The sequence below is a fragment of the Streptomyces sp. NPDC002133 genome, assembly GCF_040296405.1.
Classification (GTDB): domain Bacteria; phylum Actinomycetota; class Actinomycetes; order Streptomycetales; family Streptomycetaceae; genus Streptomyces.
This window is the reverse complement of sequence record NZ_JBEOXF010000002.1, coordinates 386312-442981: the sequence shown is the minus strand read 5'-3', so window position 1 is coordinate 442981 and position 56670 is coordinate 386312. Positions and strand designations below refer to the sequence as shown.

50 protein-coding genes and 3 pseudogenes (2 of these 53 only partly in view) are annotated in these 56670 nt (G+C 71.0%); 21 read left to right on the top strand and 32 right to left on the bottom strand.

Annotation, left to right across the window (positions count from 1 at the left end):
- From ABT078_RS04420 to ABT078_RS04375, 10 genes are all read right to left on the bottom strand, one after another.
- On the bottom strand, window positions 1–725 hold the 5' portion of the coding sequence (locus tag ABT078_RS04420) for a M50 family metallopeptidase (protein WP_351223630.1). It extends 577 nt beyond the left edge of the window; only the first 725 of its 1302 coding nucleotides appear in the window; the start codon lies at window positions 723–725; its stop codon lies beyond the left edge, outside the window.
- Window positions 722–2026, bottom strand: coding sequence for a 1-deoxy-D-xylulose-5-phosphate reductoisomerase (dxr, locus tag ABT078_RS04415; RefSeq protein ID WP_351223628.1), 1305 nt, complete (start codon window positions 2024–2026; stop codon window positions 722–724). The genes ABT078_RS04420 and dxr overlap by 4 nt, the downstream gene beginning before the upstream one ends.
- A gap of 61 nt (window positions 2027–2087) precedes the next feature.
- Window positions 2088–2861 carry a hypothetical protein gene (locus tag ABT078_RS04410; protein WP_351223626.1) on the bottom strand — a complete coding sequence of 258 codons (774 nt, stop codon included), beginning with the start codon at window positions 2859–2861 and terminating at the stop codon, window positions 2088–2090.
- Window positions 2862–2960: 99 nt separating this feature from the next.
- Window positions 2961–4199 (bottom strand): 3-phosphoshikimate 1-carboxyvinyltransferase, encoded by a 1239-nt coding sequence (gene aroA / locus ABT078_RS04405; RefSeq protein ID WP_351223624.1) that lies wholly within the window; start codon window positions 4197–4199, stop codon window positions 2961–2963.
- 316 nt (window positions 4200–4515) lie between these two features.
- Window positions 4516–6462 carry an acyl-CoA dehydrogenase family protein gene (locus ABT078_RS04400; RefSeq protein WP_351223622.1) on the bottom strand — a complete coding sequence of 649 codons (1947 nt, stop codon included), beginning with the start codon at window positions 6460–6462 and terminating at the stop codon, window positions 4516–4518.
- Window positions 6463–6653: 191 nt separating this feature from the next.
- A complete protein-coding gene (locus tag ABT078_RS04395; RefSeq protein WP_351223620.1) occupies window positions 6654–8099 on the bottom strand; it encodes an aldehyde dehydrogenase family protein in 1446 nt (481 codons plus the stop codon).
- A 140-nt stretch (window positions 8100–8239) separates the two neighbouring features.
- Complete coding sequence (locus ABT078_RS04390) at window positions 8240–9220, bottom strand: EamA family transporter (RefSeq protein WP_351223618.1); 981 nt, start codon at window positions 9218–9220, stop codon at window positions 8240–8242.
- A gap of 158 nt (window positions 9221–9378) precedes the next feature.
- Window positions 9379–10971, bottom strand: a complete 1593-nt coding sequence (locus tag ABT078_RS04385; RefSeq protein ID WP_351223768.1) for a PucR family transcriptional regulator — start codon at window positions 10969–10971, stop codon at window positions 9379–9381.
- 287 nt (window positions 10972–11258) lie between these two features.
- On the bottom strand, window positions 11259–13571 hold the full coding sequence (locus ABT078_RS04380; RefSeq protein ID WP_351223616.1) for a type IV secretory system conjugative DNA transfer family protein: 2313 nt from the start codon (window positions 13569–13571) through the stop codon (window positions 11259–11261).
- 48 nt (window positions 13572–13619) lie between these two features.
- Complete coding sequence (locus tag ABT078_RS04375) at window positions 13620–13907, bottom strand: hypothetical protein (protein WP_351223614.1); 288 nt, start codon at window positions 13905–13907, stop codon at window positions 13620–13622.
- A gap of 203 nt (window positions 13908–14110) precedes the next feature.
- Here ABT078_RS04375 and gabT point away from each other — a divergent pair, with 203 nt between their 5' ends.
- Both gabT and ABT078_RS04365 read left to right on the top strand, forming a co-directional pair.
- Entirely contained in the window at window positions 14111–15445 is a 1335-nt protein-coding gene (gabT, locus tag ABT078_RS04370; protein ID WP_351223612.1) for a 4-aminobutyrate--2-oxoglutarate transaminase, read from the top strand.
- 121 nt (window positions 15446–15566) lie between these two features.
- The gene (locus tag ABT078_RS04365) at window positions 15567–16397 is read left to right on the top strand and encodes a phosphatase PAP2 family protein (RefSeq protein ID WP_351223610.1); all 831 of its coding nucleotides are present in this window, start codon (window positions 15567–15569) and stop codon (window positions 16395–16397) included.
- On the opposite strand, the gene ABT078_RS04360 is transcribed toward ABT078_RS04365, so the two are convergent.
- From ABT078_RS04360 to ABT078_RS04325, 8 genes and pseudogenes are all read right to left on the bottom strand, one after another.
- Window positions 16336–18132 (bottom strand): chitinase, encoded by a 1797-nt coding sequence (locus ABT078_RS04360; RefSeq protein ID WP_351223608.1) that lies wholly within the window; start codon window positions 18130–18132, stop codon window positions 16336–16338. The two genes, ABT078_RS04365 and ABT078_RS04360, sit on opposite strands and share 62 nt — an antisense overlap.
- 96 nt (window positions 18133–18228) lie before the next feature.
- Window positions 18229–18687: pseudogene (locus tag ABT078_RS04355) on the bottom strand (hypothetical protein).
- Window positions 18688–18807: 120 nt separating this feature from the next.
- Window positions 18808–20223 carry an NAD(P)/FAD-dependent oxidoreductase gene (locus ABT078_RS04350; protein WP_351223606.1) on the bottom strand — a complete coding sequence of 472 codons (1416 nt, stop codon included), beginning with the start codon at window positions 20221–20223 and terminating at the stop codon, window positions 18808–18810.
- Between the two features lie 20 nt (window positions 20224–20243).
- On the bottom strand, window positions 20244–21041 hold the full coding sequence (locus tag ABT078_RS04345; RefSeq protein WP_351223604.1) for an ABC transporter permease: 798 nt from the start codon (window positions 21039–21041) through the stop codon (window positions 20244–20246).
- On the bottom strand, window positions 21041–21970 hold the full coding sequence (locus tag ABT078_RS04340; protein WP_351223602.1) for an ABC transporter permease: 930 nt from the start codon (window positions 21968–21970) through the stop codon (window positions 21041–21043). Before ABT078_RS04340 ends, ABT078_RS04345 begins: the two co-directional genes overlap by 1 nt.
- Window positions 21967–23148, bottom strand: a complete 1182-nt coding sequence (locus ABT078_RS04335) for an ABC transporter ATP-binding protein (RefSeq protein ID WP_351223600.1) — start codon at window positions 23146–23148, stop codon at window positions 21967–21969. The genes ABT078_RS04340 and ABT078_RS04335 overlap by 4 nt, the downstream gene beginning before the upstream one ends.
- A gap of 37 nt (window positions 23149–23185) precedes the next feature.
- Window positions 23186–24433, bottom strand: coding sequence for an ABC transporter substrate-binding protein (locus tag ABT078_RS04330; protein ID WP_351223598.1), 1248 nt, complete (start codon window positions 24431–24433; stop codon window positions 23186–23188).
- Between the two features lie 70 nt (window positions 24434–24503).
- The gene (locus ABT078_RS04325) at window positions 24504–26021 is read right to left on the bottom strand and encodes a gamma-aminobutyraldehyde dehydrogenase (protein ID WP_351223596.1); all 1518 of its coding nucleotides are present in this window, start codon (window positions 26019–26021) and stop codon (window positions 24504–24506) included.
- A 175-nt stretch (window positions 26022–26196) separates the two neighbouring features.
- Here ABT078_RS04325 and ybiA point away from each other — a divergent pair, with 175 nt between their 5' ends.
- Window positions 26197–26763, top strand: a complete 567-nt coding sequence (gene ybiA / locus ABT078_RS04320) for a riboflavin biosynthesis intermediates N-glycosidase (RefSeq protein WP_351223594.1) — start codon at window positions 26197–26199, stop codon at window positions 26761–26763.
- 77 nt (window positions 26764–26840) lie between these two features.
- On the opposite strand, the gene ABT078_RS04315 is transcribed toward ybiA, so the two are convergent.
- Complete coding sequence (locus ABT078_RS04315) at window positions 26841–27596, bottom strand: DUF4190 domain-containing protein (RefSeq protein ID WP_351223592.1); 756 nt, start codon at window positions 27594–27596, stop codon at window positions 26841–26843.
- A gap of 108 nt (window positions 27597–27704) precedes the next feature.
- On the opposite strand from ABT078_RS04315, the gene ABT078_RS04310 reads away from it, so the two are divergent.
- From ABT078_RS04310 to ABT078_RS04275, 8 genes are all read left to right on the top strand, one after another.
- A complete protein-coding gene (locus ABT078_RS04310; protein WP_351223590.1) occupies window positions 27705–28730 on the top strand; it encodes an adenosine deaminase in 1026 nt (341 codons plus the stop codon).
- A 10-nt stretch (window positions 28731–28740) separates the two neighbouring features.
- The gene (locus ABT078_RS04305) at window positions 28741–29448 is read left to right on the top strand and encodes a glycerophosphodiester phosphodiesterase (RefSeq protein ID WP_351223588.1); all 708 of its coding nucleotides are present in this window, start codon (window positions 28741–28743) and stop codon (window positions 29446–29448) included.
- A complete protein-coding gene (locus tag ABT078_RS04300; RefSeq protein ID WP_351223586.1) occupies window positions 29445–30230 on the top strand; it encodes an SAM-dependent methyltransferase in 786 nt (261 codons plus the stop codon). The genes ABT078_RS04305 and ABT078_RS04300 overlap by 4 nt, the downstream gene beginning before the upstream one ends.
- A gap of 149 nt (window positions 30231–30379) precedes the next feature.
- Entirely contained in the window at window positions 30380–30679 is a 300-nt protein-coding gene (locus ABT078_RS04295) for a hypothetical protein (protein WP_351223584.1), read from the top strand.
- A gap of 185 nt (window positions 30680–30864) precedes the next feature.
- Window positions 30865–31371 (top strand): NfeD C-terminal domain-containing protein, encoded by a 507-nt coding sequence (locus ABT078_RS04290; protein WP_351223582.1) that lies wholly within the window; start codon window positions 30865–30867, stop codon window positions 31369–31371.
- A gap of 90 nt (window positions 31372–31461) precedes the next feature.
- Complete coding sequence (locus tag ABT078_RS04285; protein WP_351223580.1) at window positions 31462–32880, top strand: flotillin family protein; 1419 nt, start codon at window positions 31462–31464, stop codon at window positions 32878–32880.
- A 151-nt stretch (window positions 32881–33031) separates the two neighbouring features.
- Window positions 33032–33394, top strand: coding sequence for a DUF1304 domain-containing protein (locus tag ABT078_RS04280; RefSeq protein ID WP_351223578.1), 363 nt, complete (start codon window positions 33032–33034; stop codon window positions 33392–33394).
- Complete coding sequence (locus tag ABT078_RS04275) at window positions 33391–33948, top strand: TetR/AcrR family transcriptional regulator (protein ID WP_351223576.1); 558 nt, start codon at window positions 33391–33393, stop codon at window positions 33946–33948. Before ABT078_RS04280 ends, ABT078_RS04275 begins: the two co-directional genes overlap by 4 nt.
- Window positions 33949–34565: 617 nt before the next feature.
- Here ABT078_RS04275 and ABT078_RS04270 read toward each other — a convergent pair.
- Window positions 34566–36005, bottom strand: a complete 1440-nt coding sequence (locus tag ABT078_RS04270; protein WP_351223574.1) for a gamma-aminobutyraldehyde dehydrogenase — start codon at window positions 36003–36005, stop codon at window positions 34566–34568.
- 191 nt (window positions 36006–36196) lie between these two features.
- On the opposite strand from ABT078_RS04270, the gene ABT078_RS04265 reads away from it, so the two are divergent.
- From ABT078_RS04265 to ABT078_RS04245, 5 genes are all read left to right on the top strand, one after another.
- Window positions 36197–36688: an Lrp/AsnC family transcriptional regulator gene (locus tag ABT078_RS04265; protein ID WP_351223572.1), complete on the top strand. Its 492-nt coding sequence runs from the start codon at window positions 36197–36199 to the stop codon at window positions 36686–36688.
- Window positions 36673–38052 (top strand): aspartate aminotransferase family protein, encoded by a 1380-nt coding sequence (locus ABT078_RS04260; protein WP_351223570.1) that lies wholly within the window; start codon window positions 36673–36675, stop codon window positions 38050–38052. The genes ABT078_RS04265 and ABT078_RS04260 overlap by 16 nt, the downstream gene beginning before the upstream one ends.
- 216 nt (window positions 38053–38268) lie before the next feature.
- Window positions 38269–38997, top strand: a complete 729-nt coding sequence (locus ABT078_RS04255; protein WP_351223766.1) for an ABC transporter ATP-binding protein — start codon at window positions 38269–38271, stop codon at window positions 38995–38997.
- Entirely contained in the window at window positions 38979–40142 is a 1164-nt protein-coding gene (locus ABT078_RS04250; RefSeq protein ID WP_351223568.1) for a hypothetical protein, read from the top strand. Before ABT078_RS04255 ends, ABT078_RS04250 begins: the two co-directional genes overlap by 19 nt.
- A gap of 43 nt (window positions 40143–40185) precedes the next feature.
- Window positions 40186–41319, top strand: coding sequence for an LOG family protein (locus ABT078_RS04245; protein WP_351223566.1), 1134 nt, complete (start codon window positions 40186–40188; stop codon window positions 41317–41319).
- A gap of 58 nt (window positions 41320–41377) precedes the next feature.
- Here the strand turns inward: ABT078_RS04245 and ABT078_RS04240 are convergent, their stop codons facing one another.
- From ABT078_RS04240 to rlmN, 4 genes are all read right to left on the bottom strand, one after another.
- Window positions 41378–42400 carry an ABC transporter ATP-binding protein gene (locus ABT078_RS04240; RefSeq protein WP_351223564.1) on the bottom strand — a complete coding sequence of 341 codons (1023 nt, stop codon included), beginning with the start codon at window positions 42398–42400 and terminating at the stop codon, window positions 41378–41380.
- A complete protein-coding gene (locus ABT078_RS04235) occupies window positions 42400–44034 on the bottom strand; it encodes an ABC transporter permease (RefSeq protein WP_351223764.1) in 1635 nt (544 codons plus the stop codon). The genes ABT078_RS04240 and ABT078_RS04235 overlap by 1 nt, the downstream gene beginning before the upstream one ends.
- Window positions 44035–44108: 74 nt before the next feature.
- Complete coding sequence (locus ABT078_RS04230) at window positions 44109–45209, bottom strand: thiamine ABC transporter substrate-binding protein (protein WP_351223562.1); 1101 nt, start codon at window positions 45207–45209, stop codon at window positions 44109–44111.
- Window positions 45210–45431: 222 nt separating this feature from the next.
- Window positions 45432–46568 carry a dual-specificity RNA methyltransferase RlmN gene (rlmN, locus tag ABT078_RS04225; RefSeq protein ID WP_351223560.1) on the bottom strand — a complete coding sequence of 379 codons (1137 nt, stop codon included), beginning with the start codon at window positions 46566–46568 and terminating at the stop codon, window positions 45432–45434.
- A gap of 269 nt (window positions 46569–46837) precedes the next feature.
- On the opposite strand from rlmN, the gene ABT078_RS04220 reads away from it, so the two are divergent.
- Window positions 46838–47179, top strand: a complete 342-nt coding sequence (locus ABT078_RS04220; RefSeq protein WP_351223558.1) for a DUF6233 domain-containing protein — start codon at window positions 46838–46840, stop codon at window positions 47177–47179.
- 29 nt (window positions 47180–47208) lie between these two features.
- The gene (locus tag ABT078_RS04215; RefSeq protein ID WP_351223556.1) at window positions 47209–47418 is read left to right on the top strand and encodes a hypothetical protein; all 210 of its coding nucleotides are present in this window, start codon (window positions 47209–47211) and stop codon (window positions 47416–47418) included.
- Window positions 47419–47545: 127 nt separating this feature from the next.
- On the opposite strand, the gene ABT078_RS04210 is transcribed toward ABT078_RS04215, so the two are convergent.
- Window positions 47546–48016, bottom strand: coding sequence for an MmyB family transcriptional regulator (locus ABT078_RS04210; protein WP_351223762.1), 471 nt, complete (start codon window positions 48014–48016; stop codon window positions 47546–47548).
- 68 nt (window positions 48017–48084) lie between these two features.
- Here ABT078_RS04210 and ABT078_RS04205 point away from each other — a divergent pair.
- Together ABT078_RS04205 and ABT078_RS04200 are read left to right on the top strand one after the other, a co-directional pair.
- A pseudogene (locus tag ABT078_RS04205) lies at window positions 48085–48384 on the top strand (aldo/keto reductase); the annotation flags it as partial.
- Between the two features lie 369 nt (window positions 48385–48753).
- Window positions 48754–49566, top strand: coding sequence for a hypothetical protein (locus tag ABT078_RS04200; RefSeq protein WP_351223554.1), 813 nt, complete (start codon window positions 48754–48756; stop codon window positions 49564–49566).
- A 178-nt stretch (window positions 49567–49744) separates the two neighbouring features.
- Here the strand turns inward: ABT078_RS04200 and ABT078_RS04195 are convergent, their stop codons facing one another.
- From ABT078_RS04195 to rpsB, 5 genes are all read right to left on the bottom strand, one after another.
- On the bottom strand, window positions 49745–50905 hold the full coding sequence (locus tag ABT078_RS04195) for a phosphatidate cytidylyltransferase (RefSeq protein ID WP_351223552.1): 1161 nt from the start codon (window positions 50903–50905) through the stop codon (window positions 49745–49747).
- Window positions 50905–51462, bottom strand: a complete 558-nt coding sequence (gene frr / locus ABT078_RS04190; RefSeq protein WP_093653660.1) for a ribosome recycling factor — start codon at window positions 51460–51462, stop codon at window positions 50905–50907. The genes ABT078_RS04195 and frr overlap by 1 nt, the downstream gene beginning before the upstream one ends.
- A 179-nt stretch (window positions 51463–51641) precedes the next feature.
- On the bottom strand, window positions 51642–52424 hold the full coding sequence (gene pyrH, locus ABT078_RS04185; protein WP_351223550.1) for a UMP kinase: 783 nt from the start codon (window positions 52422–52424) through the stop codon (window positions 51642–51644).
- A gap of 158 nt (window positions 52425–52582) precedes the next feature.
- Complete coding sequence (tsf, locus tag ABT078_RS04180) at window positions 52583–53419, bottom strand: translation elongation factor Ts (protein ID WP_351223548.1); 837 nt, start codon at window positions 53417–53419, stop codon at window positions 52583–52585.
- Between the two features lie 97 nt (window positions 53420–53516).
- Window positions 53517–54419: a 30S ribosomal protein S2 gene (gene rpsB, locus ABT078_RS04175; RefSeq protein ID WP_351223546.1), complete on the bottom strand. Its 903-nt coding sequence runs from the start codon at window positions 54417–54419 to the stop codon at window positions 53517–53519.
- Window positions 54420–54636: 217 nt separating this feature from the next.
- Between rpsB and ABT078_RS04170 the strand changes: the two are divergent.
- A pseudogene (locus ABT078_RS04170) lies at window positions 54637–55071 on the top strand (peptidoglycan DD-metalloendopeptidase family protein); the annotation flags it as partial.
- Between the two features lie 439 nt (window positions 55072–55510).
- On the opposite strand, the gene ABT078_RS04165 reads toward ABT078_RS04170, so the two are convergent.
- Together ABT078_RS04165 and whiG are read right to left on the bottom strand one after the other, a co-directional pair.
- Window positions 55511–56071, bottom strand: coding sequence for a TetR/AcrR family transcriptional regulator (locus ABT078_RS04165; RefSeq protein WP_351223760.1), 561 nt, complete (start codon window positions 56069–56071; stop codon window positions 55511–55513).
- A gap of 94 nt (window positions 56072–56165) precedes the next feature.
- Window positions 56166–56670, bottom strand: the 3' portion of a protein-coding gene (whiG, locus tag ABT078_RS04160) for an RNA polymerase sigma factor WhiG (protein ID WP_351223544.1). 332 nt of this gene lie beyond the right edge of the window; 505 of the gene's 837 nt are visible here — the last part of the coding sequence; its start codon lies off the right edge, out of view; the stop codon is at window positions 56166–56168.

The following is a 56670-nucleotide window of genomic DNA, read 5'->3' as shown; positions in this document are numbered from 1 at the left end:
TTCTCGGCGAGCGTCGCGTGGAGGACCTTCTCCTCGCCTCCGCGTTCGACGGTGACGGTGGCGGGGCCGATGGTGGCGCGGATGCGGTTGGACAGGTCGGCCCAGTCCTTGACCGGCACCCCGTTGAAGGCGACGATCCGGTCGCCCACCTGAAGACCGGCGGCCTGGGCAGGACCCACCGGGTCACCCTTCGCGCACTTCTCGCGCTTCTCGCTCTGCTCGATGACGCACTTCTGGACGCCGGCCACCTCGGTGGTCTGCGTCGGTGTGCCGAACGTCATCAGCACGCCGAGGAAGATCGCGACGGCGAGCACCAGGTTCATGAACGGACCCGCGAACATCACGATGACGCGCTTCCAGGGCTTGCGCGTGTAGAAGAGCCGGGTCTCGTCGCCGGGCTTCAGCTCCTCGAAGGCCGCCGAGCGGGCGTCCTCGATCATTCCGCGCCAGGGCGAGGTGGAGCGGGCCTCGATGCGGCCGTCCTCGCCCGGCGGGAACATCCCGATCATGCGGATGTAGCCGCCGGCCGGGATCGCCTTGATTCCGTACTCCGTCTCGCCCTTGTGCCGCGACCAGATCGTGGGGCCGAAGCCGACCATGTACTGGGGCACCCGGATGCCGAAGAGCTTGGCCGTGGAGAGATGGCCGAGCTCGTGCCAGGCGATGGAGAAGAGCAGTCCGACGGCGAAGAGCACTATGCCGAGGACCGTCAACAGAATCGTCATGCGCGAGCCTCCGCTGTCGCCTTCGCTGTCTGTTCCGCCTGGCCGGCCTGGTGGGCCTGCCCTGCCCGGCCGGTCCGTCCGGCCAGTTCCCGGGCGCGGGCGCGCGCCCAGGTCTCCGCTTCCAGGACGTCCGGGACCGTCAGCGAGGTTCCCCGTGCACCCTGGTGCTCACCGACGACTGCCGTGACCGTATCCATGATTCCGTTGAACGGCAGCCGTCCCGCGAGAAACGCGTCGACGCACTCCTCGTTCGCGGCATTGAACACCGCAGGCGCCGTACCGCCCAGTTCCCCGACATGCCGGGCGAGCCCGACGGAGGGGAAGGCCTCGGCGTCGAGCGGGAAGAACTCCCAGGTGGCAGCCTTGGACCAGTCGAAGGCCGGGGCGGCGTCGGGCACCCGCTGGGGCCACCCGATGCCGATGGCGATCGGCCCGCGCATGTCCGGCGGGGTCGCCTGGGCGAGCGTCGAGCCGTCCGTGAACTCCACCATCGAGTGAACGTACGACTGGGGGTGGACGACGACCTCGATGCGGTCGAACGGGATGTCGTAGAGGAGATGTGCCTCGATGACTTCCAGGCCCTTGTTGACGAGGGTCGCGCTGTTGACCGTGATCACCGGGCCCATGGCCCAGGTGGGGTGCGCGAGGGCGTCCTCGGGGGTGACGTCGGCGAGCTCCGCCCTCGTACGGCCGCGGAAGGGGCCGCCGGACGCGGTGACGACGAGCTTGCGGACATCGGCGCGGGTGCCGGCGGCCAGGGCCTGGAAGAGCGCGGCGTGCTCGGAGTCGACGGGGATGATCTGGCCGGGCTTCGCCAGTGCCTTGACCAGCGGGCCGCCGACGATCAGCGACTCCTTGTTGGCGAGGGCGAGGGTGCGGCCCGCCGCGAGGGCGGCGAGGGTGGGCGCGAGGCCGATGGATCCGGTGATGCCGTTGAGCACGGTGTGGCAGTCGGATGCGGCGATCTCGGCCGCCGCGTCGGGGCCGACGAGGATCTCGGGGAGCGGCTCGCCCGTCCCGTACTGCGCCCGCAGGGCCTCGCGGAGCGCGGGCACGGCGTCCTCGCGCGCGACGGCGACCGTGCTCACCCGCAGTGTGTGCGCCTGCTCGGCGAGCAGACCGACCCTGCCGCCCGCGGCGGAGAGCGCGGTGACGCGGAAGCGGTCGGGGTTGCGCAGGACCAGGTCGATGGCCTGCGTGCCGATGGACCCGGTGGAGCCGAGGACGACGATGTCCCGGCGGCCTTCGGCCGGATCGAAGGCGATGTGCGGGTCGGCGAGGGGGGATGGGCTGTCGCTCATGCCCCCCATTGTTGCCGCATCCGCTGTGGGCCCGGACAGGGCGTCCCTGTCCGGGGTGTCCCTACGCGCCCTTCGGCCTGCCGGCGGAGAATTTCTCCCACTGCGCCGTGATCACTTCCTCCGGCACTCCCCCGATGTCCTTGGTGTCGGTGATCTCGGCGCGGAAGGACAGCGTGGTGGACCCGGAGCGGACGACGGTGAGGTACTCGTAGAGCTTCAGCTCCCCCTTCACGTCGAGGATCGTGAAGCGGTACGCCTTCGCCTCGTCGCCGACGGCCGGGGCCTTGGCCGGCTCCACCTTCAGATACTTCGCCTTCGCAATGGCGCGTACCTCGGTGAACCCGGCGGCGCACTCCTTGCCGGCCTTGTCCAGGGCCTTCATGACACCGGCGGCGACCGCGGGGGTGTAGCTGCGCAGCTGTACGGCGACGGTGGTGCCGATCATCTCGTCGGGAACGTCGACCTTGCGGTGCACCTCGGCCGCAGGGGCGTACGAGGTCGCGCCCTTGGCGAGGCTGACCAGCGGCTGGCAGGTGGCGGGGTCGGCTGTGTACTCCTCACCGAGCGGGGCACCGAGGGTGAACTCGGACGCGGTGTACCTGCCCACCTTCTCGCCGTCGGTGAAGGCGAGCGCGGTGAGCTGCTGTCGGCTGAGTGCGCCGGGGGCGGCCGAGCCGGTTCCGGCGCTCGCCGTCGGCTTGTTGTCGCCGTCGGGCTTCCCTTCCCCTTCGTCCCCGCCGCAGCCGGCCGTGCCGCCGAGCACGGCTGCGACGAGCGCGACGGCGGCCGCGCGCCGCGTCAGCCGGTGTCCCGTGTGGTTCCCCGCCCCGAACATCCCTGCCCCGTTCCTCGGTTGATGCCGATCGACCGATGGTGGTCGACGCCCGATTGTGGTCCATGAGGGCGCCCGGTGTCACGGCGTATTGACTGCGAGTCAGTTGCGATCGAGAAGGCTCACGACTGCTGCGAAGGCCTCGTGGAATCCGGGGAAGGTCTTGCGTACGCATCCGGGGTCGTCGTACGTCATCCCGGGGGCCCGCAGTCCGGTGACGGCGAACGACATCACGATGCGGTGGTCGCCGTGGGTGGCGATCTCGGTCGCGCGGGGTGTGCCGGGCCGGATCTCGATCCAGTCGGGGCCCGTGGTGACGGTGATGCCGAGGCGGCGGAGGTTCAGCGCGCAGGCCTCCAGCCGGTCGCACTCCTTGACGCGGGTGTTGCCGACGTCCTTGATGCGGACCGGTCCTTCGGCGAAGGGTGCGATGGCGGCGAGGGTCGGCATGGTGTCCGAGATGTCGCGCATGCTGACGGTGAGTCCGCGGAGCCGGCCGGTGCCGCGGACGGTGGTGCCGTCCGGGGTGAGGCGGACGCCGGCGCCCATGGCCCCGAGCACGTCCACGAACCGCAGATCGCCCTGGAGGGCGCCGCCGCCGAGGCCGGGAACGGTGATCTCGCGGCCGGGGCCGATGGCCGCGGCGGCGAAGAAGTAGCTCGCGGTGGAGGCGTCCGGTTCGACTGCGTACGAGGTGGCGCGGTAACCGCCGGGCGGAACGGTGAACGTGTCTCCCGCACGGGCCACTTCGACGCCGAAGGCGCGCATCATCGCGAGGGTGATCTCGACGTACGGGGCGGAGACGAGATCGGTGACGGTGATGCGCAGTCCCTCGTCGGTGAGCGGGCCGAGCATGAGCAGGGCGGTGAGGTACTGGGACGACTGGCCCGCGTCGAGGGTGAGTTCGCCACCCTTGATGCCGTGCGCGGCGATGCGGAGGGGGTGATGACCGTCGGTCTCCTCGTGGCGAAGGTCCACACCGAGGGTGCGGAGGGCTTCGGTGAGGGGGCCGAGGGGGCGGCGGCGCATCTGAGGGGAGGCGTCGAAGCGGTAGGTGCCGTGGCCGGCCGCAGCGAGGGCCGGGAGAAAGCGGGCGGTGGTGGCGCCGTCGCGGCAGTACACGTCCGCCTCGGCGGCGGGGCCCTGGGGCCTGCCCTCGATGCGCCAGGCGTCCGGGGCGCGCTCGACCCGGTACCCGAGCCGGGTCAGGCCCTCGGCGAAGCCCTCGGTGTCGTCCGAGACGAGCGGGCGAAGGAGGGTGGTCGTTCCTTCGGCCGCGGCGGCGAGGAACAGGGCGCGGGCCGTGACGGACTTGGAGCCGGGAATGTCGATGACGGTCACGCCCGACATCCTGCCGCCGTGGGCCCGCGTTGCGGACAGACGTCCAGGGGGCGGGACGGCTCCCCCTCTCGTGCGGGCAGGCGTCCTTCACCGGACTCCACACGCCGTCCCGGGCGCGGGCGTCCGCGCCGCCCCGCGAACGCCGCCTCAGTGGCCGCCTCAGTGGTGGGCATCGTCCCGCAGGGCGGGGCGACTGCCGCACAGCACCCCGGTACGGGCGCCCCTCCATGAGAGGCGCCCGCCGGTTCCGCCCTGGCGGAACGCATGACCACAACGGGTGGGTGAGTGGGGGCGCATGCACCCCCCCCGGAGTGGGTCAGCGGATCGGCCGGTGGACGTTCCCCCGGGTCGCCGGACCCGGTGTGGCGTCCGCGATCCAGGGGCCATCGCCACTGGGGTCGATGACGCCCTGTTCCAGCCAGGTGTACGTGCCCGCGAGGACACCGTTGACGACCTTGCGGTCGAGATCGTCCGTGTTCGCCCAGAGGCGGCCGAAGAGTTCGTCGACGCGGATGCGCGACTGGCGGCAGAACGCGTCCGCGAGCTGGTACGCCTCGCGGCCGTGGTCGCCGGTGATCCGCATCTGCTCCGCCCGTACGCATGCCGCGCTCATCGCGAAGAGTTCGGCGCCGATGTCGACGACCCGGCCGAGGAAGCCCTGCTTGGTCTCCATCCGGCCCTGCCAGCGGGACATCGCGTAGAACGTGGACCGCGCGAGCTTGCGTGCCGAGCGCTCCACGTACCGCAGGTGGGTGGCGAGATCGGTGTGACCTCCCCGGTGGAACTCGGCGTACGATCCCGGCAGTTGCCCCGGCCCGGCCACCAGCTTCGGCAGCCAGCGGGCGTAGAACGCGGTTGCCTGCGCGCCTGCCTTCGCCTTGTCGCCGAGGGACTTGTCCGGGTCGATGATGTCGCCGGCGACCGCGAGATGCGCGTCGACCGCCTCGCGGGCGATCAGCAGATGCATGATCTCGGTCGAACCCTCGAAGATCCGGTTGATGCGCAGGTCGCGCAGCATCTGCTCGGCCGGCACCGCTCGCTCGCCGCGCGCGGCCAGCGACTCCGCGGTCTCGAAGCCGCGGCCGCCGCGGATCTGGATCAGCTCGTCGGCGATCAGCCAGGCCATCTCGGATCCGTACAGCTTGGCGAGCGCCGCTTCGATGCGGATGTCGTTGCGGTCCTCGTCGGCCATCTGGGACGACAGGTCGACCATGGCCTCCATGGCGAAGGTGGTCGCCGCGATGAAGGAGATCTTCGAGCCGACGGCCTCGTGCCTGGCGACGGGCTTGCCCCACTGCTCACGCACGGCGGACCACTCGCGGGCGATCTTGAGGGACCACTTCCCCGCGCCCACGCACATCGCGGGCAGCGACAGCCGCCCGGTGTTGAGCGTGGTCAGGGCGATCTTGAGGCCCGCGCCCTCGGGGCCGATACGGTTCGCGGCCGGAACGCGGACCTGGTGGAAGCGGGTCACGCCGTTCTCGATGCCGCGCAGGCCCATGAAGGCGTTGCGGTTCTCGACCGTGATGCCCGGGGACGCCGCTTCGACGACGAAGGCGGTGATGCCGCCCTTGTGGCCATCGGACCTGGGCACGCGGGCCATGACGACGAGCAGATCGGCGACCACGCCGTTGGTGGTCCAGAGCTTGACGCCGTCGAGGACGTAGTCGTCGCCGTCCGGCACGGCCATGGTCGCCAGGCGCGCCGGGTCGGAGCCCACGTCCGGCTCGGTGAGCAGGAAGGCCGTGATGTCCGTACGGGCACATCGCGGCAGGAACGCGTCCTTCTGCTCCTGCGTGCCGAAGAGCTTCAACGGCTGCGGCACGCCGATCGACTGGTGCGCGGAGAGCAGCGCACCCACGGCGGGGCTGGCGGAGCCGACGAGGCCCAGGGCCTTGTTGTAGTACACCTGGGTGAGCCCGAGCCCGCCGTACTTCGGGTCGATCTTCATGCCGAGGGCACCGAGCTCCTTCAGCCCGCTGATCACCTCGTCCGGGATCCGGGCCTCGCGCTCGATGCGGGCGCTGTCGATCTGTGTCTCGCAGAAGTCGCGCAGTTTGGCGAGGAACTGCTCGCCGCGCTGGACGTCTTCGGGGGACGGCATCGGATGGGGATGGATCAGGTCGAGCCGGAAGCGGCCAAGGAACAGTTCCTTGGCAAAGCTGGGCTTGCGCCAGCCCTGCTCGCGGGCGGCCTCGGCAACCTGACGGGCTTCCCGCTCGGAGACCTTGGGCGCGGTTTGCGGTTTCGAAGGGGCGGACATGAGGGACTCACCTCGCCGCAGCGTCGGGGGCGGCCGCACGGAATTACCGTACGGTGCTACTCGTCCGTATCTACCCGAATACCGACCACCTCACCAGTCCTGCGGCGCACCTGGGTGTACGTGTGCACGCAGAGACACGAAGACGGCCGAAGCCCCCGCACAGTGGGCTCCGGCCGTCGGCTCGCGTCGTACTACAGGGCCAGTCCGGTGAGGACGAGCACCCGCTCGTACGTGTAGTCGTCCATCGCGTACTTGACGCCCTCGCGGCCCACACCGGACTGCTTGACGCCGCCGTACGGCATCTGGTCGGCGCGGTAGGAAGGGACGTCGCCGACGATCACGCCGCCGACCTCGAGTGCGCGGTGGGCGCGGAACGCGGTCTGCAGGTTGTGGGTGAAGACGCCGGTCTGCAGGCCGAACCTGGAGTTGTTGACCTCGGCGAAGGCCTCGTCCGCACCGTCGACGCGCTGGATGCTGAGGACCGGACCGAAGACCTCCTCGCGGGCGAGGGTGGTGTCGGCCGGCAGGTCGGCGAGGACGGTGGGGGCGTAGGTCGCGCCGTCGCGCTTGCCGCCGGTGAGGAGGATGGCGCCGGCGTTCACGGCCTCGTCGACCCAGGACTCGACCCGCTTGGCGGCGTCCTCGCTGACGAGCGGGCCGACGTCGGTCGCCTCGTCGGACGGGTCGCCGGTGGCCATCGCCTCGACGGCGGCGACGATCCTCGGGACGAGCCGGTCGTAGACCGGGGCGTCGGCGATGACTCGCTGGACGGAGATGCAGGACTGGCCGCCCTGGCCGTTGGAGAAGGTCGCGATCCGGGTCGCGGCCCAGTCCAGGTCCTCGTCGGACGACCAGTCGGCGAGGACGACGGCCGCGCCGTTGCCGCCGAGCTCCAGGGTGCAGTGCTTGTGCGGCACGGACGCCTGGATGGCGTAGCCGACCTTGTCCGAGCCGGTGAACGAGATCACCGGCAGGCGCTCGTCCTGGACCAGTGCGGGCATGGACTCGTTCAGGACCGGCAGGACGGACCAGGAGCCGGCGGGCAGTTCGGTCTCGGCCAGCAGCTCGCCGATGATCAGGCCGGAGAGCGGGGTGGCGGGGGCCGGCTTCAGGATGATCGGCGCGCCTACGGCGATGGCCGGGGCGATCTTGTGGGCGCAGAGGTTCAGCGGGAAGTTGAACGGCGCGATGCCGAGAACGACGCCCTTGGGGAAGCGGCGGGTGAGGGCGAGACGGCCCTGGCCGCCGGGATCGGTGTCGAGGCGCTGGGCCTCGCCGCCGTTGAAGCGGCGGGCCTCCTCGGCGGCGAAACGGAAGACGGAGACGGCACGGCCGACCTCGCCGCGGGCCCACTTGATCGGCTTGCCGTTCTCGGCGGAGATCAGCTGGGCGATCTCCTCGGTGCGCTCGACCAGACGCCTGGACACGTGGTCGAGGGCGGCGGCGCGGACATGGGCGGGGGTCGCCGCGAACTCGTCCACGACGGCGTGCGCGGCGGCCACGGCCTCCTCGACCTGGGCGTCGGTCGGCACGGACACCGTGCCGACGACCCGGCCGTCCCACGGGGACGTGACGTCGAAGGTCGCGTCGCCGGTGGCCTGGCGGCCGGCGAGCCAGAAGGCGTGGGTGGAAGTCATATGGGGTCCGGCCCTTCCGAAGTAGTGGGTTGCCTCTTCTCACACGGTAGGGCGGCCGGGCCGGGTCGTGGTTTGTCCGCGTTGGAGTGGTCGGCGGGGCCGCCCTGCCGCTTTGGCGAGTGCGCGCGACGCAGGGGGTGTCAGCGGCGGCGTTCCGTGCTGACGATCAGGCACACCCCGGCCACCACGACGGCGCCGCCGACGGCAATCGGCCAGGTCAGCCGCTCGTTCAGGACCAGTGCGCCGAGAAGCACGGCGACGATCGGGTTGACGTACGCGTACGTGGCGACCAGCGAGAGCGGCGCGGAGTGGAGCAGCCAGGCGTACGCCGTGAACGCGATGAGCGAGCCGAAGACGACGAGATAGCCGAGGGCGGTCCAGGAGCGTCCGGACACCTCGCCGAGCACGAAGCCGTGCTGCTCGCCCCGGCCGAGCCCGACCAGCAGGCAGCCGATGCCGCCCGCGACCATTTCGTACGCGCTCGCCGCGAAGGGATTGGCGGGCATGGGGATGCGGGCGGAGGAGAAGGAGCCGACCGACCACATGACGGTCGCCGCGATCACGGTGAGGACGCCCCAGAGGCGTACGTCGCCGCTCAGCCCGGGGAGGGTCAGCACGGCGAGGCCCGCGAGCCCGAGCAGGACGCCGCCGTACGCGCCGAGACCGGGCCGCTCGCCCGAGGCCCTGCGCAGCACGACGACCCAGGCGGGGACGACGGCGACCAGCAGGGCCGCGAGCCCGGAGGGCACGGCGGTCTCGGCGAGGACGACGAGTCCGTTGCCGCCGAGGAGGAGCAGGAGACCGACGACCGCGGCGGAGGCGAGCTGGGCGCGGGTGACCTTCAGGGCCGATGGCCCCTGCCGCCAGGCGATGATCGCGGCGAGGATCAGTCCGGCGGCGATGAAACGGGCGCCGGCGGAGAGGAACGGCGGCATCGTCTCGACGACGACGCGGATGCCGAGGTACGTCGACCCCCAGACGACGTACACGATGGCGAGGGCGGCCCATATGGCCCCGGATATCCGGCGCCCGGGTGCGGTGCCGGCGGTCGGTACGGCGGTGGTGGTGGTGGCGGCTGCTTCGGTCGCGGATGTGCCGGTGCAGGGAGCGGGTTGCGTCATGGGTCCTTCTCGTCCTCGTCTCGCGGACGGGCGGCGGGCGCCTCCCCGTCACTGGAGATCACGAGGCAGGACCCTAGTACTTCAGCACGCAAACTCCAGAATTTCTGCCCGACTTCGGGCAGGGGAACGGAAATTACTTCGTTCTGGACCCCGTGGGGCTAGGGCACCGTGTCCGTCGCGGCGTCGGTCGCCGGACCCGCAGCCGGCTCCGCGGTCGCCTTCAGGGCCAGCCAGAGCTCCATGCGGACGTCCGGGTCGTCCAGGGAGCGCCCGAGGATCTCCTCGACGCGGCGCATGCGGTAGCGGAGGGTGTGGCGGTGGACGCCGAGGTCGGCGGCCGCCGCGTCCCACTGGCCGTGGCGGGAGAGCCAGGCGCGCAGGGAGGCCACGAGGTCGCCGCGGCCGGTCGCGTCGTGTTCGTACAGGGCACGGAGCATGCCGTCGGCGAAGGCCCGCACGGCGTCGTCGGCGAGAAGCGGCAATACCGAGCCGGCGGCGAGCTCCTCGTGCTCGACGAGGGCCCGCCCCCTCCGGCGGGCGACGGTGAGCGCCTGCTCGGCCTGCTTGTAGGCCGATGCAGCGGCGCTCGGGCCGGTCGGGGCGGACATCCCGACGACGATGCCCGCTTCCTCGGCCTCCCGCTCCGTGTACGGCTCGCAGGCGCCGACGACGGCGCCCCCGTCCACGGCGAGGACGACGAGCCGGTCGTCGCCCTCGGGAACGCTCAGCATCGCCTCGCCGGACCGTGACGCCGCGGACTCCAGCGACTCGGCGAGCGCGTGCACGGGGTGCTCGGCCGCCGGGTCCGGCTCGCCCGCGCGCTCGGCGATGAGCAGCCGGAAGGGCGCGTCGAGGAGCTCGCCGTACAGATCCCCCGCGACCGCCCTGGCGTGGTCCGGCTGCCCGGACAGCATCATCCGCAGCACCGCCGCGCCGAGGCGGTGCTCGGCTCGCTGCAGCGACCGGGAACGTTCCGTCGTGAGCGTCAGCAGCGCGATCGCGGAGTGCACGGCGTACCGCTCCGCCGTCCCCAGCGGGGCGCCCGTGCCGACGGCGAGCGCTCCCCGCACCCGCCGCCCGGTGCCCAGCGACTGCAGTTCGACCCGGTCATCCGTGCCGCCGACGACGGCGCTGGCGGGCGCGGGCCGCTCGCGCAGCCGCTCCACATCGGCGGTGAGCCGGGCGGCGCGCCGGGCGGCCCAGTCGGGTGCGGCGGCGACGACGGCGCCGGAGGCGTCGTAGAGCGCGGCCCATCCGTCGATGTGCGAGGCGAGCTTGGCGAGCAGCGCCGCCGGGCCCTCGGCGAGGGCGGCGCGGGTGAGCTCGCGCTGGGCTTCGAAGCCCGCGGTCACGGCCCGGTACTGGTCGGCGGCCATGGCGGCGGACACGGCCTTGCTGATGGCGAGGAACGGGGTGCGGCGCGGCACTTCGAGGAGCGGGAAGTCCTCCTCCTTCGCCGCGTTCAGCAGCGCCTCGGGGACGTCGTCGTAGCTGACGCCGACGGCGAAGCCGAGCCCGACCACACCGGCGCCGACCAGCCGCCGCACGTAGCGGCGCATCGCCTCGGGGTCCGCGGCGTCCAGCGTCAGCGCGGTGACGAGGAGCAGCTCGCCGCCCTCCATGTACGGCACGGGGTCGGCGAGTTCGCTGACGTGCGCCCAGCGCACGGGGGTCCCGAGCCGGTCCTCCCCAGCGCGCACGGTCAGCTTGAGCGCGGAGTGCTGGACGAGCGAGGCGAGGGTGACCGGCATGGGACCGCGGGCTTTCGGCAGAGGGAGTTTTTCGCCGTCCCGTATGAACGGCATACCTCGATTCTGCCAGGGCGTACGAGTTCGCGGGTCCCGTCGGTGTCAATCGGGGTCCGAGCCGGGTCGGGGGCAGGTCAGGTGCAGGTCAGGCTGTGGGCCGCGCCGTGAGCGCAGGTCCGCTCGGCCCCCAGGCCCTGAAGCCTCGCGACCTCACGTCCTCACGTCCTCACGTCCTCACGTCCTCACGTCCTCACGTCCTCAGGTCCACACGTCCTCAGGTCCTCAGGTCCTCAGGTCCTCAGGTCCACCAGCAGCGGCGGCGCGTGCTCGCCGCGCACCGACGTCAGCGACAGCACCGCATGACCGGCCGGCACGGAGTGCGCCAGGTCGGACGCCGACCAGCGCTCCCGCTCGACCTCACGGACCGTCACTGCCTCCGCGGTGGCGGCCTTCCCGGTCACCAGCCGCCGCATGAAGTGCAGTGCCTTGGTCAGCGGCTCGTCCGAGATGATCTGCCGGTTGGTGACGTCCCGGGTCTGCACCCACTCGGTGCCCCAGGTCTCCGCGAACCGCCCCCCGTCCCAGGGTCCGAGCCCGGCGAACGCCATCCGGCAGCCGACCGCGCCCAGCAGCGGCCCGCGCAGCGCCTCGGGCACGTCCTCCAGCGTCCGCAGCGACAGCACGACCCCGGCGTTCGTCGAACGCAGCCGCTGCACGGCCCGCACGGAGTCCGCGGTCACGGTGTACGTGGCGTCGTCGAGGACCAGACACGCGAAGAGCGACCGGTCGGTACGGGCGAGCGCCGCTTCCGTGAACTGGGCGAGGACCAGCCTCGCGATGATCCGGGAAGCCTCGGCGTGGCCGCGTTCCGGCAGGTCGACCCGTACCCGCAGCGGGTGCTCGATGGCTCGCAGCGAGAACTGCCGGCCGGGCTCCTTCGTGCGGAAGAACTGCGCGAACGCGGGGCGGTCGAGGAACGCGATCCGCTCGGCGAGCAGCACGCCGATGTCGTCCGCGCGCTCCGACTGCCGTGCCCGGGCGTCGAGTTCGCGCAGCTGGGACGCCTCGCCCGCCGCCTCCAGCGCGGCGCGCAGCCCGGTGAGCGCCCCCGGCGCTCCGCCCACGAGCTCGCGCAGTTCCGGCACGGCCGGGAAGTGGCCGTGGACGCTCCGGTACGGCCCGATGAGCTGGGCGAGCGCGGTGGCGGCCCGGCGGCTGTCGACCGTCAGGTCGCCGACGAGCGCCTCGGCGAGGATGCGGGCGGCCTCGTCCGGGTCGTCGGCGCCGCCGTAGAGATCGAGGTCGTGCGTGGAGTCGGGCCGCCCGAGGGCGATGACGAGGTCGAAGGCGTCATCGGGCGCGAGCGCGGTGCCGTGGGCGGTGACGGCGACGACGGCGGCCCGGTTGGCGAGCGCCTGCAGACACATGGCCTCGACGACGGGCCGTACGAGCCGCACGGTCTTCCCGGAACCGGAGGGTCCGACGGCCAGCAGCGAGGTCCCGAGCAGCGCGGGTTCGAGGGCGACACCGGTGGTGCGCCGGGCATAGGGATTGCGGGGGTGGTCGGCGGCGGTGCCGATCCGCACCTGACCGGTGGCGAGGTCGTGGGCGGCGGTGCGGACGGGCAGGTCCCGTACGCCCGAGGGGTGGGCGCAGGCGGCGGGCCCGTCGGCGCGGACGGCGTCGGTGAAGGCGGGCAGCCGCTCGGGGCGGGTGCGGACACCCTGCCAGGCGCGGCGGATCCGGGCGTAGTCGACATCGCCGAGCAGGCCCTTCCTCGTCGCGTCGGCGAGGGTACGGGCCGTCTCGTCGAGCCCTGCCGTCCGCAGCTCGGGCCAGTCCGCGGGGTCGTGCTGCGGCCCCGGCTCCCGCTCGGCGGCGGGCGCGTCCTTGCGGCGCGCGAGCACCGGCCAGGTGCCGGCCCTGCCGAGGGCCGCGACGACGGCGGTCACGAGGCACACGTAGTAGAGGTTCGAGGCCCATTCGAGCCACCAGACGCTCCTGGGCATCTCCCGCCACACGCCGGGGAGCAGCACGAACAGCGGCCACAGCGGCACGCCGTACCGGCGCCAGATCTCGTTCCAGTTGCCGACCCGCCCCGAACCCACCGCGAGCAGGGTCAGGACGAGGCCGTTGTAGATGTACGTCGCCGTGACGAACAGCTCGAAGTGGGCGCTGGTCCCGTTCTGCCAGGAGTCGGGCACCAGCCAGAGCATGGGCAGCAGCCACCAGTCCTTGACGAAGAACCACCACCCTTCGAGGTAGTGGTTCCACAGCAGGGACCAGAACAGCCAGCCGGCGAGGAACGCGATCACCGCACCGCTGATCAGCGGCCGGGCGGGGACGAGTTCCGGCTCCTGCTCCGGGCGCGCCCGGTGGCCCAGGCGCCAGATGCCGGGCTCGGCCTGGGGCCGGGGTGTACGCAGCCAGTCGGCGACTGACGCGCCCGTCGCGGGGGCGGGGGCGTGCGAGGGGGCCGGGGGGACGGCGGGAGGCACCGGCGGGGGGCCGGCGGGGCGCGGGACGGAGTGCGGGAGCGGCTGCGCGCTCCCGGCGCTGCCCGCCCGCGTACCGCGTGCGTCGTACGTGCCTTCGGTGTCCATGAACCCTGCCCCCTGAACAGCCAGGACCGCGTCTGTGCCACCGTCAATCTAGTGCCCGGCGGCGGGGAGTTCAGCGAGTACGCCGCGGGCGAGCCGCTCCGGCGCGGCAATGACCTGCTCCGGCGCGAGTCCGAGGGTCCTGCGCCGGTCGTACACCTCGGGGGCGAGCGGTGCCGGCAGTACGTCGACGAGGGCGTCCCGGCCCTCGGTGCCGGCCGCGGAGAGCAGGGCGTTGATCTGGGCCCGCCGGAAGCCGTAGGCGCCGGTGACGAAGCGTGACGTGCCGGTCCCGGAGCCGAGGACCCGATGGGAGTGGCCCTCCAGCAGCTCGACCATCGCGGCGAATCGTCCTCGCCCGGACCACCCGTCCCGAGTGATCCTGGAAGGAGTCCCGAGGGGCCGTCGCTCTATGTCCGCGACGGACAAGGACACGCCCCCACCACTCCCGAACGGAGCATGCCGGACCCCCTGGCCCGGACCTAGCCTGCGAAGAAAGCAGAAGTGCGTCCAAAACTCCGAAAGACACCCCAGGAGCCCTCATGACCGCAATCCCGCAGGAGCGCCGCGTCGTCACCGCCATCCCCGGCCCCAAGTCGCAGGAACTGCAGGCCCGCCGTCTCTCCGCGGTCGCGGGCGGCGTGGGCTCCGTGCTGCCGGTGTTCACCACCCGCGCCGGTGGCGGCATCATCGAGGACGTCGACGGCAACCGCCTCATCGACTTCGGCTCCGGCATCGCCGTGACCTCCGTGGGTGCCTCCGCCGAGGCTGTCGTGCGCCGCGCGTCCGCCCAGCTGCAGGACTTCACGCACACCTGTTTCATGGTCACGCCGTACGAGGGCTACGTGGAGGTCTGTGAGGCCCTCGCCGAGCTCACCCCGGGCGACCACGCCAAGAAGTCCGCGCTGTTCAACTCCGGCGCCGAGGCCGTCGAGAACGCCGTCAAGATCGCCCGGTCGTACACCAAGCGCCAGGCCGTCGTCGTCTTCGACCACGGCTACCACGGCCGTACGAACCTCACCATGGCGCTGACCGCCAAGAACATGCCGTACAAGCACGGCTTCGGCCCGTTCGCCCCCGAGGTCTACCGCGTCCCGGTCGCCTACGGCTACCGCTGGCCGACCGGCCCGGAGAACTGCGGCCCCGAGGCCGCCGCCCAGGCCATCGACCAGATCTCCAAGCAGATCGGCCCCGACAACGTCGCCGCGATCATCATCGAGCCGGTCCTCGGCGAGGGTGGCTTCATCGAGCCGGCCAAGGGCTTCCTCCCGGCGATCGCGCAGTTCGCCAAGGACAATGGCATCGTCTTCGTCGCCGACGAGATCCAGTCCGGCTTCTGCCGCACCGGCCAGTGGTTCGCCTGCGAGGACGAGGGCATCGTCCCGGACCTGATCACCACCGCCAAGGGCATCGCGGGCGGTCTGCCGCTCGCCGCCGTCACCGGCCGCGCCGAGATCATGGACGCCCCGCACGCGGGCGGCCTGGGCGGCACCTACGGCGGAAACCCGGTGGCCTGCGCCGGTGCGCTCGGCGCCATCGAGACCATGCGCGAGCAGGACCTCAACGGCAAGGCCAAGCGCATCGAGGAGGTCATGAAGGGCCGCCTCTCCGCCATGCAGGAGAAGTACGAGATCATCGGCGACATCCGCGGCCGCGGCGCCATGGTCGCGATCGAGCTGGTGAAGGACCCGGCCACCAAGGAGCCGAACCCGGAGGCCGCCGGCGCGCTCGCGAAGGCCTGCCACGCCGAGGGTCTGCTCGTCCTGACCTGCGGTACGTACGGCAACGTGCTCCGCTTCCTGCCGCCGCTGGTCATCGGGGAGGACCTGCTCAACGAGGGTCTGGACATCCTCGAGGGGGCCTTCGCCGCGGCCTGACGCCGGATATCGGGAGTAACCCCCAGTAATCGCGCGTTTCTGTGAAGAGTGTGTGGGGGGCCAATGGCGGGATGCCGTTCCGGCTGTTGGTCCCCCTCCTGCTGCCGTACGGTTTCCGCAGATGAGAGAAACACCCCGCCCGCAGGGGACTGCGGGCGACTCCAGGACGGAGCATCCCCAGCCCCGACCTGGCCGTGCCCTCGCGCACACCACCGGAGCCTCTGGGTCCGGAACTCCTCACCGATCGGATGGCCGCCCGCCCCAAACCCCCCGGGGCGCGCGGCAAACCGATCCCGGCGGCCGCCCCGGAACCACCCCCCCTGTTCCGGGGCGGCCGGCTCTCTTGCTGATCTCTTCGGCCCTCTGCGCCACCCTCTTCGCGCTGATCACCTGGCAGGTCGTCGCCCGCGGTCCACTGCGCGCCCTGGACGAGCGCGTGGACCGCGCGGTCGTGGGCGAAGGCCCTGCCGGACTCACCGAATTCCTCGCCGACCTCGGCAGCTTGCCGGTCGCGCTGCCGGTGCTCGCCGCGGCGGTCGCGTACGCCCTGCACCGGCACCGGCGCACCCAGGCCCTGGCCGCCGTCCTCGCGATGGCGCTCGTCCCGGCACTCGTCGCCCCGCTGAAGGCGCTGACGGACCGGCCGGGCCCGCTCACCCCGGAGACCGGCTACTTCCCCTCGGGACACGCGGCGACGGCGATGGTGGCGTACATCGGCGCAGCACTGCTCGTCAGCAGACGGCTGATGCCCGTCGCCGTCGTGCTCACGGTGGCGACGGGCATCGGCCTCGTCCTGCGCGGCTACCACTGGCCCCTGGACGTGCTGGGCAGTTGGATCCTGTGCGGTGTCCTGCTGCTCGTGACCGGCCTCCTGGTCGCCGGCCGGCCCGTCACCAGGCGTACGAGTCGAAGTTCCTGGAGAACTCCCAGCCGCCGAACCGGTCCCAGTTGACCGACCAGGTCATCAGCCCGCGCAGCCCCGGCCACGTCCCATGGGTCCGGTAGGAGCCGCAGTTGGTGCCCTTGGTCAGGCAGTCCAGCGCCTTGACGACCTCGGCGGGCGGCGTGTGGCCGTTGCCGGCGGTCGTCGTGGCGGGCAGGCCGATCGCCACCTGCTCCGGGCGCAGGGCGGGGAAGAACCTCGACTGGTCCTTGGCGACCGGGAAGCCGGTGAGGAGCATGTCGGTCATGGAGATGTGGAAGTCGGCGTTCCCCATGGTGTGGTACTGGTCGTCGAGCCCCATGATCGGGCCCGAGTTGTAGTGCTGGACGTGGAGCAGGGTGAGGTCGTCGCGCAGGGCGTGGATGACCGGGAGGTACGCCCCGCAGCGCGGGTCCTGGCCGCCGAACGGCCCCGAGCCGTAATACTGGTAGCCGAGCTGCACGAAGAACGTCTCCGGTGCCATGGTCAGCACGAAGTCGTCGCCGTATCGGGCCTTGAGCGTCTTGAGCGCCGAGATCAGATTGACGACCACCGGGGTCGTGGGATTGCGGAAGTCGGTGTCGCCCGCGTTCAACGACAGTGAGTGGCCCTCGAAGTCGATGTCGAGGCCGTCGAGTCCGTAGTCGTCGATGATCTTCGAGACGGAGGAGACGAAGGTGTCGCGGGCGGCCGTCGTCGAGAGTTGGACCTGCCCGTTCTGGCCGCCGATGGAGATCAGGACCTTCTTGCCCGCGGCCTGCTTGGCCTTGATGGCGGCCTTGAAGTCGGCTACCGACTCGACGTTCGGGCACTCGCTCGCCGGGCACAGGCCGAAGCGGATGTCGCCGGAGGTCACCGAGGTCGGCTCGCCGAAGGCGAGGTTGATGATGTCCCAGGATTCGGGCACGTCGGCCATGCGCGTGTAGCCGGAGCCGTTGGCGAAGCTGGCGTGGAGATAGCCGACAAGAGCGTGGGCCGGCAGGCCGGGACCGGGGCCGCCGCCCGACGTCGTGGTCGCGGTGACGGCCGCGGACTTCGGTGACTCGCCCGCACTGTTGACGGCCGTGACCTGGAAACTGTACGAGGTGGACGCGGCCAGGCCCGTCGCGGTGGCCGAGGTCCCGGTCACCGAGAGGATCTTGGCGCCGTTCCGGTGGACGTTGTAGCCGGTCGCCCCGGAGACGGGCGACCAGGAGAGCGGCACGGTGGAGGACGTAGGGGTACCGGCGGTGAGCCCGGTGGGCGCGGCCGGGATCTCGACGGGGGCGCCGCCCGGGCCGAAGAGGGACAGGTCGTCGGCCTGGTAGGCGCCGGTGCCGTACCAGCCGTGCGTGTGGATCGTCACGGACGTCGTCGTGGCGCCGGTGCTGAACGTCGTCGTCAGTTTCTGCCAGTCGGGGGCCGACTGGGTCCAGGTCGAGACGTCGGTGGTGCCGGTGCCGGTGGCCCCGAGGTACACATAGCTGCCGCGCACCCAACCGCTGAGCGTGTAAGAGGAGTTGGGCTGCACCGTGATGGTCTGTGAGCACTTGGCGTTGTCGCTGCCTGCCGGGGTTGCCTGCAGCGCCTTGCTGCCGCTGTGCACGGGGGACGGGACGACGGCGCCGCTGCCGGCCGTACAACTCCAGCCGTCCAGGCCGGACTCGAAGCCGCCGTTGCGTACCAGCTCGGCGTCGGCGGCCTGTGCGGTGTGCGCGGTGGCGACGAGTCCGCTCGCGGCGAGGAGGGCCGCCACGACGACGGCAAGAGGTCTGGTGCGGGCCACAACTGCCTCCGGGAGTGGGGGATTCGAGGTGGAGCGCGCCACAACATGGTCCAGACCAATCAGGTTGTCAAGACCTGTGGCACCGCGCCCCGGCCCTCACACCTCGCCGTCTCCGGCGATCGCGGCCGCCGCCTCGTGCATCGACAGCTCCAGCAGCAACGGATCGGTGAGCGTCCCCGAGCCGTCCTGCGGTGTCGGCCGGCGCACCCGCCACCGATCCGTCCGCGATACGGAACGACGATCCAGGTGCCACGCCCCGCTGTGCGCACGCCCGTACCGACCCAGCGCTTCCGATGCGCCCGGCGGCACGAAGAAGCCCATGCGCGCGTCGCCGAAGTCCGCGAGGACCGGACCCGGCCGGTCGACGAGCCGGTTCAGTACGTCGAACGTGGGACAGCCGAGCTCCCCCGGCAGGATCAGTACGTCCCAGCGCCTGCCCGCCGGGAGCAGTGCGGTCCCCAAGGGGTTGCGCTTCCACCCGCGACGGCAGGCGTCGGGGTCCGGCGCCGCCGACACCAGCCACTCCACCGCGGTCTTCGCCCCCGAACCGGTCATAACCCACAGCCTCCGTCTCCATGTGACGTGTGTCCGGTCAACGCGTTCACATGAGGAGAGCGGGGCGGGCGCCGGCTATGACGCGGGTTTCGGCGACAAATTGAATCGTTCGTGAGCCGGTCAGCTGCCGAAGCCGAGGCCCAGCCGGTCCATCACCTTCAGCCACAGATTGCGCCGCCCGCCGTTGGCGTCCGCGCGGGCCAGCGACCATTTGGTGATGCCGATCCCGGCCCAGGCGACGGGCTCCGGCGGGAACGGCATCGGCTTCGACCGCACCATCTCCAGCTCGGTTCGCTCGGTGCGCCCGCCCGCGAGCAGATCGAGCATCACGTCCGCGCCGAAGCGCGTGGCGCCGACGCCGAGACCGGTGTAGCCGGCGGCGTACGCGACCTTCCCGCCGTGTGCGGTTCCGAAGAAGGCGGAGAAACGCGAGCAGGTGTCGATCGCGCCGCCCCAGGCATGGCTGAAGCGGAGCCCCTCCAGCTGCGGGAAGCACACGAAGAACTGCTCCGCCAGCTTCAGATAGGTCTCGGGCCGTTGGTCCATCTCTGCGGTGACCTTGCCGCCGTACGGATAGATCGCGTCGTAGCCGCCCCACAGGATGCGGTGGTCGGCGGTGATGCGGAAGTAGTGGAACTTGTTGGCGCTGTCCCCGAGCCCCTGACGGTTCTGCCAGCCGATCGACTCCCGCTGCGCGGGCGACAGCGGCTCGGTCATCAGCGCGTAGTCGTAGACCGGGACGGTGAACGGGCGGACCCGCTTGACCAGCGAGGGGAAGACGTTCGTGCCGAGCGCGACGCGCCGGGCGAAGACCCGGCCGTACGAGGTGCGGACGGCCGTCCCGGCGCCGGCGGAGGAAAGGTCGAGCGCGCGGGTGTTCTCGTAGATCCGTACGCCCAGGTCGAGGCACGCCCGCTTGAGGCCCCAGGCGAGCTTCGCCGGGTGCAGCATGGCGACCCCGCGCCGGTCGAACAGTCCGCCGAGAAAGGTCGGCGAGTCGACCTCCGCCCGTACGGCGTCCCGGTCCAGCAGCTCGAGGCCCTCGCCGAAGCCGAGGCGCTCGGCCTCCTCGTACACCTCGTGGAGCTCCTCGAGCTGGTACGGCTCGGTGGCCACGTCGATCTCGCCGGAGCGCTCGAAGTCGCAGTCGATGCCGTAGGCGCCGACGGCGGCCTCGATGGCGTCGAGGTTCCGCGCGCCGAGATCCTCCAGCTTCACCATGTCCTCGGGCCAGCGGGCGAGCCCGTTGCCGAGGCCGTGGGTGAGCGATGCGGCGCAGAAGCCGCCGTTGCGGCCCGAGGCGGCCCAGCCCACCTCGCGGCCTTCGATCAGGACGACATCCCGCTCGGGGTCGCGCTCCTTGGCGAGGAGCGCGGTCCACAGTCCGCTGTACCCGCCACCGACGACGAGGAGGTCGGTCCGCTCGTCGCCGGTGAGGGCGGGCAGGGCGTCGGGCTTGCCGGGGTCTTCCAGCCAGAAGGGGACGGGCTGGGCGTCGGAGAGTGATGAGGCAAAGGTCATGGCAGCTGGGGCCATGGTTTCCACTCCTTCGGAACCTATTTCGCTACAGCGGTCTTCTTCCGCCGGTTGCTGATCATCTGGCCGGCGACGACGACGATGACGGCGATGGCGAACATGGCCGTACCGATGACGTTGATCTGGACGGGCGTACCGCGCTGGGCCGAGCCCCACACGAACATGGGGAAGGTGACGGTGTTGCCCGAGTTGAAGTTGGTGATGATGAAGTCGTCGAAGGAGAGGGCGAAGGACAGCAGCGCGCCCGCCGCGATGCCCGGGGCCGCGATCGGCAGGGTGACCCGCAGGAAGGTCTGCACGGGACCTGCGTAGAGATCACGTGCGGCCTCCTCCAGGCGCGGGTCCATCGACAGGACGCGCGCCTTGACGGCGGCGACGACGAAGCTGAGGCAGAACATGACGTGGGCGATCAGGATCGTCCAGAAGCCCAGCTCGATGCCCATGTTGAGGAACAGCGCCAGCAGCGAGGCGGCCATCACGATCTCGGGCATCGCCATCGGAAGGAAGATCAGCGAGTTGATCGTGCCACGCGCCCGGAAGCGGTAGCGGACCAGCGCGAAGGCGATCATCGTGCCGAGCACGGTCGCGCCGAGGGTCGACCAGGCGGCGATCTGGAGGGACAGCGACAGCGAGCCGCACATGTCGGCGACCCCGCACGGGTCCTTCCAGGCGTCGAGCGAGACCTCCTGCCAGGCGTAGTTGAACCGCCCGTTGGGGTTGTTGAAGGAGAACACCGTCACGACGACGTTCGGCACGATCAGATAGGCGAGCGTGCCGAGGCCCGCGATGACGACGAGATTGCGTCGGAGCCACTGCATCAGACCAGGTCCTCCGTTCCGGCGCGGCGGATGTAGACCGTGACCATGATCAGCACGACGGCCATCAGGATGAAGGACAGCGCGGCCGCTGTCGGGTAGTCCAGGATCCGCAGGTACTGCGACTGGATGACGTTGCCGATCATGCGGGTGTCCGTGGAGCCCAGCAGTTCGGCGTTGACGTAGTCGCCGCTCGCCGGGATGAAGGTGAGCAGCGTGCCGGAGACCACACCCGGCATGGAGAGCGGGAAGGTGACCTTGCGGAAGGTCGTGGCGGGCGTGGCGTAGAGGTCGCCCGCCGCCTCGTGCAGCCGGGTGTCGATCCGCTCCAGCGAGGTGTAGAGCGGCAGGATCATGAACGGCAGGAAGTTGTACGTCAGACCGCAGACGACCGCGAGCGGGGTGGCGAGCACCCGGTCGCCCTCGGTCATGCCGAGCCAGCTGGTGACGTCCAGGAGGTGCAGGGCGTTGAGCGTCTCCACGACCGGCCCGCCGTCCGCGAGGATCGTCTTCCAGGCGAGTGTGCGGATCAGGAAGCTGGTGAAGAACGGCGCGATGACCAGGATCAGCAGCAGATTGCGCCAGCGGCCCGCCTTGAACGCGATGAGGTACGCGAGCGGGTAGCCGAGCAGCAGACACAGCGCCGTGGCGGTGCCGGCGTACAGCAGCGAGCGCAGGAACTGCGGGTAGTACTCCTGGAAGGCCTCCCAGTAGGTCTGGAAGTGCCAGGTGACCTCGAAGCCCTGCTCGAGCGAGCCGGTCTGCACCGAGGTCGACGCCTGGTAGACCATCGGCAGCACGAAGAAGACCAGCAGCCACAGAATGCCGGGAAGCAGCAGCCAGTACGGGACGAGCTTGCGGCGGACCGGGGGCTTGTGGACGGGTGGTTCGGCGGTGGCGGCCACCGGGGGCGGCGCTTCGGTGACGGTCATGCGCTCTCCTCGACCGTCTCGACACCGGCGGAGCCCACTGTCCCGGCAAGCAGGGACTGCGCCGCGTCGAGGCCGAAGGTGTGCTCCGGGTTCCAGTGCAGCACGACCTCGGCACCGGGCACGAGGCGGGAGTCCCGCTCGATGTTCTGTACGTACACCTCGAGCTCGGGGCAGACCGGGCTGTCGATGACGTACTGCGTGGAGACGCCGATGAAGCTGGAGTCGGCGATCTTTCCGGTGATCCGGTTGCGGCCGTCGGCGATCTCCCCCGCGTCGTCGGCGTGCGCGAGCGATATCTTCTCGGGCCGGACGCCGACCAGCAGCTTGCCGCCGTTGCGGGGCTGGGTGGCGACGCGCTGGGCGGGCAGCCGCAGCTTGGCGTCGGCGGCCGAGACGAGGATGTCGCCGGCGCCGGTCTCGGCGACCTCGGCCTCGATGAGGTTGGAGGTGCCGAGGAAGTTGGCGACGAAGGTCGTCTGCGGGTTCTCGTAGAGCTCGGCGGGCGCGCCCAGCTGCTCGACCCGGCCGCCGTTCATCACCGCGACCGTGTCGGCCATCGTCATGGCCTCCTCCTGGTCGTGGGTGACATGGACGAAGGTGATGCCGACCTCGGTCTGGATGCGCTTGAGCTCCAGCTGCATCTGGCGGCGCAGCTTGAGGTCGAGGGCACCGAGCGGCTCGTCGAGGAGGAGGACCTGCGGGTGGTTGATGAGTGCGCGGGCGACGGCGACGCGCTGCTGCTGGCCACCGGAGAGCTGGTGCGGCTTGCGGTGCGCGAAGTCACCGAGCTGGACCAGCTCGAGCATCTCGTCGACCTGCTTCTTGACCGACCTGATGCCACGGCGGCGCAGGCCGAAGGCGACGTTCTCGTAGATGTTCAGATGCGGGAAGAGCGCATAGCTCTGGAAGACCGTGTTGACCGGGCGCTTGTGCGGCGGCAGAGCGGTGACGTCCTTGTCGCCGAGGAAGACGGTGCCCGTGGTGGGGTCCTCGAGGCCGGCGATCATCCGCAGCGTGGTGGTCTTGCCGCATCCGGAGGCGCCGAGCAGGGCGAAGAACGAGCCCTGGGGCACGGTCAGGTCGAGCGGGTGCACGGCGGTGAAGGAACCGTAGGTCTTGCTGATCCCGGAGAGCCGGACATCGCCGCCCTCGGTCTTCGAAGTCTTCGAATCAGTCATGGGTCGCGTTCCCAGTGGTGTCGATGGGCAGGGGAGGTCAGGCGCCGATGAGCTTGGCGAACTTCTCTTCGTACGCCGTCTCTTCCTTGCTGCTGAGCGAGCGGAAGGCGTGGGACTTGGCGGCCATGGCCTTGTCCGGGAGGATCAGCGTGTTCGCGGCCAGGGCGGGGTCGATCCTGGCGAGCTCGTCCTTCACACCGTCGACCGGGCAGACGTAGTTGATGTACGCGGCCAGCTGCGCGGCGACCGGAAGCTCGTAGTAGTAGTCGATGAGCTTCTCGGCGTTGGTCTTGTGCCGGGCCTTGGCCGGGACCAGCAGGTTGTCGCTGGAGGTGATGTAACCGGCCGACGGGATCGTGAACTTGATGTCCGGGTTGTCGGCCTGGAGCTGGATGACGTCACCGGCCCAGGCGAGACAGGCCGCGAGGTCGCCCTTGTCCAGGTCCGAGGTGTAGTCGTTGCCGGTGAAGCGCCGGATCTGCTTCTTGTCGACGCCCTTCTGGAGCCGGCCGATCGCGGCGTCGTAGTCGGCGTCGGTGAACTTCCCGGGGTCCTTGCCCATGTCGAGCAGGGTCATGCCGACCGAGTCGCGCATCTCGGTGAGGAAGCCGACGCGGCCCTTGAGCGTGGGGTCGTCGAGCAGCTGGGTGACGGAGTCCACCTTGCGGCCGCCGGTGGCCTTGGAGTTGTACGCGATGACCGTGGAGATACCGGTCCAGGGGTACGAGTAGGCCCGGCCCGGGTCCCAGTCGGGGCTGCGGAACTGCGGGGACAGATTGGCGAACGCGTGCGGCAGGTTCGACGGGTCGAGCTTCTGCGCCCAGCCGAGCCGGATGATCCGCGCGGCCAGCCAGTCGGTGACGCAGATCAGGTCACGGCCGGTGTCCTGGCCGGCCGCGAGCTGCGGCTTGATCTTGCCGAAGAACTCGACGTTGTCGTTGATGTCCTCGGTGTACTTGACCGTGATCCCGGTGCGCTTGGTGAACGCCTCCAGGGTGGGACGGCTCTTCTCGTCCTCGCTGATGTCCATGTACTCGGTCCAGTTCGAGAAGGCCATGCGCTTCTCCTTGGCCGAATGGTCGTCCGAGACCGCTGCGTCGCCCTCCCGCTTGGCGGGCGGGATGCCACAGGCGCTCAGCATCCCGGCACCGCCGATCGCGAGGGCGCCGACGCCAGACGCACGCAGCAGCGAGCGGCGGGAGAGGGCGCCCCGGCCGTTCGTCATACTGCGCTGCACAGCGGCCAGCTGGGCCGCGGAGAGGCGGTCGGACTGGTAGTGCTCCATGCGCTGTTCCCTTTCGGGTGGATGAGGCCGCCGGTCGGGCGGCGAGCGGCGCGGCGGTAGCCGCAGGTCCTTACGGTCGGTCCCCGAAGATCGTGCGGTGCCAGTCCTTCCTGATCACCGCGGTGTTGTCGTACATCACATGCTTGACCTGCGTGTACTCCTCGAAGGAATAGGCCGACATGTCCTTTCCGAACCCGCTGGCCTTGTATCCGCCGTGGGGCATCTCGCTGATGATCGGGATGTGGTCGTTGACCCAGACGCAGCCCGCCTTGATCTCGCGGGTGGCCCGGCCCGCGCGGTACACGTCACGGCTCCAGGCGGAGGCGGCGAGACCGTACGGGGTGTCGTTGGCGAGCGCGATGCCCTCGTCGTCCGCGTCGAAGGGCAGGACGACCAGGACCGGGCCGAAGATCTCGGACTGGACGACCTCGCTGTCCTGGGCGGCGCCCGCGATCAGGGTCGGCAGGTAGTACGCGCCCTTCTCCAGGTCCCCGCCGGGCGCCTTGCCGCCGGTGACGACGGTGGCGTACGAGCGGGCCCGGTCGACGAAGCCCGCGACCCGGTCGCGCTGGGTGTGCGAGACGAGCGGGCCGAGATCCGTGGACGGGTCGAAGGGGTCCCCGAGGCGTACGCCCGCCATCACGTCGGCGACGCCGGCGACGAACGCGTCGTAGAACGGGCGCTGGACGTAGGCGCGGGTCGCGGCGGTGCAGTCCTGGCCGCTGTTGATCAGCGAGCCGGCGACCGCGCCCTGCACGGCGGCCTCCAGGTCCGCGTCGTCGAAGACGACGAAGGGCGCCTTGCCGCCGAGCTCCAGGTGGAGCCGCTTCACGGTGGCGGTGGCGATCTCGGCGACGCGCTTGCCGACCGCGGTCGAGCCGGTGAAGGACGTCATGGCGACGTCCGGGTGCCCGACGAGATGCTCGCCCGCCTCCCTGCCTGCGCCGGTGACGACGTTGACGACACCGTCGGGGATCCCGGCCTCCGCCGCGGCCTGGGCGAACATCAGAGAGGTCAGCGGGGTGAGCTCGGCGGGCTTGAGGACGATGGTGTTGCCCGCGGCGATGGCCGGGAGGATCTTCCAGGCCGCCATCTGGAGCGGATAGTTCCAGGGCGCGACGGAGCCGACGACGCCGATCGGCTCGCGGCGTACGTACGAGGTGTGGTCGCCGCTGTACTCGCCCGCGGACTGCCCCTGGAGATGGCGCGCGGCGCCGGCGAAGAACGCGGTGTTGTCCACGGTGCCGGGCACGTCGAACTCGCGGGTCAGCTTGATCGGCTTTCCGCACTGGAGCGACTCGGCCCGGGCGAGGTCCTCGGCCTGCTCGGCGAGCACGGACGCGAAGCGGTGGAGAGCGTCGGACCGCTCGCCGGGGGTGGCGCCGGCCCAGCCGGGGAACGCCTCGCGCGCGGCGGCGACGGCCGCGTCCACGTCGGCGGTGCCCGCCAGCTCGTACTCGAGGACCTGCTCTCCGGTCGCGGGATCGACGACGGCGTGGTGCCGGCCCGATGTGCCGGGGCTCAACCGGCCGCCGACGAACTGTGCGCCGTCCTTGAAACGGTCCTGTGCCTGGAAGCGGTTGCCCATGACGCTCTCCGTTGTTCCAGCTCGAATTGAGTGCCGATCCTGACAGAGCGAACTTTCGCCAACAAGTGATTCCGTAGTTGCCATTTGGTTACGCGACGGATTCGGTCGACCATGTGTCGCGCCCGGGCGACCATCCCCGTACGGAGTGTCAGTGGCGGATGCCAGACTCGCGTGCATGGGGATCACCAGCATCACAGCCGAGTCTCTGGTCGAGCGGATCAGGGGTGGGGGACGGGTCAGGTATCTGCACTTCTGGGGTCATGCGCCGCGACGCGACGGGACCATCGGCGCCAGCTGCCTGAGTCAGTGGTGGCCTGCGCCGTTCACCGTGGACGGAGTGGAGTACGCGACCGCAGAGCACTGGATGATGGCCGGAAAGGCGCGGCTGTTCGGCGACGCGGAGGCGGAACGCAAAGCGGTCGCGGCGGCGAATCCGGCGCTCGCGAAGAAGACGGGCCGTCTCGTGCGCGGCTTCAGCGAGGAGACATGGGAGCGCGAGCGGTTCGGCATCGTGGCCGAGGGCAACATGCACAAGTTCGCCCAGCACGCCGACCTGCGGGAGTTCCTGCTCTCGACCGGCGACCGGGTCCTGGTGGAGGCGAGCCCGCTGGACCGCATCTGGGGAATCGGCCTCGCGGCGGACGACGAGCGGGCCCATGACCCCGCGCTGTGGCGGGGGCTCAATCTGCTGGGCTTCGCGCTGATGGAGGCGCGCGAGCGTCTGCGGGCCGAGCAGGGCTGAGGCCGGGGAGACCGAGGGGCAGGGCGGCCGGGCGGCGCGGGGGGCCGCCCGGACGTTCCCGTCCGGTCGGGCAGTGATCAGCGCGGGGCGGCGTCGACGACCAGCGTCGTCGCCCAGGGGTCCTCGTCGACGCCGTTCTCCTCCCACTCGTCGGCGTTCACGATGATCCAGGCGAAGAACGCGATGATGGCGGCTCCCAGGGCGATGCCCACGGAGCCGAGGATGATCCCGGCGAGGGCCTGGCCCTTGTTGTTCGCCTCGCCCCGCTGGTACCGCTTGCGGCCGATGATGCCGAAGATCAGGGCGAGCGCCCCCAGGATCAGGCTGGGGATGCCGTACATGCAGAAGAGGCAGACGGCGAGGATGCCGAGCACCATCGCGGCCGTGCCCATGCCGTTCTGCGGCTGGGTGCCCATGGTCCAGGAGCCGGAGTAGCCCGGGTATCCGGGATAGCCGTAACCGGGCGCACCGGGCTGCGCGCCCGGCGCGGCCGGATAGCCGTAGCCGGGGGTGCCGCCTGCCGGGGTGCCGGGCCCGGCCGGGTAGCCGTAGGGGCCGGGGGCGGGCTGTGCGGGCCCGCCCGGGGCTATCGGCGGTGGCGGTACAGCTCCTGCGTCCCCGCCCTCCGGTCCGGTGCCAGGAACCCCGGCCGAGGGCATCGACGTCACCGTCGGCTGGTCGTGGACGGCGGGGCGGGGCGGCTGTGCCTGCGGCGCAGTCTTGCCGAGATCCACCCTGTCCTGTTGGTCCTGGGGAGCCCGGCGCTCCGGCGGGGCCCACGGGTCGTTCGGCTGGTATCCGCCGCCCGGCGGCTGCTCGCTCTGCTCTGGCATGGGCCCTCCCCCATCGTGAACTCGTCATGCTACGGGCTGCGCGCAGCCCGGCACCCACCCCGCCTACGATGATCCCTGACCTGGACGGCTCAGCACACGGAGGAACCGATGACCGATCTGCACCCCTTCATCGCGGGGCTTCCCAAGGCCGAGCTGCACGTCCACCACGTCGGTTCGGCGTCGCCGCGCATCGTGTCCGAACTGGCCGCCCGGCACCCGGACTCCCAGGTCCCCACCGACCCTGACGCCCTCGCCGACTACTTCACCTTCACCGACTTCGCGCACTTCATCGAGGTCTACCTCTCGGTCGTCGACCTCATCCGCACCCCCGAGGACGTCCGCCTGCTGACCTTCGAGGTCGCCCGCGACATGGCCCGGCAGAACATCCGGTACGCCGAGCTGACCATCACACCGTTCAGCTCCACCCGCCGGGGCATCCCCGAGCGGGGCTTCATGGAGGCGATCGAGGACGCCCGCAAGGCCGCCGAGTCCGAGCTCGGCGTGGTGCTGCGCTGGTGCTTCGACATCCCCGGCGAGGCGGGGCTCGACGCGGCCGAGGAGACGGCGCGGCTCGCGGTCGACCTCCGCCCGGAGGGCCTGGTCTCGTTCGGCCTCGGCGGGCCCGAGATCGGCGTACCGCGGCCGCAGTTCAAGCCGTACTTCGACCGGGCCATCGCCGCGGGGCTGCGGTCCGTGCCGCACGCCGGTGAGACCACGGGGCCGGGGACCATCTGGGACGCGCTGAACGAGCTGCGTGCCGAGCGCATCGGCCACGGCACCAGCGCCCCGCAGGACCCGAAGCTGCTGGCACACCTGGCCGAGCACCGCATCCCGCTGGAGGTCTGCCCCACCTCCAACATCGCCACCCGGGCCGTGGCGAACCTCGATGAGCACCCCATCAAGGAGATGGTCGCCGCCGGAGTGCTGGTGACCGTCAACAGCGACGACCCGCCGATGTTCGGAACCGACCTCAACAACGAGTACGCGGTCGCCGCCCGGCTGCTTGAGCTGGACGAGCGGGGCGTCGCCGCGCTCGCGAAGAACGCGGTGGAGGCGTCGTTCCTCGACGCGGCCGGAAAGGCGCGGATCACCACCGAGATCGACACGTACACCGAGCAGTGGCCGGCCGAGTGAGGCCGAGCCCATGCGTACCGTCACGCTCGTAGCGCACCGCGGCGACCCTTACGTCGCCCGCGAGAACACGCTGCCGTCGCTGCACTCTGCGATCGCCCGTGGCGCAGACGCCGTCGAGGTCGACGTCCGGCTGACCCGCGACGGGGTGCCCGTGCTGCTGCACGACGAGACGCTCAAGCGGCTCTGGGGCCATGACCGTCCGCTCGCCCGGCTCACGCATGCACAGCTGACCGAGCTGACGTCCGGCGGGGTGCCGACCCTGCGCGAGGCGCTGGTCTCGGTGGGCGGCCACCGGCTGATGCTCGATCTGCCAGGCGCCGACGACGCGGCGGTGCACGCGATCGTCGGCACGGTCCGCGAGTGCGGCGCGGACGAGCGCGTCTACTACACGGGCGGCCCGGTCGGCATGTTCGCGGTCCGCGCCGCCGACCGGGGCGCGGAGATCGCCCTCACCTGGACGACGCTCGCCCCGCCCCGGCCGGCCCTCCTGGGCGCGCTGCGGCCGCGCTGGCTCAACTACCGCTTCGGTCTGGTGAGCCGGGAGCTGGCGGACCGGGTCCACGCGGACGGTCTGCTGCTCTCCGCCTGGACCGCCGACACACGCCGTACGATGCGCCGCCTCGTGGGCCGCGGGGTCGACTCGATCACGACCAACCGAGTCGATACGCTCGCCTCGGTACTCCTCGAATCCCGTGCCGGAAAAGGACACTTCGCGTGACCGACAACTCCAGGATCCGCACCGACATCGCCCACAACGCCCGGGTCTGGAACTATTGGCTCGGCGGCAAGGACAACTATCTGATCGACCGCCAGGTCGGTGACCAGGTGACCGGGATGTACCCGAGCATCGGTCAGGTCGCGCGTGCGGACCGGGGGTTCCTGGGCCGGGCGGTCACCTTCCTCGCCCGTGAGGCGGGGGTGCGGCAGTTCCTGGACATCGGCACCGGGCTGCCGACCGTCGACAACACCCACGAGGTCGCGCAGCGCGTCGCCCCCGACGCACGGATCGTGTACGTCGACAACGACCCGATCGTGCTGACACACGCCCGTGCGCTGCTGAGCAGCACGCCGGAGGGCCGCACCGAGTACATAGACGCGGACGCCCACCGCCCCGACGACATCCTGCGGTCGGTCGAGCCGACGCTCGATCTGTCACGGCCGGTCGCGGTGATAATGCTCGGCATCCTCAACTTCGTCCTCGACACGGACGAGGCCACGTCGATCGTCCGCCGCATCATGGACGCCATACCGTCCGGCAGCCATCTCGCGCTCACGCACCCGACACTGGAGCTGGGCGGCGAGGGCAACGCCGAGGCGATGGCGTTCTGGAACGAGAACGCGACCCCGCCGATCACCGCTCGCAGCCGCGCCGAGTTCACCGGTTTCCTCGACGGGCTCGAGATCCTGGAACCGGGCATCGTCTCCTGTGCGCGCTGGCGCGCCGAGGGAGACCCGGCCGCGGAGGTCGCGCAGTTCGGCGCGGTGGGCCGCAAGCCGTAGTGCCCATACGGGGCATGGGCCGCCCCGGCCGTGGGCGGCGGGCCGGGGACTCACCTGGTGGTGCAGGCCGCGGTCACCATGCCGTTCGTCGTGCCGCTCGACCCGCACTGCCGACGCCGACCCGAAGACGTACGGTCCCACCCCTGACCGTGCTGCCGCTGCTCCGGCGCCGCCGTGCGCCGGTCGCGGTGCTGTCGGCCGTTCTGGCGACGAGCGCGCTGCACGAACTCGCGGTCGACGGGCCGGGGCAGCCCTCCTCCGCGCGGCCCTTCACGGAGCGGTCGGCTCCGGTCTTGAGGGCACTCGGCGCGGTCGCGGTCGTGCGCTCGTACCGGCTGGTCCCCGGCGTCAGGCCGGCGCGGCCCCCGGCGGTACGTGGCCGGTGTGACGCCGGGGGCTGCTCGCCGCAGCGCGTCGATGATTTCGCGGCGCGGGGACTCTTCCTTTGATGCGCGAATGGTGCGTTCCTGGCGCGACAGGGATCAGGGCATGCGTCATGCCAACCGCTCCTCGGTCGAAGAACGGCATCACGAGCACGTGAAGAAATCCGGGTTCCGGCAGTGAACTGCCGTGCGGACGTGTGCAAGCATCGTCATGTCATCGGCCGCGCGCCGTACGGGATGGGGTGGCCCACATGAGCTGGTTTCTCGGCCTCGGTATCGCCGGTGTGGTGCTGCTCGTGCTGTCCCTCGTCTTCGACGGCCTGCTCGAGGGGGTCTTCGACGGGCTGAGCGGTGGGCTGGACGGCTTCCTGTCCATGCCGGTGCTCGCCGGGTTCGTGTCGATGCTGGGTTTCGCCGGCGCAATCACCCTGGGCACCACGGGCGTCGGGACGGGAGCCGCAACCGGCGTCGGCGTGGCGGCGGGTGCCGGCGCGGGGTGGCTGACCTGGAGACTCAGCCGGGCCCTGATGCGCGACGGAGCCTCTGCCGCGCCCCGCGGCGAGGACCTCGTGGGCAGTTCCGGCTCCGTCGTCACCGCCATTCCCGTCGACGGGTACGGCGAGGTGCTGCTGTATCTGGCCGGGCAGCCACTGAAGTTCGCGGCGAAGAGTTCCGCCCCGGTCGCCCGCGGCACCGAGGTCTGGGTCGAGTCCCTGCTCACCCCGACGTCCGTCGTGGTCCGGCCTGTCGAACGCTGACCGCTCGTCTGCCCGACCGCTTCACCTTCCGGCCGTCACGCCCGTGCGCGCTGGTTCGTTCTGTCTGTTCCGACTCAAGGGGGATTCGCCATGAGCCCTGTACTCACCGCTGTGGTGGGCATCGTCGTACTCGTCGTCCTGCTCGCCCTCGTCGTCATCACCCGCTACAAGGTCGCAGGGCCCAGCGAGGCGTTCATCATCACCGGCCGCCGCGGCAAGAAGGCCACCGATCCGGCCACCGGCCGGGTGTTCACCGACAACAGCGGCCAGAAGGTCGTGGTCGGCGGCGGCGTCTTCGTCGTCCCGTTCGTCCAGCAGAAGTTCACCCTCGACCTGTCCAGCCGGCACATCCCGGTCGCCGTGCGCGGCGCCGTCACCCTGCGCGGGGTGAAGGCCAACCTCGAGGGCGTCGCCATCGTCAAGGTCGGCGGGACCGAGGACTCCATACGAGCCGCCGCGCAGCGATTCCTCATGCAGCAGAACGGCATCGTCGGCTTCACCCAGGAAGTCCTCTCCGGCGCGCTGCGCTCCATCGTCGGCCGGATGTCGGTCGAGGACATCATCCGCGACCGTGCCGCGTTCGCCGGTCAGGTCGCCGAGGAGGCCGAGGCCAGTCTGTCCGGGCAGGGTCTCGTGCTCGACGCCTTCCAGATCCAGGACATCACGACCGAGGGCTCCTACCTCGAGGACCTCGGACGGCCCGAGGCCGCACGCGCCAAGCAGGAGGCCGACATCGCCGAAGCCGTCGCGCGGCGGGCGTCGGAACAGGCGCGGCTGAAGGCCGAGGAGGAAATCGCGATCGCGCAGCGGACGTTCGCGCTCAAGCAGGCCGAGATCAAGGCGGAGACGGACGAGGCGGCCGCGAGGGCCGCCGCTGCCGGTCCGCTCGCCGAGGCCGACCGTCAGCAGGAGATCCTGAGCCAGCAGGAGAAGGTCGCCGAGCGACAGGCCGCCCTGACCGACCGTGAACTGGACACCCAGGTCCGCAAGCCCGCCGACGCGGCCCGCTACCGGGCCGAGCAGGAGGCCGAGGCCCGCCGTATCGCCCTGGTCAAGGAGGCCGAGGCCGACGCCCAGCGCGCCCGCCTCACCGGTGAGGGCGAGAAGGCCCACCGCGCCGCGCTCGCCGACGCCGTACGCATCGAGGGCGAGGCACAGGCCGCGGCCATCGCCGCGAAGGGCTCCGCCGAGGCCGAGGCCATGCGCAAGAAGGCCGACGCCTTCGCCCAGTACGGCGACGCGGCCGTACTCCAGATGCTGGTCGAGGTGCTGCCGCAGGTCGTCGCCAAGGCGGCCGAACCGCTGAGCGCGATCGACAAGCTGACCGTCATCTCCACCGACGGCGCGGGCAAGCTGCCCCGTGCCGTCGCGGACAACGTCGCCCAGGGCATGGCACTCCTCAGCTCCACCACGGGCGTCGACCTCGCCCAGCTGCTCCAGGGCCTCGCCCAGAAGAAGACGACCCCGAGCGCGCCTTCCGACAACGGAGCGATCGCGATCACCGACTAGAGCCCGGCGGAGGAAGGGGGCGGATGCATACGGACGAGTCGCAACGTGCACGCCGTGTGCGTCGAGCCCGGAGCGCGGGCCCCGACAAGCTGTCGACCATGGACATGTGTCTATACTTGCTGGACATCTGTCCATGAAATGATTGGCGATCATGAGTCTGGCGGCGAACGTCCTGGTCGGCCTGGTGGCCGCGCTGCACGTCTACATCCTCGTGCTGGAGATGTTGCTGTGGGAGCGGGCGCCGGGGCGGAGGCTGTCCGGGTTCGACGCGGAGCTGGCCCGGACGACGGCACCGCTGGCGGCCAACCAGGGGCTGTACAACGGGTTCCTGGCGGCCGGACTGGTGTGGGGGCTCGTCGCCGCGGACCCGACGGGCCACCGGGTGCAGGTCTTCTTCCTCGCGTGCGTGGTGATCGCCGGGCTCTACGGCGGCGCCACCGCGAACCGGCGCATCTACGTGGCCCAGGCCCTGCCGGGCGCGCTCGCGCTGGCCGCCGTGCTGGTGGCGGGATGAGCGGGGACCCCCGGGCGGAGCGCACCCGGGCCCGGCTGCGGCGGGCGCTGCTGGAGGAGTGCGCCGAGCGGCCGCTGGCGGAGGTCAGCGTCGCGGGGCTGGTCCGCCGGGCGGGCCTCGGGCGCGCCACGTTCTACCTGCACTACCCGGATCTGGACGCGCTCGCGGTGGACGCCTGCGCCGAGATCGTCCGGGACGCGGTGGAGGCGCTGCACGCGTGGCGGGGGCTGCCGGATCCGGCGGTCCCGCCCGCCGCGCTGACGTCGTTCTTCGGCCGGACCGCCCCGCACGCCGCGCTCTACCGCACGCTGCTCCGCGAGGGCGGCGGCGGGCCGCTGGGCGACCTCCTCCACCGCGAACTGCGCGCCCGCAGCCGCGACGAGCGCGCGCTGGCGGGCGCGCCCGAACCCGATCTGATCGCGTCGGCGGTGGCGGCGACGTTCACAGGCGTCCTGGCCGACTGGCTCCACGACCGCATTGCCGCGTCACCGGATGCGATGGCGGCCCGCGTGTGGCGCCTGCTGCTCTCGCTGCACATGACTCCGCTGCCGTAGCCGCGGCGGCTCGGGGCGAGCGAGCGAGCGCCTGTGGCGGGCTTCCTCCCCGCTCCGCCCCTTCCCGAACTCGGGGCAAGGCCCCGGACCTCCGGGCGTGTTCGGGGCCGCCTCATGGGCCTGCGTGTCCGCCCTCGAACGCCGGACGGGCCCGAAGCGCGCCCACGTGATCGGTACCGCCTCATGGGCCTGCGTGTCCGCCCTCGAACGCCGGACGGGCCCGAAGCGCGCCCACGTGATCGGTACCGCCTCATGGGCCCGCGCGTCCGCCGTCGAACGCCGGACGGGCCCGAAGCACGCCCAGCACCGACGAGCAGGCCCGCGGGACCATCCGCGAAGCCCCGCGTCCACCTCAAACACCGAGGGGCCCGAAGCGCGCCCCAAGACCGTCCCTTCGGCCCGATGTCCGCCCTCGAACGCCGGTACCGGCTCGAAGCGCGCCCGGCAGCGGCTCCGGGCTGGGGCAGGGCGGGGAGGAGGCCCACCGCAGGCGCCATCGGTCGCCGAGCAGGAACGCCGAAGGGCGGGTTTTTGGCCCGCCCTTCGACTGCCGCCCCGATGGGGCGCGGGGCACACGGGACGCCGCACGCGGTCGCCTCCCGGCCCCGCCGGAGGCGTTACGCGTCCAGGGACGTCATCACGTGCTTGATCCGCGTGTAGTCGTCGAAGCCGTACGCCGACAGGTCCTTCCCGTAGCCCGACTTCTTGAAGCCGCCGTGCGGCATCTCGGCCACCAGCGGAATGTGCGTGTTGATCCACACGCAGCCGAAGTCCAGCACCTTGGACATCCGCATCGCCCGCCCGTGGTCCTTCGTCCATACCGACGACGCCAGCGCGTACTCCACGCCGTTGGCGTACTCGACCGCCTGCTCCTCGTCGCGGAAGGACTGGACCGTGATGACCGGGCCGAAGACCTCGTTCTGGACGATCTCGTCGTCCTGCTTGAGGCCGGACACGACGGTCGGGGCGTAGAAGTAGCCCTTGTCGCCGACCTGGTGACCGCCCGCCTCCACCTTCGCGTGCGCCGGCAGGCGGTCGATGAAGCCGGTGACCTGCTTCAGCTGGTTGGCGTTGTTCAGCGGACCGTAGAGCACGTCCGCGTCATCCGGCTGACCCGTCTTCGTGTCCTTCGCGGCCTTGGCGAGCGCCGCCACGAACTCGTCGTGGATCGACTCGTGCACGAGCACACGCGTCGCCGCCGTACAGTCCTGGCCCGCGTTGAAGAAGCCCGCCACCGAGATGTCCTCGACGGCCTTCGCGATGTCGGTGTCCTCGAAGACGACCACCGGCGCCTTGCCGCCCAGCTCCAGGTGGACGCGCTTGACGTCCTTCGCGGCGGATGCGGCGACCTGCATACCGGCCCGTACCGAACCGGTGATGGACGCCATCGCCGGGACCCGGTGCTCGACCATCATGCGCCCCGTCTCGCGGTCGCCGCACAGGACGTTGAAGACACCCTTCGGCACGATCGAGCCGATGATCTCGGCGATCAGGACCGTGGACGCCGGGGTCGTGTCGGACGGCTTCAGCACCACGGTGTTGCCCGCGGCCAGCGCCGGCGCGAACTTCCAGACCGCCATCATCATCGGGTAGTTCCACGGCGCGACCTGCGCGCAGACACCGACCGGCTCGCGGCGGACGATGGAGGTCATGCCCTCCATGTACTCACCGGCCGAACGGCCCTCGAGCATCCGGGCCGCACCCGCGAAGAAGCGGATCTGGTCGATCATGGGCGGGATCTCTTCGGTGCGGGTGAGCTCCAGCGGCTTGCCCGTGTTCTCCGACTCGGCCGCGATCAGCTCCTCGGCCCGCTCCTCGAACGCGTCCGCGATCTTCAGCAGCACCCGCTGGCGCTCCGACGGCGTGGTGTCGCGCCAGGCCGGGAAGGCCGCGGCGGCCGCGGCCATGGCCGCGTCGACGTCCGCCTCACCGGAGAGCGGTGAGGTCGCGTACACCTCGCCCGTGGCCGGGTTGACCACCTCGATGGTCCGCCCGTCCGCGGCGTCCCGGAATTCTCCGTCGATGTAGTTGCGCAGACGACGCAGTTCGGTGGTCACAGCCACCCCTCCTCAGATGTCCGATGGGTGAGACACCCCCACACTACGTCGCTCAGGCTAGCCCGCCAGGTGACGCTTTCGACAGGCCCGACGCCCACTACCTTCGAAATCGGTGAGATTTCTTCCTCACAACAACGAATTTCATCGCTCATGGGTTGCGGGATCGACGACTCCGGTGCACAGTGATGCCCGTGGCCAGCCGAAGCGCAGACTCCAGGACCGGGAGCGGATCGTCCCCGACGATCGATGCCGTCTCCCTGGCGATCATCGAGCAGTTGCAGGAGGACGGACGCCGTCCGTACGCCGCGATAGGCAAGGCCGTGGGCCTTTCCGAAGCGGCCGTGAGACAGCGCGTCCAGAAGCTGCTCGACCAGGGCGTGATGCAGATCGTCGCCGTCACCGACCCGCTCACCGTGGGTCTGCGGCGCCAGGCGATGGTCGGGATCAACGTCGAGGGCGACCTGGACCCGGTGGCCGACGCACTGACTGCCATGCCCGAGTGCGAGTACGTCGTCATGACGGCGGGCTCGTTCGACCTCATGGTGGAGATCGTCTGCGAGGACGACGATCACCTGCTGGAAGTGATCAACCGGCGCATCCGCACCCTCCCCGGTGTGCGCTCCACCGAGAGCTTCGTCTACCTCAAGCTCAAGAAGCAGACCTACATGTGGGGAACCCGATAGCCGTGACCAAGGACCTCTCCAAGACCGCCTACGACCACCTGTGGATGCACTTCACCCGCATGTCGTCGTACGAGAACTCGCCCGTTCCCACCATCGTGCGTGGTGAGGGCACCTACATCTACGACGACAAGGGCAAGCGCTACCTCGACGGCCTCGCCGGCCTGTTCGTGGTCCAGGCGGGCCACGGCCGCAAGGAGCTCGCCGAGGTCGCGGCCAAGCAGGCGCAGGAACTCGCCTTCTTCCCCGTGTGGTCGTACGCCCACCCGCAGGCGGTGGAGCTGGCCGAGCGGCTCGCCAACGAAGCCCCGGGCGACCTCAACAAGGTCTTCTTCACCACCGGCGGCGGCGAGGCGGTCGAGACCGCCTGGAAGCTGGCCAAGCAGTACTTCAAGCTCGTGGGCAAGCCGACCAAGTACAAGGTCATCTCGCGTGCGGTCGCCTACCACGGCACCCCGCAGGGCGCCCTGTCCATCACCGGCCTGCCGGGCCTGAAGGCGCCGTTCGAGCCGCTGGTGCCCGGTGCGCACAAGGTGCCGAACACCAACATCTACCGCGCCCCGCTGTACGGCGACGACCCGGAGGCCTTCGGCCGCTGGGCCGCCGACCAGATCGAGCAGCAGATCCTCTTCGAGGGCCCCGACACCGTCGCCGCGGTCTTCCTCGAGCCCGTGCAGAACGCCGGTGGCTGCTTCCCGCCGCCGCCCGGCTACTTCCAGCGGGTCCGTGAGATCTGCGACCAGTACGACGTACTGCTCGTCTCGGACGAGGTCATCTGCGCCTTCGGCCGCCTCGGCAAGACGTTCGCCTGCGACAAGTTCGGCTACGTACCGGACATGATCACCTGCGCCAAGGGCATGACCTCGGGCTACTCGCCGATCGGCGCGTGCATCATCTCCGACCGGCTCGCCGAGCCGTTCTACAAGGGCGACAACACCTTCCTGCACGGCTACACCTTCGGCGGCCACCCGGTCTCCGCGGCCGTCGGCATCGCCAACCTCGACCTGTTCGAGCGCGAGAAGCTCAACCAGCACGTCCTCGACAACGAGGGCGCGTTCCTCTCGACACTGCAGAAGCTGCACGATCTGCCGATCGTCGGCGACGTCCGCGGCAACGGCTTCTTCTACGGCATCGAGCTGGTGAAGGACAAGAAGACCAAGGAGTCCTTCAACGAGGAGGAGACCGAGCGCGTCCTGTACGGCTTCCTCTCCAAGGCGCTGTTCGACGCCGGCCTGTACTGCCGCGCCGACGACCGCGGCGACCCGGTCGTCCAGCTGGCCCCGCCGCTGATCTCCGACCAGTCCACCTTCGACGAGATCGAGCAGATCCTGCGCTCGGTCCTCTCGGAGGCGTGGACCAAGCTGTAGGCCGGTCCGCAGGCGTCACACGCCGCTCGCAGACCAACCGCTCACCGGCTTCCCGTGGCCCGGATGCACCCCTTCGAGTGAGAGGGGAGCCTCCGGGCCGCGTGCTGTCCGCACACCTCGTTCCGAGTCCCTACGGTGCTGTGACCGATCGGCCTCGACCTCGTTCCCCCTTACGGGGGAACGGAACAACGGATCTGAACCGAGGTGTACGCCATGGTGGTGGCCCCGCCGGACAACGATGTGCTCTGGGCACGCTCCCTGCACCACTCCGTGGGCGGCTCGCCCGCCCTCTGCGGAGTCTCCCTCGGCGTGAGCGAAGGCGAGATCCTCGCCGTGAACGGCCCGCGCGGCTGCGGAAAGACCACGCTCCTGCGCTGTCTTTCGGGCCAGCTCGTCCCGGAGCAGGGCGAGGTGTGGTTCAACAGCAGCCCCGTCCACACCATGAGGGCGCTCACCCGTGAGCGGCTGCGCCGCGACCGCTTCGGCTGGATCGGCCACGAGCCTCAGCTGGTGCCCGAGCTCAACGCCTGGGAGAACGCCGCCCTGCCGCTGCTGCTGCGCGGCTCCTCCCACCGCGCCGCGAGGGCCACCGCGATGGAGTGGATGGAGCGGCTCGACATCGGCGCATGCGCGCGCAAGCGGCCCCGCGCGCTGCTCCAGGCCCAGCGACAGCGGATCGCTCTCGCCCGCGCGCTCGTCACCACGCCCGCGGTGCTCTTCGCCGACGAGCCCACCGCCATGCTGCACCAGGCCGACCGCGCCCACGTGCTGCGTACGCTCACCACCGCGGCGCGCTCGCATCGCATCACCCTCATCCTCGCCACCCACGACGGGGAAGTGGCGACACTCGCCGACCGCACGGTGTCCCTGGTCGACGGCCGGCGCGTCAACTCCGCCCACGGCTCCGACGCGGAAGGCCGGGCCGAGTGCTCGCTCTCCGTCTGACCCGCGGCGCCCACCCCCTGGTCCTGCTGCGCCGGCTGATGGTCACCGCGGCGTCGGGCGGCGTCGGCTTCCTGCTGCTGTGCACGCTGGCGGAAGCGGCGACGCAGGCGGAGGCGACCGCCGAACCGCTGCTGCGGCTGCTGTGGTGTCTGGCGCCGCTCGCCGCGACCGTGCACCTCGCGGTCGCCGTGGCGCGTACGGACCCGTGCACCCGGCCCCGGCCGGGGCTGTCCGCGGTCGGTCTGGGGCCCGGGCGTCTCACCGCGCTGGCCGCGGTGTCGACGGCCGTGTCGTGCACGCTCGGCAGCATGCTGGCGCTGCTGGTCTTCCTGCATCTGCGGGGCGATCTGACGGGGCTTCCGATCGACGGGGCGGCCGCGGAGCAGCTCTCCGCCGGCGGACCCCTGCCGCTCGGCGCCGCACTCACCCTCCTGGCGCTCGTACCGCTGACCGGGGCGGGGGCCGCGGCGATCGCGCTGCGTCCGCGCCGCACGAAGCCGGGCGAGGACGTCGAGGAGGAGCGCGAAGGACACCGGTCCGGAGCAGGGCCCAGCGGACTCCCGTGGGGCGTCGCGCTCACCGCGGCGGGCATCGCGGTCGAGGCGTACGCGGGCGAAGGCGCGACGGGCGGCGTTGCCAGCGGCGCCGGGCATCCTCCTGGCGGGGTACTGCTGGGCTGGACACTGACCGCGCTGGGGCTCGCGATGGCAGGTCCCGGCATCGTGCATCTGTGCGGGCGCGTGTTGCAGGCCGTACGGCCCGGGGCGGTACGGCTGCTCGCCGGGCGGGCGCTGATGGCCGACGCGGCGCGCATCGGGCAGCCGCTCGGGGTCGTCTGCGCGGTGGCGTCCGCCCTGATCGCGGCCGAGGCGCTCGCAGGCGGCGGGGACGTACCGCGGCCCTTCGGCGAGCTGACCGGGCTCGGGGCCACCCTGGTCCTGGCCTGTACGACGGCGACGCTCCTCGTTTCCGCCCTGGAGGTCAAGCACACCCGGGCGGCCACCCGGGCCGGCCTGCTGGGCCTCGGCGCTCCGGTGTCCGTTCTCCGGGCGTCCGTGGCGTTGCGGGCGGTGGTTCTGCTGGTGGTCTTCACTCCGCTCACCTGGGCGGTGGCGGAGCTGGCGGCGCTCCCGCTGCGCCGCTGACCCCGGCGCAGGGGCGGGCCGGCCGAGGCCTATCGTGGGGCGCATGGTGCACGCACACAGGCGCAGACTGGGCTCGTCGTTCGACGACGACGGCGAGATCGAGACCCTCGAGGAGTTCGACCAGGTGGTCGCGCGCGGCACTCTCGCCGGGCACCGCGTCCAGTCGGTCGACCTGACGGCACGTACTTTCGCGCTGCTCTCCGCCGACAGCACCGGCGCGTTGTTCCTCGGCTGCCGCATGGAGCCCGACGCCGCAGCCAAGGTCCGCTCGGAGGGCGCGCTCGTCTTCCCGCCGATACCGGATCTGCCGTTCGATCCGTACCGCGGGCTGCTGTACTCCCCCGACGAACTGTTCGACGGTCTTGCCGACGGCGGCTACGAGAGCACGACCGATGCCCTCACGTACGAGTGGTTCCAGCAGACCAAGGCCGACCGCGACATCTACGCGTCGATGCTGCGGTCCATCCACGACGACGCCGTCTCGGACGCCCTCGACGAACTCCTGGCCGAGGCCCCGGTGGTGGGCGTGATGGGCGGCCACGCGATGAGCCGCGGCACCGCCGCCTACGCGGGCGCGGCCAGGCTCGGCCGGGCCCTGGCCCGTACCGGCCCGGTTGTGGCGACGGGCGGCGGCCCCGGCGCGATGGAGGCCGCGAACCTGGGCGCGTACGCGTCGGCGCACCCCGACGAGATGCTCGACGAGGCGCTCGAACTCCTCGCCAAGGCGCCCTCGTTCACCCCGTCGATCACGGACTGGGCGGCCGCCGCCTTCGAGGTCCGCGCGCGCTGGCCGCAGGGCGGGGACTCGATCGGCATCCCCACCTGGTTCTACGGGCACGAGCCGCCGAACCCGTTCGCGGGTCACATCGCCAAGTACTTCGCCAACGCCACCCGCGAGGACGGCCTCCTCGCCCGCTGCAACGCCGGAGTGGTCTTCCTCCCCGGCGCGGCCGGCACGGTTCAGGAGATCTTCGACAACGCGACGCCGAACTACTACGAGTCCCGCGGCGAACCCACGCCCATGGTGCTGGTGGACCGCGCCCACTGGACCGAGAAGCTCCCGGCCTGGCCGCTCCTCCGGTCCCTGGCGGGCAGCCGCTCCATGAAGTCCCGTATCGCACTGGTCGACTCGGTGGACGAGGTCCCCGAGGCACTGGCCCGGCTGACGACGGGCTGACCTCACCGGCGGTGAGCCGGGCGGCCCTCTCGTCCGGTCGCTGGGCGTGGCGACACGGTCACGGCGTCCTGAGCACCACGACGTCCTGAGCCGCGAAGGCCACGCCCACGACCGCCCCCGGTTCGGGTGCGTCCTTCAGTCCGCACTCCGCCTCCAGCGGCGGGGCGTCGTGGGGGCACAGCCGTACGGCCACGTGGTGCCCCCGGAAGGTGAGCGACTCGACCGTGCAGGGAAGTCCGTCGTCCGGTGCGCCCAGTCGTACCGCCGCCGGGCGGACCAGCAGCCGGGCGGCGCCCTGAGGGGAGCCCGGCGGGACGGGGATCTTGCCCCAGGGGGTGTCGGCGGCCTCACCGGTCACCGTCGCGGGCACCACGTTGTCGAAGCCGAGGAAGCGGGCGACGAACTCGGAGGCGGGCCGCTGCCACACCTCGCGCGGGGTGCCGCTCTGGGCGATCCGGCCGTCGCGCATGACGACGACCCGGTCGGCGAGCGCGAACGCCTCGCCCTGGTCGTGGGTGACGGCGAGCACGGTGGTGCCCAACGTCCGGAAGAGCGCGCGCAGTTCGACGACGAGCCGTTCCCTGAGCGTCCGGTCGAGCTGGCCGAGCGGCTCGTCGAGCATCAGCAGCCGGGGGCGGGGCGCGAGCGCGCGGGCGAGGGCGACACGCTGCTGCTCACCGCCGGAGAGCGCGGCGACGGCCCGCTTCCCGGCGCCGGGCAGCCCGACGAGTTCCAGCAACTCCTCGACCCGGCTCCGCTGTTCCGCCCTGGACACGCCGTGCATGCGCAGGCCGAAGGCGACGTTGCCGCCGACGTCGCGCTGCGGGAAGAGCTGGTGGTCCTGGAACATCAGGCCGACTCCGCGCCGGTGCACCGGCACGCCCGCCTGGTCGGTGCCGCCGAGCAGGACCCGCCCGGCGTTCAGCGGCTGCAGTCCGGCCACGGCCCGCAGCAGCGTCGACTTGCCACTGCCGCTCGGTCCCAGCACGCAGACGATCTCGTGGTCGGCGACCTCCAGGTCCACCGCGTCGAGCGCTGCCCGCTGCCCGAACCGTACGGTCGCGTCGTCCAGCCTCAGCATCAGAACTCCCCTGCGGAACGGTCGGGCCGGATGCGTTCGAGCAGCAGCAGGGCCGCCGCGCAGACCAGCATGAGGATGGTCGACAGGGCCATCGCCTGCCCGTAGTTGAGCGCACCGGGGCGGCCCAGCAGCCGTGCGACGGCCACCGGCAGCGTGGGGTTGTCGGGCCGGGCGATGAACACGGTCGCACCGAACTCGCCGAGCGAGACGGCGAAGGCGAACCCCGCGGCGACGAGCAGCGCCCGGCGCACCATCGGCAGATCGACCTCGCGCCACGCGCGCAGCGGCGACGCCCCCAGCACGGCAGCCGCCTCCCTCAGCCGTGCGTCGACCGCCCGCAGCACGGGCAGCATGGTCCGCACGACGAACGGCACCCCGACCAGGGCCTGCGCGAGCGGCACCAGGATCCACGACGTGCGCAGGTCGAGCGGCGGTTCGTCGAGCGTGATGAGGAAGCCGAAGCCGACGGTGACGGCGGAGACGCCGAGCGGCAGCATCAGCAGCGCGTCGAAACCGCGGACCAGCCGTCCCGCCCTGCGCGTGAGGGCGGCCGCCGCGAGGCCGCCGATCAGCAGGGCGATGGCGGTGGCGGCGAGTGCGTACTGGAGGGAGTTCCACACGGCCGCCAGCGGCGGTACGAGGAAGGCGCCTCCGCTCGCCTCCACGGACCGCAGTGCCTCGTAGAAGCCGAAGCCGTACTCGCCGGGGCCGGCCGCCCCGGCGAACGACCGCTCGACCAGCACCGCGAGCGGAGCGAGGATCAGCAGGACGACGGTGGCGAGTACGGCCGCGAGCAGCGCCCACTGGCCCGTCCCGCGCGGCCGGTGCGCGGTCAGCGCCGGATCGACGAGCTTCAGGGCCGTCTCGCGTCGCCGTACGGTCCACGCGTGCACGGCGAGGATCGCGATGACGGCCCCGAACTGAACCAGTGTCAGCACGGCGGCCGTCGACAGGTCGAGCCGGACGGCGGTCTGCCGGTAGATCTCCACCTCGACCGTGGAGTAGGCGGGTCCGCCCAGGATCTGCACGACGCCGAAGGACGTGAAGGTGAAGAGGAAGACCATCAGCGCGGCGGCGGCCACGGCCGGGGTCAGGGCGGGGAGGGTGACGCGACGCCAGGCGGCGAACCGTCCGGCGCCGAGGACCCGTGCCGCCTCCTCCTGGCGCGGGTCGAGCTGCGACCACAGGCCGCCCACGGTCCGTACGACGACCGCGTAGTTGAAGAAGACATGGGCGAGAAGGACGGCCCAGACGGTCGTGTCGAGGCGTACGCCCCACAGCGCGTCGAGCAGTCCGCCACGCCCGAGCAGCGCCAGGAAGGCGGTGCCGACGACCACGGTCGGCAGCACGAACGGCACGGTCACGACCGCGCGCAGCAGCTGCTTCCCCGGGAAGTCGAAGCGGGCGAAGACATATGCGGCGGGGAGCGCGAGCAGCAGCGTGATACCGGTGGAGGCGAGCGCCTGCCACACCGTGAACCAGACGACGTCCAGAATCTCCGGCCGGCCGAGCACCTCGCCCATGCGGCCGAGCTGCCAGGCGCCCTCGCCCCCCTCCGCCTCGAGTCCGCGGCCGACGATCGCGGTCACGGGGTAGGCGAAGAAGACCGCGAAGAACGCGACGGGCACGGCCATCAGGGCGAGCCGCGCCGCGTTCCCGCGGAGTGTCCTGCGGGCGTCCCGGCGTTTGCCCGGGTCGGTACGCCCGGTTACTTCAGGACGAGTGAGGACCACGACTGGATCCACTGGTCACGGCTGTCGGCGATCTTCTCCGGCGCCATGGTCTGCGGCTTGTCGACCACGGCACCGAACTCGGTGAAGAGGGCGGGCACCTCGGCGTCGTTCACCACCGGGTTCACGAACATGTTGAGCGGCATGTCCTCCTGGAACTTCTTGCTGATCAGGAAGTCCAGCAGGGCCTTGCCGCCTGCCTCGTTCTTCGCGCCCTCGAGGAGGCCCGCGGCCTCGGTCTGGCGGAAGCAGGTGCCGGTGGCGACACCGGTCGGCGCCTCCTTGGGCTGCGGCTTCGCGTAGAGCACCTCGACCGGCGGGCTGGAGGCGTACGAGACGACGAGCGGCCGGTCGCCCTTCGCCTCCTTGCCGCCCGCGGAGCCCGAGAACTCCTGGTTGTAGGCGAGCTCCCAACTGTCGACGACCTTCACGCCGTTCGCCTTCAGCTGCTTCCAGTAGTCCTGCCAGCCCTCGTCCCCGTACGCGGCGGCGGTGCCGAGGAGGAAGCCGAGGCCGGGCGACGATCGCTCCGGGTTCTCGACCACCAGGAGGTCCTTGTAGGCGGGCTTGGCCAGGTCGGCGAGGGTCTGCGGCGGGCTGACCTTCTTGCCGGCGAAGTACGCCTTGTCGTAGTTGACACAGATGTCGCCGGTGTCGACCGGCGTGACCCGGTGCTTGTCCTTGTCGAGCTGGACGGCCTCCGGGACCCGGTCCAGGCCCTTGGCCTCATAGGGGGTGAAGAGGTCGTTGTCGAGGGCCCGGGAGAGGGTGGTGTTGTCGACGCCGAAGAAGACGTCGCCCTGCGGGGAGCCCTTGGTGAGGATCTCCTTGTTGAGGGCCTCGACGGCGTCACCGCTCTTCAGCACCTTGACCGTGTAGCCGGTCTGCTCGGTGAACTCCTCGAGCACCGCCGGGGTGGCGTTGAAGGAGTCGTGGCTGACGAGCGTCACGGTCTTCGACGCCTTGCCGGAGTCCGAGCCGGACGACGCGTCCGTGGACCCCCCGCCGCAGGCCGCCAGCGTGCTGATGCCGAACGCGGCGGCCACGGCCGTGACCGCGATCTTCATGGTGGTGCTCACTGAATGTCCTCCTGGGGGTGACCAGGAAGAGACGCGGCCCTGCCCGGGTCCCGTGAACGGGACCCGGGCAGGGCACAACAGCTTGAGTCTCGTCCGAACTTCCTACCCCGAATGACCGGGGCGAGGTTCAGAGGGTCTGCGGTCTGACGGTCACCGCACTCTCAGCGCTGTGGCGCTCCCCTGTCGGAATATGCAAATGTTCGAGCCCAGATTACACGGGCGTCAACGCTCGGAAGCCGCGAGCTGTCCGCATGCTCCGTCGATCTCCTGACCTCGTGTGTCCCGGACGGTCACGGGCACTCCGTGGGCGGCGATCGCCTCGACGAACGCCTTCTCGTCCTCGGGGCGGGAGGCCGTCCACTTCGATCCCGGCGTCGGGTTGAGCGGGATCAGGTTGACGTGCACCCGCTTGCCCTTGAGCAGCCGGCCGAGCAGGTCACCACGCCACGCCTGGTCGTTGATGTCGCGGATCAGGGCGTACTCGATGGAGATGCGGCGGCCGGACTTCTCCGCGTACTCCCAGGCGGCGTCCAGCACCTCCCGCACCTTCCAGCGCGTGTTCACCGGCACGAGGGTGTCGCGCAGCTCGTCGTCCGGTGCGTGCAGGGAGACGGCGAGGCGGCACTTGAAGCCCTCGTCGGCGAACCGGTGCATCGCCGGGACCAGGCCGACGGTCGACACGGTGATCCCGCGCTGCGAGATGCCGAGGCCGTCCGGCTCCGGGTCGGTGAGCCGGCGGATGGCGCCGACCACCCGCTTGTAGTTGGCGAGCGGCTCACCCATGCCCATGAAGACGATGTTGCTGAGCCGGGCGGGTCCGCCCCCAGAGCCTCCGGCCTGGGAGGTACCCCCAGGGACCTCTCCGTCGCGCAGGGCCCGCATGCCGTCCACGATCTGGTGCACGATCTCGGCGGTCGACAGATTGCGGTCCAGTCCCGCCTGGCCGGTGGCGCAGAACGGGCAGTTCATCCCACAGCCGGCCTGCGAGGAGATGCACATCGTCACCCGGTCCGGGTAGCGCATCAGGACCGACTCCACGAGCGTCCCGTCGTGCAGCCGCCACAGCGTCTTGCGGGTGGTGTCCTCGTCGCAGGAGATGTGCCGGACGACGGACATCAGATCGGGCAGCAGCTCCGACGCGAGCCGCTCACGCGCGGCCGCCGGGATGTCGGTCCACTGCGCGGGGTCGTGCGCGTACCGCGCGAAGTAGTGCTGCGACAGCTGCTTGGCGCGGAACGGCTTCTCGCCGATCGCGGCGACGGCCTCCTTGCGCTCGGCGGGCGTGAGGTCGGCGAGGTGCCGCGGGGGCTTCTTGGCTCCGCGCGGGGCGACGAAAGTGAGTTCTCCGGGCTTGGGCATGGTTCGTCCAGTGTCGCAGACGGAATCCGGTGACCTGGGGCTCTCGGCGACCGCGACGTACGTCACCGGCTGTTGTCGGTCGCTGCGGTGAGACCGCCGACGGCCCGGGGACGGCCCGGCGCGGTCGGTGTTCCGGCTGGCCAGCGGGCCGCCGCAAGGGCCCGGAGGCGATCGGCGGCAGCTCCTCGCGCCCCCGCTGGGGGGAGCGCCCGGCCCTGAACGGGCAGGACGTTGTCACGAGGGCCACACTCGGAACTAGAATCGAACTCGTGTCCGAAAAAGTGTCGCGTCTGGAGCGCCTGCGCAGCGTCCGCGAGTGGCTGGCCTGGCAGCTGCGCCGCACCGACCAGACCATCGCGGAGCTCGAGCGGCAGGAGGTGATGGCCGCCCGTGCGGCGCGCACGCTGCCCCCGCCCCCGCCGGGGTGGAAACTCGCGATGCAACGAGCGGGCGGCAAGGCCACCCCCGATTCCGTCCACGCGAGCGAGTGCAGCATGGCCGGCAAGCACACGAAGCCCCTGACACGCGACCAGGCGCTCCGCGCACTCACCGAGGACGACGTCGCCCCGTGCCCGTACTGCCGTCCCGACACCGACCTCGGTGTGCTGTGAACCGCGAACCGTCGCAGCCCGGGGACCCGGTGACCGCACCGATCGTCGTGCACCGCGCCGCGGGCACCGGCGGCCGCCGGGTGAGGATCCGCACACAGACCGCCGGCCTGGCCCGCAGCGACGCCGACCTGATCGAGTTCCTGCGCCGCGCCGGCCTGCCCGACGCCTGGGACCTCCTGGACGATCCGCACTGGGTGGAATGGCAGGGCGGGCGACCGCACGAATACGGCGCGGGGTGACCGCCGTGGAGCGTTGTGCCACCCGTGCCCTTTCTTGCGCGCACGGTTCCAGAAGGCGTGATCGACCGAAATTCGGACTCCTGGGCACTCTCCGGATACTCGATGCCCCGCTGGGGACACGGCTGTGTCAGTGCTCGTGATCGGCGGGTTCTTCGGGGTTGATGTGCGAGTTGTCGGCGGTCCAGCCGGCGAGCATGCGCAGAGCGTTCTCGGACGGTGATCCGGGTCGGACGGCGTACAGACCGAAGGTCTGGTCGGGATCGCCCTTGGGAGTGAAGACCTCGAAGCCCAGGGTGAGTTCCCCGACCAGCGGGTGGTGGTAGCGCTTGGAGCCGTACTGAGGCTGGTACACATCGTGGTCCGCCCACCATCGGCGGAAGTCCCGGTCGCTGACGGACAGATCGCCGACCAGCCCGGCGAGCCGCGGGTCATGGGGATGGTGGCTGGCATACAGGTGCAGCATGCCCACGGTGTCGCGGGCGGTCCGGGGCCAGTCGTCGTAGAGATCGCGGGCCGCGTCGTCGAGGAAGATGTAGCGGGCCATGTTCCGCTCGCCGGCCGGCAGGGCGTCGAAATCGAGGTAGAGGGCGCGGGTCAGGCGATTGGTGGCCAGGACGTCCGGGCGGTGCCACCGGAATATCGGTGAGCGAGTTCGCTCTCGGGGCGATGAATTTCGGGGAGTTCAACAGCTCCGGACATGCCGACCACGCGGATGCCGTCGGCATCATCCACGCGGCGCTCGATGCCGGTATCAATGTCATCGACACGGCCGACGTGTACTCCGGCAGCGAGTCCGAGGTGATCGTCGGCAAGGCGCTCAAGGGCCGTCGCGAGTAGGTCGCGCCGGCAACGGAGTCTGGCCTGCCGATGAGTGCGGACGCCAACCACGCCGGGGGCTCCGCACGGTGGATCAAGCGCGCGGTCGAGGACAGCCTCCGGTGGCTGGACACCGACTACATCGACCTCTCGCATTTCACCGAGCAGGGGCCGCGGTCCTGGGCTTCGACGGGCAGGGCCGCGGCCGCCGGTCGCACGTCCGACGGGTGATGCCGCGTCGAGGCGCCCGCGGGTTTCCGCGATGCGCCCGGCTTGGCCGGCCACCCCGACACACCGTCAAAGGAGCTTGCGGCGTGGCTGCGACCGTCTCGCTCGTCCCCTGTTCGCGCTGGTCCGTTCCGGCTCTGCCGGCAACGAGGTTCATTCGGCCTCACCTGCCGAACACGTCGGGCCCGGCGACGGGCCCGCGTCGCGCGGCCCGTCGCCAGGCGCGTCGCGCGGCCCGTCGCCAGGCGTCAGTCTGGAATCGAGGACTCGTGATCCGAATGGGGCCGTCGCATGAACGGTTTGGCCGATTCCGCAGGGGGCCGGTGGCTGGCCGGCGCACTCGAGAACCCCGTCGTGGGGATGGCTCCGTGGATCATCTTCTCGGTCGTCTCCGGAACCGGACGCTTCTGGCTCGCGGTGGGACTCGCCCTCGCCGTCTCGGTCGTTGTCGTCGTCGCGGGGCGGATCGTGCACCCCGGCGGCTCGTTCAAGATCCTCGAGGCGGCGGACGTGGCCGTCTTCGCGCTCCTCGCCATCGTCGGGGCGCTCGCCGACGAGGCCACCCTCCGGTGGCTGGAGACGTACGCGGACGAGGTCGCGAACATCGCCCTCGTGGTCATCGCCTTCGGCTCCATGGCCGTGCGGATGCCCTTCACCCTCCAGTACGCCCGGGAGCGGGTCGACCGCGCCCACTGGGACACCCCCGTCTTCAAGCGGACCAACTACGTGATCACCGGCGTCTGGGGGCTCGCCTTCCTGACGGCCGCCTTCGCGGGCGCATACGGCGATCTCGTACTGCACGATCCCGACAACGTCTGGACCGAGTGGATCATCCAGATCCTGGCGATCGCCGCCGCCGTCAGCTTCACCGAGTGGTACCCGGACTACGTGCGGGCCAAGGCACGCGGCCAGGACGGCCCGCCGGTCAGAGGGCTGCTGATCTCGCTGGCCGGACTGCTCATCCCGCTGGGCATCGCCGTACTGATCTTCGAGGACGACGAGACCTGGCTGGGCATCGCGTTGATCGTGGTGGGGATGCTGGCGGCGAAGGCGACGCCCAAGGCGGACAGCGAGCAGGCGTCGGACGACAGCCAGGTCGGATAGGACCGCGGGGGGCTCAGCGGGGCTGCGACGGCGCCATGACGAGGGGCTACGACGGAGGGGCTACGACAGAGGGGCTACGACAGAGGGGCTACGACAGAGGGGCTACGACAGAGGGGCTACGACAGAGGGGCTCACCGCCCGTCGGCGGTGAGCCCCTCCTCGTGCGTCCGCAGCGGCGTCAGCCGGAACCGACGAAGATCACCAGCAGCAGCCACACCACCGGCGCCGTCGGCAGCAGCGAGTCCAGCCGGTCCATGATGCCGCCGTGCCCCGGCAGCAGCGTGCCCATGTCCTTGATGCCGAGGTCCCGCTTGATCATCGACTCGCCGAGGTCGCCCAGGGTCGCGCTGACGGCGACCGCGAGCCCGAGCAGCACGCCCTGCCACCAGGTGCCGCCGTCGATCAGCAGCGGCATGCACAGCGCGCCCGCCGCCATGCCGAACGTCACCGCTCCGACCAGGCCCTCGCGGGTCTTCCCGGGACTGATCCGCGGCGCGAGCTTGTGCTTGCCGAAGCGCCAGCCGATCGCGTACGCGCCGGTGTCGCTGACCACGGTCAGCAGCAGGAACGTGAACACGCGTTGCGGCCCGTCGTCGGCGGTGAGCATCATCGCGACGAACGTGGCCAGGAACGGTACGTAGAACGCGGCGAAGAGCCCTGCCGTGACGTCCTTGAGGTAACCCTCGGGCGGTTCGGTCATCCGCCAGACCATCACCGCCAGCGCGGTGAGCGCCATGGCGACCCATGCGCCCTCGGCACCCCGCACGTAGCCGGCCACGATCATCGCCGCTCCGCCCACGGCGAGCGGCACCAGAGGAGCCTTGATGCCCTTGCGCTCGTCGAGCCGGGACGTCAGCTCCCACAGACCGACGACCACGGCGACGGCGATGACGCCGACGAACACGGCCTTGACGATGAAGAGGGAGGCGATGATCACGGCGCCGAGCCCGACACCGACGCCTATGGCGGCCCGCAGATCCCGGCCGGCGCGCTTCTTCTGCGGCGGCTGCGAGGGCTGCGGCGACTCCGGCGGCTGGGACGCCGCAGGCGGCGGAGGGGTGGGCATGGGCTCCTGCGGCATCTCTTCGCGGAACAGGGAGCCGCTCCACCGAGCGGCCCCCCGGTCGCGGTCGTCGCGGTGATCTCGGTGGTCGCGGTCCTCTGCGGCTCCACCCGCGTCGGGAACGTACGGCTCCGGCACGATGGGCATGGGCCGAGTGTGTTGGGCACCATGCTCATCGTAAGCGGGACCCGCCGGGGCGGCCCCCTGGTCGGGCGGCCCCCAATGACCGGGGCTGTAACCCGCGCGCGGCGGGGCCCCCCAGGAGGAGTCGTTCATCAGACCTCGAGCAGCTCGGCTTCCTTGTGCTTGAGCAGCTCGTCCACCTGCGCCACGTGCTTCGCGGTGGTGTCGTCGAGCTCCTTCTCGGCGCGGCGGCCCTCGTCCTCGCCGACCTCGCCGTCCTTGATCAGCTTGTCGATGGCCTCCTTGGCCTTGCGGCGCACGGAGCGGATCGAGATCCGGGAGTCCTCGGCCTTGCCCTTGGCGACCTTGATGAACTCGCGGCGGCGCTCCTCGGTGAGCTCGGGGAACACCACCCGGATGATGTTGCCGTCGTTGCTCGGGTTGACGCCCAGGTCGGAGTCCCGGATCGCCTGCTCGATGTTGCGCAGCGCGCTCTTGTCGAACGGAGTCACCACGGCCATCCGCGGTTCGGGCACCGAGAACGAGGCGAGCTGGTTGATCGGTGTCAGCGCACCGTAGTAGTCGGCCACGATCTTGTTGAACATCGCCGGGTGCGCACGCCCGGTGCGGATCGCGGCGAAGTCCTCCTTGGCGACCACGACGGCCTTCTCCATCTTCTCCTCGGCCTCGAGGAGGGTCTCTTCGATCACCACTTGCTCCTGCGTGTCTTGAGTAGGCCCGGCGTGTACGCGTGTCGGTCAGCTTGGCGCTTGCGAAACCACGTGACGCATACGAGTACGAGGCCGGCGAATCTTGGCGGCGCGTTCCCCTGCACGGTGTCCGACCGGCAGGGCTTTGTCCATCCCCACTGGGGGGGCGGTCGCCCGGATCAGGCCCGGGTGCCCTGGTCGCTCACGAGCGTGCCGATCTTCTCACCCCGGACCGCCCGCGCGATATTGCCCGCGGCAAGCAGTTCGAAGACGAGGATGGGCAGATCGTTGTCGCGGCAGAGGGTGATGGCCGTGGCGTCGGCAACCTTGAGGTTGCGGGCGAGCACCTCGCCGTACTCCAGCGCGTCGAACTTCACGGCGTCCGGGTTGCTCTTGGGGTCGGAGTCGTAGACCCCGTCGACGCCGTTCTTGCCCATGAGCAGGGCCTCGGCGTCGATCTCCAGAGCGCGCTGGGCCGCGGTGGTGTCGGTGGAGAAGTACGGCATGCCCATACCGGCGCCGAAGATGACGACGCGGCCCTTCTCCAGGTGGCGCACGGCCCGCAGCGGGATGTACGGCTCCGCGACCTGCCCCATGGTGATGGCGGTCTGGACGCGGGAGGCGATGCCCTCCTTCTCCAGGAAGTCCTGGAGCGCGAGGCAGTTCATGACCGTGCCGAGCATGCCCATGTAGTCGGAGCGCGCCCGGTCCATGCCGCGCTGCTGGAGTTCCGCGCCGCGGAAGAAGTTGCCGCCGCCGATGACGACCGCGATCTGCGCGCCCTCACGGACGACCGCCGCGATCTCGCGTGCGATGGCGTGTACGACGTCGGGGTCGACGCCCAGGCCCGTACCGCCGGAGAAGGCCTCCCCGGACAGCTTCAGCATGAACCGACCGGCCTTCTTGCCGGTGTGGTCGCTCTTGTCGTCGGCAGCCGGATTGGCGTCCGCGCCCTTGTTCATGGAGATCTCCTCGTGCACATACGAAGAAGGCCATTGCCGGTGGGTGCTGGTGTCCCTGCGGCAATGACCTCCTCGTCTGATCTGCGGTCGTCCGACGTCTACGCGGCCGACGACTGCTGGGAAACCCTAGCGGGCTCCCGTGTCGATCGCGTACCGGCTCAGATGCCGACCTTGATGCGCGAGAAGCGCGTCAGGGTGACACCGGCCTCGTCCAGGATCTGCTGGACGGACTTCTTGTTGTCGAGCGCGTAGGGCTGGCCAAGGAGCGTGGCCTCCTTGAAGAAGCCGTTGACACGACCCTCGACGATCTTCGGGAGGGCGGCCTCGGGCTTGCCCTCCGCGCGGGTGGTCTCCTCGGCGACACGGCGCTCGGACTCGACGACCTCGGCCGGGACGTCCTCACGGGAGAGGTACTTCGGCGCAAAGGCGGCGATGTGCTGCGCGACGCCCTTGGCGATCTCCGCGTTCGGCTTGTCGAGCTCGACGAGCACACCGATCTGCGGGGGCAGGTCGGGCATGGTGCGGTGCATGTACGCCGTGACGTAGGCACCGGAGAACTGCGCGAAGCGGTCCAGGACGATCTTCTCGCCGAGGTTGGCGTTGGCCTCGTCGACGTACGCCTGGACGGTCTTGCCGGGCTCGATCTCGGAGGCGAGCAGCGCCTCGATGTCGGCCGGGTTCGTCGCGGCGACGTGGGCGGCGAGGGCGTTGGCCACGGCCTGGAACTTCTCGCCCTTGGCGACGAAGTCCGTCTCGCACTTCAGCTCGAGGATGACACCCGAGGTGTTGTCGTCGGCGATCAGGGAGACGACGGCGCCGTTCTCGGCGGAGCGGCCCTCGCGCTTGGCCACACCCTTCTGGCCCTTGATGCGCAGCGCCTCGACGGCCTTGTCGACGTTGCCCTCGGCCTCGTCGAGCGCCTTCTTGCAGTCCATCATGCCCGCGCCGGTGAGCTCGCGGAGCTTCTTAACGTCAGCGGCGGTGTAGTTCGCCATGTCTGTGAATCTCTCTGAAGTCGAAGAGTCGAACGATCTACGGGCCGACGGCGGGGGCTTCATGGGCCCCCGCCGTCAACTTCCGAAACCTGCGGTGTCAGGCCTGCTCGGCGTCCGCAGCCGGCGCCTCGGCAGCGTCCGCAGCCGGCGCCTCGGCCGGGGCCTCGGCAGCGTCCTCGGCCGGCTTCTCGGCCTCGGCGGCCGGGGTCTCGTCGGCCTTCTTCTCGCCCTCGAGCAGGTCGCGCTCCCACTCGGCCAGCGGCTCGCCCGCGGCCTTGTCGCCCGGCTTCGAGTCACCGGTGGCCACGCCGGAGCGGGCGATGAGGCCCTCGGCGACGGCGTCGGCGATCACGCGGGTGAGCAGCGTGACGGAGCGGATCGCGTCGTCGTTGCCCGGGATCTTGTAGTCGACCTCGTCGGGGTCGCAGTTGGTGTCGAGGATCGCGACGACCGGGATGTGGAGCTTGCGCGCCTCACCGACGGCGATGTGCTCCTTCTTGGTGTCGACGATCCAGACGGCGCTCGGCACCTTCTGCATCTCGCGGATACCGCCGAGGGTCTTCTCCAGCTTGGCCTTCTCGCGGGAGAGGACCAGGAGCTCCTTCTTGGTGAGGCCGGAGGCGGCCACGTCCTCGAAGTCGATCGCCTCGAGCTCCTTCAGACGCTGAAGGCGCTTGTAGACGGTGGAGAAGTTGGTGAGCATGCCGCCGAGCCAGCGCTGGTTGACGTAGGGCATGCCGACGCGGGTGGCCTGCTCGGCAATGGCCTCCTGCGCCTGCTTCTTCGTGCCGACGAACATGATGGAGCCGCCGTGCGCGACGGTCTCCTTGACGAACTCGTAGGCGCGGTCGATGTACGACAGCGACTGGAGCAGGTCGATGATGTAGATGCCGTTGCGCTCGGTGAAGATGAAGCGCTTCATCTTCGGGTTCCAGCGACGGGTCTGGTGACCGAAGTGGACGCCGCTCTCCAGCAGCTCCCGCATCGTGACGACGGCCATGGCCGTATCTCCTTGAGTTTCTCGGTTATGTCCTGACGCCCCGACGCGCCGTGCCACAAGGGACCGAGGAGCGCGGCCACCGACCGAGGTTGGAGGTGGTGGCGGGGCGTGCGAAGTCGACCCGGTGACCCGGATCGCCAGAAGAAGTGTACGGGACCGGCGCGGTGCCGGGTGACGGCGCTGTCCACAACCGGCCGGTTGTCCACAGATCCCGAGCATGATCAGCGGGATCGGGCGATGGTGCGCGACGGTCGGTGTCATGAATCGGGTACGTGTGGTGACGGTCGCGGTGGTGGCCGCTGTGCTCTGGGTGCTCGGGGGAGGCGTGGCCTCGGCCGGTGACGGCGCCTGGCCCGTGGGTCCGCCGCGGCCTGCGGTGGTACGGGGCTGGGAGCCGCCGCCCACTCCGTACGGGCGGGGGCACCGCGGCGTGGACCTGGCGGCGCCGCCGGGTACGGAGGTGCGGGCCGCTGCGGCGGGCCGGGTGTCGTTCGCGGGTGCCGTCGCGGGCCGCGGGGTCCTCTCGATCGACCTGACGGGTACGGGCGACCCTCCCCTGCGGACGACGTACGAGCCGGTGCGCCCGCTGGTGCGCACGGGCGCCGAGGTGGCCGTGGGCCAGGCGGTGGCGGTCGTGACCGAGGGTCCGTCGCACTGTCCGCAGGGCTGTCTGCACTGGGGCCTGCGCCGCGAGGATGCGTACCTCGACCCGTTGTCGCTGCTGCCGCTCTCGGAGCTGCGCCGAGGACCGTCCCGGCTGCTTCCGGTCTTCGGGGTGGCCGTGCCGGGGTCGGGGTCGCGGTCGGGATCGGTGGGCGCGGTTGAGGCGGCCGCGGCAACCGGCGCGGGCATCGGCTCGGTCCCGGCGATGGCGCTGGCCGCGGCGGCGGTCCGGTTCCACCGGGCGCTCGGGCGGGGGTGCGGCGGCAGGTACGGCGGGCGCGGGCTGTGCGGACGAAGGGAACGGGGCCCGAGCGGCCCGGTGCGAAGGACGACACCGGTGAGCGCCCGCTCCTTCTGCCTCGTCAGGGCCGGGCCCGCAGGCGCAGGACCATCGACAGGGTCCGCGGCCTCCCGTTTGCCCCGTGGGCTCAGTCGCCGCGGACGCCCCGGAGGGCCATCGACACCGCGGCCTCGGCGATGTCGGAGGGGTCCTCCGCCGCGCCGAGTTCGATGCGGCGGACAGCGGCATCGACGACGCCTTGGAGGAGCATCGCGGCGAGGCGGGGCTGCTGGTGGCCCAGCTCCCCGAGGGCCTCGACGATCATCGCGACGAGGCCGCCGTGTGCCGCGCGGATCTTTTCGCGGGCGCCGGCGTCGAGCTCGCTCGCGGAGATCGCGACGACGGCCCGGTGGCGCCGGTCGCCGACGAGGTCGAGCTGCCGGCGGACATAGGCCTCGACCTTGCCCTCGGGCGTCCCCGCTCGCTCCATCGCGGCTTCGACCTCGGCGGCCCAGACCGGGAAGTCGACCGCGCACAGCTCTTCGACGACTGCGGCACGGGAGCGGAAGTACTCGTACACGGAGGACCGGGCCAGGCCTGTGCGTTCGGCGAGGGCGGGGAAGGTCAGGGCCTCCGTACCGCCTTCGGACAGCAGGGAACGCGCGGCATCGAGCAGGGCGCCGCGCTGCATGGTCCGGTGCTCGGCCACGGAGGCCGCTCGAATCCTGGGCACGGGTCCACTTTACGGGCGCTCTCCCGCGAGCGGGCGGGTGCTGAGACGATTCAGTGGCCCTGGGCACGTGTCAGCGGCCGACGTCCGCCAGCTTCGCCCTGAGCTGCAGCACCGACTTCGTGTGGATCTGACTGACTCTGCTCTCCGTGACCCCGAGGACGTTGCCGATCTCGGCGAGGGTGAGGCCCTCGTAGTAGTAGAGCGTGACGACCGTCTTCTCACGGTCGGGGAGGGTGTTGATCGCGCGGGCGAGGAGCCGCCGCAGCTCCCGGTCCTCGGCGACCTCCACCGGGTCGTCCGCGGCGGTGTCCTCCAGCGTGTCCATCAGACTGAGCCGGTCGCCACTCTCGCCGCCGACATGCAGCAGCTCCTCCAGGGCCACCACGTTCGCCAGGGACAACTGGCTGAACACCGCGTGGAGTTCCTCCAGCCCGATGCCCATCTCCGCGGCGACCTCGCTCTCGGAGGGGGTACGCCGCAGCTGCGCCTCCAACGTGGCGTAGGCGCGCTCGACCGCCCGCGCCTTCTGCCGCACGGAGCGGGGAATCCAGTCCAGCGCACGGAGTTCGTCGATC

What these genes read in the sequence shown, in the direction of transcription:
- ABT078_RS04310 (WP_351223590.1), top strand. Translation starts at nt 27,705, where the DNA reads ATGACCGATCTGCACCCCTTCATCGCGGGGCTTCCCAAGGCCGAGCTG.
- ABT078_RS04245 (WP_351223566.1), top strand. Translation starts at nt 40,186, where the DNA reads ATGGTGCACGCACACAGGCGCAGACTGGGCTCGTCGTTCGACGACGAC.
- ABT078_RS04275 (WP_351223576.1), top strand. Translation starts at nt 33,391, where the DNA reads ATGAGCGGGGACCCCCGGGCGGAGCGCACCCGGGCCCGGCTGCGGCGG.
- tsf (WP_351223548.1), bottom strand. Translation starts at nt 53,419, where the DNA reads ATGGCGAACTACACCGCCGCTGACGTTAAGAAGCTCCGCGAGCTCACC.
- ABT078_RS04400 (WP_351223622.1), bottom strand. Translation starts at nt 6,462, where the DNA reads ATGTCCGCCCCTTCGAAACCGCAAACCGCGCCCAAGGTCTCCGAGCGG.
- ABT078_RS04380 (WP_351223616.1), bottom strand. Translation starts at nt 13,571, where the DNA reads ATGGACACCGAAGGCACGTACGACGCACGCGGTACGCGGGCGGGCAGC.
- ABT078_RS04395 (WP_351223620.1), bottom strand. Translation starts at nt 8,099, where the DNA reads ATGACTTCCACCCACGCCTTCTGGCTCGCCGGCCGCCAGGCCACCGGC.
- gabT (WP_351223612.1), top strand. Translation starts at nt 14,111, where the DNA reads ATGACCGCAATCCCGCAGGAGCGCCGCGTCGTCACCGCCATCCCCGGC.
- ABT078_RS04325 (WP_351223596.1), bottom strand. Translation starts at nt 26,021, where the DNA reads ATGGGCAACCGCTTCCAGGCACAGGACCGTTTCAAGGACGGCGCACAG.
- ABT078_RS04390 (WP_351223618.1), bottom strand. Translation starts at nt 9,220, where the DNA reads ATGACGCAACCCGCTCCCTGCACCGGCACATCCGCGACCGAAGCAGCC.
- rpsB (WP_351223546.1), bottom strand. Translation starts at nt 54,419, where the DNA reads ATGGCCGTCGTCACGATGCGGGAGCTGCTGGAGAGCGGCGTCCACTTC.
- dxr (WP_351223628.1), bottom strand. Translation starts at nt 2,026, where the DNA reads ATGAGCGACAGCCCATCCCCCCTCGCCGACCCGCACATCGCCTTCGAT.
- ABT078_RS04345 (WP_351223604.1), bottom strand. Translation starts at nt 21,041, where the DNA reads ATGCAGTGGCTCCGACGCAATCTCGTCGTCATCGCGGGCCTCGGCACG.
- ABT078_RS04235 (WP_351223764.1), bottom strand. Translation starts at nt 44,034, where the DNA reads ATGGCCGTGCCCGTCGCGTTCTTCGCGGTCTTCTTCGCCTACCCCGTG.
- ABT078_RS04330 (WP_351223598.1), bottom strand. Translation starts at nt 24,433, where the DNA reads ATGGAGCACTACCAGTCCGACCGCCTCTCCGCGGCCCAGCTGGCCGCT.
- rlmN (WP_351223560.1), bottom strand. Translation starts at nt 46,568, where the DNA reads ATGCCCAAGCCCGGAGAACTCACTTTCGTCGCCCCGCGCGGAGCCAAG.
- ABT078_RS04240 (WP_351223564.1), bottom strand. Translation starts at nt 42,400, where the DNA reads ATGCTGAGGCTGGACGACGCGACCGTACGGTTCGGGCAGCGGGCAGCG.
- ABT078_RS04200 (WP_351223554.1), top strand. Translation starts at nt 48,754, where the DNA reads ATGAACGGTTTGGCCGATTCCGCAGGGGGCCGGTGGCTGGCCGGCGCA.
- ABT078_RS04385 (WP_351223768.1), bottom strand. Translation starts at nt 10,971, where the DNA reads ATGCCGGTCACCCTCGCCTCGCTCGTCCAGCACTCCGCGCTCAAGCTG.
- ABT078_RS04305 (WP_351223588.1), top strand. Translation starts at nt 28,741, where the DNA reads ATGCGTACCGTCACGCTCGTAGCGCACCGCGGCGACCCTTACGTCGCC.
- ABT078_RS04315 (WP_351223592.1), bottom strand. Translation starts at nt 27,596, where the DNA reads ATGCCAGAGCAGAGCGAGCAGCCGCCGGGCGGCGGATACCAGCCGAAC.
- ABT078_RS04410 (WP_351223626.1), bottom strand. Translation starts at nt 2,861, where the DNA reads ATGTTCGGGGCGGGGAACCACACGGGACACCGGCTGACGCGGCGCGCG.
- ABT078_RS04350 (WP_351223606.1), bottom strand. Translation starts at nt 20,223, where the DNA reads ATGGCCCCAGCTGCCATGACCTTTGCCTCATCACTCTCCGACGCCCAG.
- ABT078_RS04365 (WP_351223610.1), top strand. Translation starts at nt 15,567, where the DNA reads ATGAGAGAAACACCCCGCCCGCAGGGGACTGCGGGCGACTCCAGGACG.
- ABT078_RS04340 (WP_351223602.1), bottom strand. Translation starts at nt 21,970, where the DNA reads ATGACCGTCACCGAAGCGCCGCCCCCGGTGGCCGCCACCGCCGAACCA.
- pyrH (WP_351223550.1), bottom strand. Translation starts at nt 52,424, where the DNA reads ATGAACAAGGGCGCGGACGCCAATCCGGCTGCCGACGACAAGAGCGAC.
- ABT078_RS04375 (WP_351223614.1), bottom strand. Translation starts at nt 13,907, where the DNA reads ATGGTCGAGCTGCTGGAGGGCCACTCCCATCGGGTCCTCGGCTCCGGG.
- ABT078_RS04285 (WP_351223580.1), top strand. Translation starts at nt 31,462, where the DNA reads ATGAGCCCTGTACTCACCGCTGTGGTGGGCATCGTCGTACTCGTCGTC.
- ABT078_RS04290 (WP_351223582.1), top strand. Translation starts at nt 30,865, where the DNA reads ATGAGCTGGTTTCTCGGCCTCGGTATCGCCGGTGTGGTGCTGCTCGTG.
- ABT078_RS04195 (WP_351223552.1), bottom strand. Translation starts at nt 50,905, where the DNA reads ATGAACGACTCCTCCTGGGGGGCCCCGCCGCGCGCGGGTTACAGCCCC.
- ABT078_RS04280 (WP_351223578.1), top strand. Translation starts at nt 33,032, where the DNA reads ATGAGTCTGGCGGCGAACGTCCTGGTCGGCCTGGTGGCCGCGCTGCAC.
- ybiA (WP_351223594.1), top strand. Translation starts at nt 26,197, where the DNA reads ATGGGGATCACCAGCATCACAGCCGAGTCTCTGGTCGAGCGGATCAGG.
- ABT078_RS04335 (WP_351223600.1), bottom strand. Translation starts at nt 23,148, where the DNA reads ATGACTGATTCGAAGACTTCGAAGACCGAGGGCGGCGATGTCCGGCTC.